A 47,853-nucleotide genomic window follows, 5' to 3' on the forward strand; every position below is an offset into this window, starting at 1 on the left:
ACCCCCCCCCCCCCCCCCCCCCCCCCCCCCCCCCCCCCCCCCCCCCCCCCCCCTCCCGCCCCCCCCCCCCCCCCCCCCCCCCCCCCCCCCCCCCCCCCCGCCGGTGCGTCCTGCGGGGAAGCGGCTAGCATCGGCCAGCATCGGCGGGCATGGGCCCGACCCCCAGGCCAGGGAGCGCATCGTGCTGATCACCCACGACACCCGGTGTTCCCTCGACGCCGTGGTCGATCTGGTGAACACCGCACCGGAGACGAACGGCACCGACGGGCTCGCGGACGTGACGGCCCTCGGCGCGTTCGTACGAAGCCACGACGTGAGCGATGTCGGCGTGCTCTCGGAAGGGGACCTCGCCGACGTCCACCGCATCCGCGGGCGCTTCGGCGAGGTCTTCGCCAATCCCGAACCTCAGGCGGCATCCGCGATCATCAACGACCTGATCGCGGCGGCGGGCACCACGCCCCGGCTCACCGACCACGACGGCTACGACTGGCACATCCACTACTTCGCGCCCGGCGCGTCCGTCGCGGACCACCTGGCGGCCGACTGCGGGATGGCGCTGGCCTTCTTCGTGGTCGCGGGCGAGCAGGAACGGCTGCGCCGCTGCGAGGCTCCCGACTGCCGGCACGCCTTCGTCGACCTCTCGCGGAACCGCTCGCGCCGCTACTGCGACAGCCGCACCTGCGGCAACCGTCTGCACGTCGCCGCCTACCGTGCCCGCCGCAGGGAGGCCGCGGGCCAGGCGTGAGGTGCGCCCCGCCGCGCGGACCCCGGGACCCCGGGCCCCCTAGAGCAGCAGCAGGTCGTGCAGCGAGGCCAGCAGGATCAGCGTGCCGATCACCGTCAGAAAGATCATCAGGGGTGGCTGGGAGAGGGCGAAGAGGCAGCCCTGCCGTTCTTCCTCGTCGCCGGTGGGCCGCTCCGCTTCGCCGTCGGTGACGGGCCGCTCTACGTCGGCAGGTCGTCGCTCATGGGCCGGTGCCGCGGGTCCGCCGTCGTCCGGCGGGGCCGCATCGCCCTCTGTGGTGGTGTCCAGCATCTCGCGGTGATGATGACGCAGCTCCGGGGCCTTCGCCGACCAACACGCCCGGTCGGAGCGGGAGTTCGCCGGATTCCGTGAACAGGCAAAAGTGCAGCGTCCGGCGCGTTCCGTCCCTGACTCACCGGCGTGTCCCCCCGCGAGACCCGGCGGCACCGGCCGCACTCGAACGAGGGAGCGCTCGCGCCCGTGGAACGCGGGCGGCGGTTGACTGCGAGGACTGCGAGGACTGCGAGGACGAGTGTCCGAGCGGCGCGAGGGCTTTCCGTCAGATGCCGTGCTTCTTCAGGATCGCCTCGATGTCGCTGAAGTCCTCGGCGGGCGCGGCTGCCCGCGGCTTCGCCGCGGGGCGACCGGCGGCCGGGCGGGCGCCCGCGCCGAGCGAGGGCGCCGAGGCCGCCGGGGCGACCGCGTCCCGCTGGGCGGCCTTCGCGGCCTTGCGCTCCTTGCGGGTGCCGCCCGTGCGCCGCTCGACCGCGCGCGTGCCCAGGAACATGAGCCAGGCCGCGCCGAGCACGCCGAAACCGACCCACGCCTTGAGGCTGAACGCCGTGTCGGCCGCCCAGCCGACCACGCCCGTCAGGACCAGACCTATCGGGACCAGGGAGTAGGCGGCGAGGCGGGCCGCGGAGAGGAAACGCTTGCGGTAGGCCGTGACCGCGGCGATGCCCAGCCCGGCCGCGGATACGGCGGAACAGACGGTCTCGGCAATCATCCGGTCCTCCAGGCATGCAGGCGTACGTCGGGAAAAGACGCTGTCGTCCCTTCCATCCTGCACCGACCGGGCGCCCAGGAGCCACGTCCGGAGCAGACCTCAGGGAGATTTCCGGGTCATCTCGGGGTCCGGCCTCCTCCGCAGGTGCCGGTCGGCGGCGGCCCGTCCCGGGTTGGGAGGCGGGTCCGCGGGCTGGGAGACTGGCCCCATGAGCGACTCCCCCTCCGGCCTGCCCGCCCGCCCCCTCGTCCTCGACGTCTGGTGCGAGCTGCAGTGCCCCGACTGCCGTACCGCCCTCGACGACGTCCGCGCCCTGCGCGCCCGCTACGGCGACCGCGTCGAGCTGCGCCTGCGGCACTTCCCCCTCGAGAAGCACCAGCACTCCTTCGCCGCCGCCCAGGCCGCCGAGGAGGCCTTCGAGCAGGGCAAGGGCTGGCCGTACGTCGAGGCGGTGCTCGCCGGGGTCGAGGACCTCGACCGCAAGGGCGAGGCCCACCTGGTGGACACCGCCCGCGAACTCGGTCTGGACGCCGAGGAGTTCGACACCGCCCTGATCGACGGACGGCACATCCTGATCGTCGACGCCGACCAGGCCGAGGGCAAGGCGATCGGCGTCACCGGCACACCCACGTACGTCATCGGCGGCGTGCGGCTGGACGGCGGCAAGAGCCAGGAGGGCTTGCGCGCGCGCGTCGAGGAGGCCGTCGACCGACTGCTCGCGGCCGACGCCGGCTGACGACCCGCGGCCCGCGGCTAGAGCAGCGTCTTGTAAAGGTAGTACGAGGTCGGTTCGTAGCCGAGGGAGTCGTACAGGCACTGGGCCGGGGCGTTCGCCGCGAAGACGTTGAGGCCGATGCGGCCGTGCCCGGCCGCGCGGGCCTGCGTCTCCGCGGCGAGCATCAGGGAACGGCCGTGGCCGCGCCCGCGGTGCCCGGCGTCGACCTCGACGTCGAAGACGAACGCGGCGCCGTCGAGCACGGACAGCCACAGGGTGCCCACCGGGACGTCCTCGTGGGTGAGCACGCTCAGCCACGAGTCGCGCGTCGCCAGGCCGTCCGGCAGGTTGCGGGCGTGGTCGTCCTCCGACTTGGCGCGCGCCTCGGGCTCGGGGACGCCGCGGTCGATCCAGGTGTGCGCGTAGAGCTCCTTGGCGCGCGCCAGCCACGGGACGTACTCGTCCTGCGTCATCGGGCGCCACGCGGTGCCCTCGGGCAGCGCGGCCACCTCCCCGAGCGGCTTCGCCATCCGACGGCTCCGCTCCAGGTATCCGAGGGCGCCGGCCAGCCGCATCCCCGCCGCGGCCTCGGCGGGGACGGTCACCTCGATGCGCGTGCAGCCCCAGCCCCTGGCCACTTCCTCGGCGGCGAGCGCCGCCACCGTGCCGCGGCCGCGCCTGCGGTCCGGCTCCGCGATCCGCAGATCGTGGAGCCGGCAGACCCGGGGGCCGAAGACCTCGTGTGTGGCGAGACGTATCGACCCCACGGGGCGACTGTTCACGCACACGTCGTACGAGCGCGCCTTGGCGCCGTCGGCGCCCTGCTGAAGCGGCCCGGTCGGCCGCAGGGTCGTGGTCATCACTCAGGTTCTACCCGCCACGGGCCCGCAGCGTCACCGGGGTTTCCCCGGACTTACGGATCCAGGTCGTCCGCGGCCCGCTCGTCGAAGACGCGCATCGCCTTGGCGGTCACCGGGCCCGGGGCGCCGGGGAGTTGGCGGTCGTCGACGCGGTGCACGGCCTGGACGTCACGCAGCGTCGACGTCAGGAAGATCTCGTCGGCGCGGGAGAGGACGTCCAGGGGCAGATCCGTCTCGCGCGCGCCCGTCCACTCGACGGTCAGCGCGCGCGTGATGCCCGCGAGGCACCCGGAGGCGACGGGCGGGGTGTGGATCTCGCCGTCGAGCACGACGAAGACGTTGGAGCCCGTGCCCTCACAGAGCTGTCCGACGGTGTTGGCGAACAGCGCCTCCGAAGCGCCCTGTTCGTGCGCGCGGGCCAGGGCCACCACGTTCTCCGCGTACGAGGTGGTCTTCAGGCCGGTCAGCGCGCCGCGTTCGTTGCGGGTCCACGGCACCGTGATCACCGCGGTGGTGTCGGGGCGCCGCCCGGCCTCGCCGAGGGCCACGACAAGCGTCGGGCCGTGGTCGCCGCGGTCCGAACCGAGCGGCGAGAGCCCTCCGGTGTAGGTGATCCGCAGCCGGCCGAGCGGGAGCGGGTTGGCCGCCAGGACGGCGGCACAGGCGCGGCGCACCTCGTCGAGGTCCGGCTCGGGCAGCCCGAGGCCGCGCGCGGAGCGCGCGAGCCGGTCCAGGTGGCGGGTCAGGGCGAAGGGCCTGCCCTCGACCGACTTCACCGTCTCGAAGATGCCGTCGCCCACCGTCAGCCCGTGGTCGAGCACGGAGACGCGGGCGGCGTCGAGGTCCTGCAGCCCGTCATTGAGCCAGATCTTCACGTTGGGGTTCCTCCACTCGCTTCGTACGTTCCCGACGCTACCGCCAGCAGCCGTGCGGCCTTCAGCTCGGTCTCGCGCCACTCCCCCTCGGGGTCCGAGCCCCAGGTGATGCCCGCTCCGGTGCCGAAGCGCAGCATGCCCTCGGCGCGGTCGATCCAGAAGGTGCGGATGCCGACGGCGAGCTCTCCGGTGCCCCGGTCCGCGTCGACCCAGCCGATGCCGCCGCAGTACGGGCCGCGGGCAGCGGTCTCCAGTTCGTCGATGATGCGCAGCGCGCTGGTCTTCGGGGCGCCGGTGACGGAACCGGGCGGGAACGTGGCGTCGAACAGTTCGGGCCAGCCCGCGCCGGGGCGCAGCTCGCCGGCGACGGTGGAGACGAGGTGGACGAGCCCGGGGTGCTTCTCGACCACGCAGAGGTCGGGGACGGTCACCGAACCGGTGGCGCAGACGCGCCCGAGGTCGTTGCGGACGAGGTCCACGATCATGACGTTCTCGGCGTAGTCCTTCTCAAGGAGGTCGGCCTCGGTCCGTCCGGTGCCCTTGATGGGCCCCGACTCCACCGTGCGTCCCGTGCGGCGCAGGAAGAGCTCCGGGGAGGCGGTCGCCATCTCCACGCCGTGGGCGGGCAGCCGGATCGTTCCGGCGTACGGAGCGGGGTTTCCGCGCGCGAGGAGGGACGTCAGGGCGTCCACGTCGGCGTCGGAGGGGACGGGCGCGGACAGCACGCGGCAGAGGTTGGCCTGGTAGACCTCGCCCGCGGCTATGTACGCGCGCACCCGCCGCACGCCGTCCGTGTACGCGACACGGTCGAGCGACGACGTCCAGTCACCGGTGGCCGGGCCGTGCCACCCGCCCGGGACGGGCGCGGGCACGCTCTCCCGGCGCACGTCGTCGAAGCGGGCGCAGACCAGACCCCCCTCGAAGTCCCTGGACACCGCCCAGAAGCCGGCGGAGTCCAGGGCCGCGGGGTCACTGGTCACGTCGCGCAGTCGGGTGGCCACGCGACCGCCGAAGCGCGCCATGGGAGGGAGCGAGGAAGGGGATGTCAGAGGGGGGTTGTGCACGGCTGTGAGTCTATGACCGGTGTCCCGGCGGCGCCTCGGGCCGACGACAGCGCAGCACGCTGCGCAAACGCGTTTTTGTACTGGCCCAGGAATCCGCTAGAGTTCAACACGTCGCCGGGACGCGCAAGCGGACCGGGAAAGACAAGCGGACGTAGCTCAGTTGGTAGAGCGCAACCTTGCCAAGGTTGAGGTCGCCAGTTCGAACCTGGTCGTCCGCTCGCAGGAAAGTGGGGGATCTTCCCGACCCCCCGCACTCCTGGTGGAGTGGCCGAGAGGCGAGGCAACGGCCTGCAAAGCCGTCTACACGGGTTCAAATCCCGTCTCCACCTCCAAGGACGATTAGCTCAGCGGGAGAGCGCTTCCCTGACACGGAAGAGGTCACTGGTTCAATCCCAGTATCGTCCACTGGATCCTCACGAAGGTCAGCTTCACGAGGGTCGTCCCGCGCGATTAGCTCAGCGGGAGAGCGCTTCCCTGACACGGAAGAGGTCACTGGTTCAATCCCAGTATCGCGCACGCAGTACGTACCACCGCAGCACGCAGCACACGCAGGATCACCCGCGCGATTAGCTCAGCGGGAGAGCGCTTCCCTGACACGGAAGAGGTCACTGGTTCAATCCCAGTATCGCGCACCATCCGTACGAAGCCCCCGGCCGTCTCCTCGGCCGGGGGCTTCGTCGTTCCTCCGGTCAGGAGGAGAAGAGCATGTGCCCGAAGCTCTTGTGGCGCTTGTCGTGGCCGTAGTGGCCACCGTGCCCGCCGTGGCTCCCGTGGCCCCCATGGCCACCGTGCTGCGGCACGCCCCAGGCCGGGGCCTGGGCCGGGTAGCCCTGGGGGCCGGGCGGCGCGGGCGGCGGCGGAGCCTGCTGGCCGCCCCACTGCGACTCCAGGCGGGTCAGGGACTCCAGCTCGCCGTAGTCCAGGAATATCCCGCGGCAGTTGTTGCACTGCTCGATCTGGACGCCGTTTCGGTTGTACGTGTGCATCGGTGCGTGACACTTGGGGCACTGCATGGGCGGCTCAACTCCTCGCCGGTGGTGACTGCTTCGCCGGAACACTGCCCGGCTCCGGTGCGTCGCACCCTACTTCGTCGCGTCCGGCGTCAACTCGGGCGGGCGAGCGGTCACTCCGGGCATCCGGTCGCAGGCGTCGATCAAGGCCTGCTCGATCTCGTCCAGGGGGCGGCCGGCCGCGGCCGACTTGGCGATGGCCAGGGCGGCGGTCTGCACGGTCAGGGCGCGGGCCGGGACGTCCAGGGCCGCCCAGGGGTCGGCGCCGTCCGCGGGGACCGCCGGGCCGCCGGCGCTCCGGTAGGCGTCCAGGAAACGGGCCCACTCCTCCGGGGTGAGCAGGCCGCAGGCGTACCAGGCGGCGGGTCGGGCCAGGTCCCACGCGGGGTCGCCCGCGCCGAGGTCGTCGACGTCGATGAGCAGCCAGTGACCTTCGGGGGCGCGCACGAGCTGACCGAGGTGGAGGTCGCCGTGGCACAGGTGCCATGGCCCGGCCGTCGGGGCCGGGGTCTCCGCACGGGCCCAGGGCGGCAGGCCCGCCCAGGCCCGCAGGACCGGGCGCGCGGCCGGGTGCGGGCCCGCCGCGCGGAGCCGCTCGACGGCACGGGCCGCCTTGAGGGGGCCCCGCATCGGCGGGAGCGGGACCGGCAGGGCGGTGGGGGGTGTGGCGTGGAGCCGGGCGAGGAGGCGGGCGGCGGCCTCCCAGGGGGCCGCGTCGGGGTCGTCGCGGTCGACCGGGGTGCCGTACGGCCAGATGGTGACGAGGCGGACGTGCAGGGGGGTGGCGCCGGGGCTCAGGGGGCCGAGGAGGGTGCCGGGGAGGCAGGCGGCCACGTCGAGGCGTACCGCCAGCTCGGCGGGGTCCGTGTCGGGGGCGTGGGCTTTCGCGACGACATCACCGTGCCGCACGACGGTGGCGTCCGCGCGCTCGGCGAGTACGGCGTCGCCGGTCCCACAGGCGCAGGGCCCTCCGGGCAGGGGGTGGGCGGTGGCGCGGGCCTTGGCGGTCAGGGCGGGGAGGAGCGCGGGGGTCACGGGCTTCCGTAGGTCGAGAGGAGCGGGAACGGCGCGAGCCGCGAGAACGGTGAGAGCGGTGAGAGCGGTGAGGACTCTGCCGCCGAAGAGTACGGCCGCCGCGCGGGTTCGTCCGCAACCTTGACCGGTACGCGGCAGGTTCGGGGGCCTGTACGCGGCAGGTCCGGGGCCTGCCGGCCCGTGGGGCGCCGGCCGTCGCGCCTCGGGGCGCTCCACGGGCGGGGGCTAGCCGTGAAGTGCCACGACTGGCCCTGGCGCTCGCGCGCCGGGCCTCGCACCGCACAGGGCCGCTTCCTTGGCCTGTTCCAGGAGTTCGTCGCGGCCCTTGTCGCCCTGCCGCACTCCAGGAGGGGCGCGGCAGCCGGCCGGGGTGCGAGCCGTGCGGGCGACGGCGCGGCCCATCTGGGCGTGGCGGGCGGGGGCGACATGGTCGATGTATCGACATACATTCCCGGCCATGTCCTGGGGGTTGCCCGAAGCGAGACCGATGAGAGACCGCCGAGAACCGCGCAAGCGCGTCGGTGCGGGCAGCACGTCGGCCGTACCGGCCGGTGAGGGCTCGCCCGCACTCCCCCGACCTCCGCGCCAAGGGCCGGCGTCCACCCGCGGAAGCGGGCCTCATCGGCGCCCCCGAAGGACGGCGCATGGCAATGCCCGCGCAGCTCCCCAGCTGCGCGGGCATTTTGCCGTCCGCCGCACCCCCGTCCCCACGGGGTTTCATGGCCGGATGTCCCCGCCCGGACCGCTCTTCCGGGCCAGGGGCGCCGCTCAGCGCCCCAGCATCACGCCCACGGACGACGCTTGTGTGACCACTGCTTCCCAGCCGCCGAAGACGACCACGAGCAGGGCTGCCAGGGGGAGGACCATGGCCGTCGCCACCAAGGGGTGGCGCGTGCCGGACGGGCGGACGCCGAACGCGGAGAACCTGCGCCCTTGCGTGCGGATCATGGTCCGCGGTGCCGTGTCCGCCATGATTCCTCTCCTGACTATTTCGCTGTGGATCGTGCAGCGGCGAGTGTCTGACCTCGGGGGACGAGTGCTCCACCCGCCGCTTGACCTCAAATCTAGGGCTGTGAGGAGTCCGGGGCGTCATGCCTTCGTACCGATTGCCGGGCCTCCCGGAGGATGACCGACCGGCGCCCACGTACTCCCGTGGGTGGAGAAGAGGTCCTAGGACTCAGGGTCTTCCCGGAGGAGGCGGGACGCCTCGGAGGCGTCCTCCCTCGGAACCGGCTGCTCGACCAGGGCCAGCACGCGGGTCGCCATGAACCGCGCCGTGCGCACCACGGTGCCTGTGCGGGTGACTTCGCTCACTTCCACCACTCCCCTGCGGACCGCTGTCTCCACCCGCCGACCGGCCCTGCTCGCCACCACTTCGTACATCCGGGTCGTGTCACCGGCATCCACGACTATCTCCACGCGATCACCCTTCACGGGATCAATCCCCCTTCAGCGATGGATGGTTGGTGATCGGGGCCGCGCCAACGCCCCCTTTCCCCCCGTCCCCTGACCACTCTTCAAGTTTCCCATCCGGCACTGACAATCGATCGGCCCACGAGGGCGCGGCCTCTGCACGTGCCCGGCCGCGGAAACGTAAGCTGTGGCTCGTCAGACGGACCGGGTAGCGGGGATGGACATGGCGATGATGCGGCTCCGGCGCGAGGACCCGCGTGTCGTCGGCTCGTTCAGGTTGCACAGGCGCCTGGGCGCCGGCGGCATGGGGGTCGTCTATCTGGGGTCGGACCGGCGGGGGCAGCGCGTCGCCCTGAAGGTGATCCGGCCCGACCTGGCGGAGGATCAGGAGTTCCGGTCGCGGTTCGCCCGCGAGGTGTCGGCCGCCCGGCGCATCCGGGGCGGCTGTACCGCGCGGCTCGTCGCCGCCGACCTGGACGCGGACCGGCCGTGGTTCGCCACGCAGTACGTACCCGGGCCCTCGCTGCACGACAAGGTCGCCGCCGAGGGGCCGCTCACCGCGGCCGACGTGGCCGTCGTCGGATCGGCGCTGGCCGAGGGGCTCGTGGCCGTGCACGAGGCCGGTGTCGTGCACCGCGACCTCAAGCCGTCGAACATCCTGCTGTCCCCGAAGGGGCCGCGGATCATCGACTTCGGCATCGCCTGGGCCACCGGCGCCTCGACGCTGACGCACGTGGGGACAGCCGTGGGCTCACCCGGCTTCCTCGCTCCCGAACAGGTGCGCGGTGCCGCGGTCACGCCCGCCACCGACGTCTTCGCCCTCGGCGCCACGCTCGCGTACGCCGGCATGGCGGACTCACCCTTCGGGCACGGCAGTTCCGAGGTCATGCTCTACCGGGTGGTGCACGAGGAGGCGCAGCTGCACGGCGTGCCCGACGCGCTCGCGCCGCTCATCAGGGCCTGTCTCGCCAAGGACCCCGAGGAGCGGCCCAGCACGCTCCAACTCTCGCTCCGGCTGAAGGAGATCGCCGCCCGCGAGGCCCAGGGCCTCGGCGACGCCAGGCCGCCCGCGCCCCGCCAGGACCACGACCGTCCGACGGGCAGGCTCGCCGAGAGCTACGTGGACGAGCGCACCCAGCGGCGTCCCGCGCCGGGCCACACTCCCCCGCCGCGGTCGGGGCCCCCGCGGACCGGTTCGTCCCGGCCCGGCGCCTCGCGGTCCGGCTCCCGGCCCTCGGGACCCCGCAACACGACACGGTCGGGCAACAGGTCCGCCCCGCGCAGCGGCACCGGGCGTCAGGGGCCGCGTACCACCGGCACGGGCCGGCGCGGTCCCGCCAACCCGCGGCTGCTGCGGCAGCGGCTCTTCGTGTTCGTCGTCGTGACGCTGCTGGTCGCGCTGGGCATCGCCGCCGCCCAGGGCTGCCAGGGCCCCGCCCGTGGCATGGGGAGCGGCGAACCGGGCCCGCGGGACCGGGCGGTCTCCCGGCAGGTGGACGGGCGGACTGCGTCCCAGCACGTCGAAGCGGCTTTCGAGCGGCAGAAGTAGGCAGCAGGCCGACGGGGGCCGCGGGCCAGCGGGGGCCGCGGGCCGGCGGGGGCCGCGCGTCGAGGGACGCGCGGCTTTCCCTCACCGCCTGCGGCTGAACCGTGCGCTCAGGACTGCGGGCGGCCCGTCGCCACCGCGTAGAAGGCGACCGCCGCCGCCGCGCCCACGTTGAGCGAGTCCACGCCGTGGGCCATCGGGATGCGGACCCACTCGTCGGCGGCGACCAGTGCCTGGGTGGAGAGGCCGTCGCCCTCCGCGCCGAGCATCAGCGCGACGCGGTCCATGCGGTGCGGCGCCGCCTCGTCCAGGGACTTGGCCTTCTCGTCGGGGGTCAGGGCGAGGAGGTTGAAGCCGGCCTCGCGCACGCCCTCCAGGCCCTTGGGCCAGGACTCCAGGCGGGCGTAGGGGACCGAGAAGACGGCGCCCATCGACACCTTCACGGAGCGGCGGTAGAGCGGGTCCGCACAGTCCGGGGAGAGCAGGACCGCGTCCATGCCGAGCGCGGCGGCCGAGCGGAAGATCGCGCCGATGTTGGTGTGGTCGTTCACCGCCTCCATGACGACCACCCTGCGGGTCGTGGCGAGGAGCTCGTCGGCGGTGGGCAGCGGCTTGCGCTGCATGGAGGCGAGGGCGCCGCGGTGCACGTGGTAGCCGGTGACCCGCTCGGCGAGCTCGGGGCTGACCGCGTACACCGGGGCCGGGAGCTCGTCGATGACGTCGCGCATGACGTCGACCCACTTGGCCGAGAGCAGCATCGAGCGCATCTCGTAACCGGCGTCCTTGGCCCGTCTGATGACCTTCTCGCCCTCCGCGATGAACAGGCCCTCGGCAGGTTCGCGCTTGCGGCGCAGCTCGACGTCGGTCAGGCCTGTGTAGTCGCGCAGGCGCGGGTCGTCGGGGTCGTCGACGGTGATGAGATCAGCCACAGGGTGATACTGCCTTGTCCTGGGTGTGGTGCCAACGGCTCCGGACGGGTTCCGTTACCGGTGGTTACGTGCGGGGGTTTCGGGGCGGGGCGTGCGGGTGGGGCGGGTGAGTCGGGCGGGCGGGGGTCACGCGGGGCCGGCGGGACCCACCTTCACCACGTCGCCGATGACGATGACGGCCGGGGGCCGCACCTCGTGGGTGCGCACCGCGTCGGCGACCGTGCCGAGTGTCGCGTCGACGCGGCGCTGGGCGGCCGTGGTGCCCTCCTGGATCAGGGCGAGCGGGGTGTCCGCGGACTTGCCGTGGGTGATCAGGGCCTCGGCGATCTTGCCGATCTTGTCCACGCCCATCAGGATCACGAGGGTGCCGCGCAGCTTGGCCAGCGACTCCCAGTCCACCAGGGACCGCTCGTCGTCCGGCGCCACATGCCCGCTGACCACGGTGAACTCGTGGGCGACACCGCGGTGGGTGACCGGGATGCCGGCCGCCGAGGGCACGGAGATCGAGCTGGAGATGCCGGGCACGACCGTGCAGGCGATGCCCGCCTCGGCGAGCGCCTGGGCCTCCTCCATGCCGCGGCCGAAGACATAGGGGTCACCGCCCTTGAGGCGGACGACGGCCTTGCCCTGCTTGGCGTGCTCGATCAGCGCGTTGTTGATCGCTTCCTGGGCCATGTAGCGGCCGTACGGGATCTTCGCTGCGTCGATGACCTCGACGTGCGGCGGGAGCTCGTCGAGGAGGTCGCGGGGGCCGAGCCGGTCGGCGACGACCACGTCCGCGGCGGCGAGCAGGCGCCGACCCCGCACGGTGATCAGGTCGGGGTCGCCGGGGCCGCCGCCGACGAGGGCCACGCCGGGGTTCCGGGTGCGCAGGTGGGGGGCGACCAGGCTGCCGTCGCGCAGCCCCTCGACGACCGCGTCGCGGATGGCGGCCGTGCGCCGGGGGTCGCGGTCCTGGATGTCGCTGGAGAGGACCGCGACGGTGACGCCCTCGGAGCGGCCGGTGGCCGGGGTCCAGGCCGTGGCCGCCTCCGCGTCGTCGGACCGCACGCACCAGACGCGGTCCCGCTCCGCCTCCGCGGAGGCCAGGGTGTTCGCCTCGGGGTCGCTGGTGGCGATCAGGGCGTACCAGGCGCCCTGGAGGTCGCCCGCCTCGTACCTGCGCCGGGTCCAGCCGATCTCGCCCGCGTCGGCCATCGCCTCCACCGAGGGGGTCGCCGACGGCGAGACGAGGGTGATGTCCGCGCCCGCCTTGATGAGGGCCGGGAGGCGGCGCTGGGCGACCTGGCCGCCGCCGAGGACGACGACACGACGGCCGGTCAGGCGGAGGCCTACGGGGTAGGCGGGGTTTTCGGCCATGGCGGGGTGGCTCCTCGTACGGGGCGTGACGACTGCCGCTGCGACGCTGGAGCGGCCGTTTGACGTGCGGGTTCAGTATGGCCGGGGCGGGGCCGGGGTTCTCCCCCGAGCCCCGCCCCGTGCCGGCTGTGACACTCTGCGGCTGCGCCGCGTGGGGGTTTCGCCCCCGGTTCGGCTACTTCTCGGTGACGCCCGCCGAGTCGAACGTGGCCACTTCGTGCATCGCGCGGGCGGCGCTCTGGACGACCGGCAGGGCGAGGAGCGCGCCCGTGCCCTCGCCGAGGCGCAGGTCCAGGTCGACCAGCGGGCGCAGACCCAGCTTGTTCAGGGCGGCGACGTGGCCCGGCTCGGCGCTGCGGTGACCCGCGATGCAGGCCGCGAGGACCTCGGGGGCGATGGCGCGGGCGACCAGGGCGGCGGCTCCGGCGCTGACGCCGTCCAGGATCACCGGGGTGCGCAGGGACGCGCCGCCCAGGAGCAGGCCGACCATCGCCGCGTGCTCCAGGCCACCGATCGCCGCCAGGACGCCGATCGGGTCGGCCGGGTCGGGCTGGTGGAGTTCCAGGGCGCGGCGGACCACCTCGACCTTGCGGGTGTGCATCTCGTCGTTGATGCCCGTGCCGCGTCCGGTGACCTCGGCCGGGTCGGTGTCCGTGTAGACGGAGATCAGGGCCGCGGACGCGGTGGTGTTCGCGATGCCCATCTCGCCGGTGAGCAGCGCCTTGTTGCCCGCCGCCACGAGGTCGCGGGCCGTCTCGATGCCGACCTCGACGGCCGCCTTGACCTCTTCGCGGGTCAGGGCGGGACCGGTGGTCATGTCCGCCGTGCCCGCGCGCACCTTGCGGGGCAAGAGGCCGGGCGTCGCCGGGAGTTCGCAGGCCACGCCCACGTCGATGACGCAGACCTCGGCGCCGACCTGGTTGGCGAAGGCGTTGCAGACCGCGCCGCCGCCGAGGAAGTTGGCGACCATCTGCGCGGTCACCTCCTGCGGCCAGGCGGTGACGCCCTGGGCGTGCACACCGTGGTCGCCCGCGAAGATCGCGACGGCCGCGGGCTCCGGGATCGGCGGCGGGCACATCCGGGACAGGCCCGAGAGCTGCGCGGAGATGATCTCCAGCATGCCGAGCGCGCCCGGCGGCTTGGTCATGCGCTTCTGGCGCTCCCACGCCTCGCCGAGCGCCTTGGCGTCCAGCGGGCGGATGTTGGAGACGGTCTCCGCGAGCAGGTCGTGCGGGTCCTCGCCGGGCAGGGCACGGCGGCCGTACGTCTCCTCGTGGACGACCCAGGACAGCGGGCGGCGCTTGGACCAGCCGGCCTGCATCAGCTCGGGCTCGTCGGGGAACTCGTCGACGTATCCGACACAGAGGTAGGCGACCACCTCGAGGTGCTCGGGCAGGCCCAGCGCACGGACCATCTCGCGCTCGTCGAAGAAGCTGACCCAGCCGACGCCGAGGCCTTCGGCACGGGCGGCGAGCCAGAGGTTCTCCACGGCGAGAGCCGAGGAGTAGGGGGCCATCTGCGGCTGCGTGTGCCGGCCGAGGGTGTGGCGGCCGCCGCGGGTGGGGTCGGCGGTGACGACGATGTTCACCGGGGTGTCGAGGATGGCCTCGATCTTCAGTTCCTTGAACTGCTTCGCGCGGCCCTTGGGGAGGGACTTGGCGTACGCGTCGCGCTGGCGCAGCGCCAGTTCGTGCATGGTGCGCCGGGTCTCGGCGGACTTGATGACGACGAAGTCCCAGGGCTGCGAGTGGCCGACCGACGGGGCGGTGTGCGCGGCCTCGAGGACGCGGAGCAGCACCTCGTGCGGGATGGCGTCGGAGCGGAAGCCGTTGCGGATGTCGCGGCGCTCGCGCATCACGCGCAGGACGGCCTCGCGCTCGGCGTCGGCGTAGCCCGGGGCGGCGGTGCCCGGCGACGTCGCCGGCCCGTCGGGTCCGGTGCCCTCCTCCACCAGGAGCTCGGGCACCTCGGCGCCCTCGACCGGGAGGAGCTCGGGTGCTTCGGCGTCCGGCGCCCCGCCCGTCTCGGGGGCTTCCGGCGCGGCGACGGCCGCGAGGGCCTCGGGGCCCTCGGTCGTCTCGGGAGCGGGGGCGTCAGGCGCTTCGGCCATCTCGGGTGCTTCGGCCACTTCGGTCACTTCGTTCGCTTCGATCGGTTCGAACGAGATGACGTCGTCGGCCTCGTCCGGCCCTTCGGCCGGGTCGGCCGTCTCGGGGGCGGCGGGGAACTCGTTCGGAGTCGCCGCCGAGGAGACAATACGGGGCACAGCGGAGACGGCCGGGCCCTGGGGGGCCTCTCCGGCTCCGGGCACGGCCTCGCCGGCCGGGGCGGCGGGGCCGCCCTCGTCCGTCAGGACGGGCTCGCCCTCCTGGACTACCGCGTCCGCCGCCTCCGGCGCGGGAGCCGGCACGTCGGCGGACGCCGTCGGCTCGGCTCCGTCACGCGGGGCGGGGACGGTGGCGGCGGGCTGCTCGGCCTCGGACGTCCCTTCCGCGACGGCCGGGGACCCAAGGGCCGGGGAACCGGGGGCCGCGGCCTCGGCGGGCACGGCCTCGGGCGCCACGGCTTGCGCCGCGTCCACGGGCGGTACGGCGGCGGGGGCGAAGCCCGCCGGGTCGGCGGACGGGGCCTGCGCATCGGTGGGCGCGAGGCCGTCGGTGCCGGGAGCCGCGGCGTCCTGGACCGCCTGGGCCGCGTGCTCGGCCGGGACCCCGGGGGCGTCCTCGGCGGCCGGGGCCTCCTGAGGGACGATCACGGGGTGCGGCGGCGTCGGCGCCAGGTGCGGCGTGGTCGGGAGCGAGCCCTCGACCGGCACGAACTGGCCGAGGGGCGCGGGGCCTTGGGTTCCGTACTCGTCCGCGCCCCGGGGGTTCGTGGGAGCGTCGGGGTCCTGTGGGCCCTGCTGCTCGAAGTGGTGCGGCTCCGGCGCGGCGTGCCGGGCCTCGGCGGGATACCCGCCGTCCGACGCGTGGACGTCCTGGGGCACCCCGCCGGACGCGACGGGCGCGGCGTGCGCGCCGTGGACGGCGTCGGGGCCGAAGCCGGGCTGGGCGATCTCCTCGGCGGGCGGCACCTGGGCGCCGTCCCACGGCTGGGCGGAGGCGACGGCGAACGCCGGCCCGCCCACGGTGGCGGGCACGGCCTGCGCGAACGCCGGCTCCCCGGCCGGCGGGAAGTTCTGGTCCGCGGCCGGGAAGCGCTGCTCGTCCAGGGGGGCCCGGCCGGGCTCGGGGAGCCGCCCGAGGTCAGGGGCGTACTGGGCCTGCGGCTGCGGCTGCGCCTGGGCCGGCACCTGCATCTGCTGGTCCTGCGACTGCGGCTGGGCATCGGCGGGCAGTTCGGAGGGCGCCGCGTCCGTGGGCTCGGAGGCCTGAGGGGCCTGTGCAACCTGCGGGGCTTCCGCGGCTTCCGGTTCCGATGTGATGGCCGAAGCCGCTGATGCCGCCGATACGGCCGAGTCGGCTGAGGCGTCCGTGAAGCCCGGGGCACCTGCGGTGTCCGGGACGACCGTTTCTGCTGGTGCGGGGTAGGCCCCCCGCTCCGGCTGCCCTTGTGCCGACGGCTCCTGCGCCACGGGCTCCTGCCCCTGCGGCGCCCACGGCGCACCCCCCTGCGGCACGGCCTCGCCGAGCTGCGGCGTGGGCATGCCCGACTCGTCGCGCGGGATGTCGAGGTACTCGGGACCGGTCGGCGGCCCCGCGTGGCGCGCCGGCGCGGTGTGCTGCTGCGCGGGCATCGCGCCCGCGGGGCCCCGGTCGGCGAGCGAGCGCACGGGGCTGCCCATGCCGTCGGGCACGGACGGGGCCGCCGGGCCGCGGTGGAGCGGGCGCCTGGCGGGGCCCGGGTGGGAGGGGGCGGGGGTGCCGCCGGGGAGCTGGACGCCGTTCAGGTCGACCGAGCCGCTGTCGCGGCCCGAGGTCTCGTGCGGCCCCGGCTGGTGGACGGACGCGGCGGGACGCGGCTGAGCGGCGGGCGCCTGCCGGGCGGCCTGACCCGGCCCGGTCGGCCCCTGCACCCCGGTCGGCCCCTGCACGGAGGCCCCGCCCTGCGCCTGCTGCCCCTGCGGCCCGCCGTGACCGGCACCCCGGCCGTGGCCGGACGCCTGCCCCGGGAACCCCTGGGCCTGCGCCGCCTGGGCCTGTGCCTCGCTCCAGGCGCCCTGGGCGCCCGGCATCAGCAGCAGGTCGTCGTCATCGGCGGGGACGTTCTCGGAGGGGGCGGCCGGGTCGACGAAGGTATACGCACCCGGTGCGGGAACGCCCGGCTGCTGCGCCCCCATGCCCTGCACGGGCCCGGAAGGTGCACCGTTGCCTGCGCCCTCCGGCAGTCCCTCACCCGGGACCTGGCCGGTGTCGGTCATGCGTAACCCCTCGCCCATCGGTTAGTGCTTCTTCGACCGCCCCTCGGCCTTCGGCCGGGGAGGCCCCATCGCCCGGAGCGGCGCACCGACCGCCCGTCATGCTCAACGAGCGTGTGCGCCGCGCGGCACGAACCGCGCTCCGGACAACAGGCATTGTCCCTGTCGGTCCGCCGCCGCGGCAGGTTGATCGGCCACGGCCCGCTGTGGACTGCGCCACGTTGCGCGTCCAGCCGGTCATGCCGTACCACACACCACCCAAAAACGGGCGAGCTTTCCGGACATTGACCAACGAACTGCTGGGCACCCGGGTGCAGTACAACGATCGGCCAGCCTACCCCGCACCGTGCGCCGGCAGGGTCACGGGGAACGGTCGGGCAGACGCCCCGAGAGCAGGAATGCCACGGTCCGCTTCTCCTCGCGCCACACCCGTGTGTCGAGCTCGACGGACTGCAGGAGAGCGCATTCGACGACGTATCCGTGCTCGCTCAGATCCCTGCCGATCAGCTCGGCGGCGTCGCGTGTCGCGGCATGCGTCACGATGCGTTCCGGGCGGCGGTCGGCGACCGCGGAGACCACCGCGGCTCCCCCGCCGCCCACGCGTACGACATCGGGTTCGGGCAGGTCTTCGAGGACGTGCGGGGCGATGCCGTGCACGGTCTGGGCCTGGACCCCGAAGCGGCGGACGGCGGCCGTGGTGCGGCCGAGGGCGTCGGCGTCGCGGTCGACGGCGATCACGGCGGCACCGAAGCGCGCGGCCTCCGCGGTGAAGGCGCCGCTGCCGCAGCCGATGTCCCAGACGAGGTCTCCCACGCGCGGCCCCGTGCGGGCGAGTTGGGCGGCCCGCAGCCGGTCGTGCTCCCCCTCGCCGAGCCAGATGTCACCGCCGTACTCGGCCGCGGGCAGCGCCCAGCCGCGCGGGGTGGCCGCCGGTTCGCGCCCGGCGATCCAGCCGGTGTCGCGGGAGGCCGTGGCGCCGGAGCCGCCGATGACGATGACCACGTTCGGGTCGCGCCAGGCATGGTCGGCCGCGTTGTCCGAGGTGACGACGGAGACCTGCTCGCGCTCGGTGCCGAGCTCCTCACAGATCACGAAGGTGCGGTGGACGCCCTCCATGAGCAGGCCGAGCTCGGCGGGCCCCGCGCCGGGCGAGGTGAGGACGGCGACCTTCGTGTGGGCGCGGCAGACGTTCACGGCGCGGCGCAGGGTGCGGCGGTGGGCGACCACGACCTCGGCGTCGTCCCAGGGCATGCCCGCGCGGGCGAAGGCCTGGGCGACGGAGGAGACGGCGGGCACCACTTCGACCTCCAGGCCGAATTCCGGGGCGCGCAGGGTGCGGACCACGCCGAAGAAGCCGGGGTCGCCGTCGGCCAGGACGACGGCGGTGCCGCGGTGGGCGGCGATGCGGCGGGCGGCGAGGCCCACGCTGCCCAGGCGGATCCTTTCGGCACGGGCGGGGAGCTCGTCCAGTGCCAGGTGGTGGGCGGCGCCCGCCACGAGCGTCGCGGCGCTGAGCGCGGAGCGTGCCGCGGCCGTCAGCGGCGTACCGTCCCAGCCGATCACCGTGACCCGGTCGGCCATCGTCGTCTCTCTCCTGGGTTCTCGCGGGTCGTCAGTGCGGGGCGGTGGTGGCTGGTGAGGATCAACCGCGCACGCGGCCAGGGGCGAGCGTACCTGCTGGGAGCCTGCGGCGGCCGGGGCCGGGAGCCGGCCGGCCCGGCGGGACGGGCAGGGGCTCGGCCGACGGCGGGCCGCGGAGTCAGTTCCAGTCGGAGTAGGCCGAGAATCCGCTGTCGGCGAGGCTCTCGGAGACGCCTTCGAGGTCCTCGGGGAGCAGGCTCCACACGATGAGGTCGGTGCGCAGCTCGAGCCAGCCGCCGAAGGGATCGCCGCCGTTGCGCGTGCGCGCTATCCACGCGCCGCGCAGGACGCCCTCGCTGATGCAGCCGATCTTCTGCGCGACCTGCTGGGCGGCGGTGTTGTCGGCGGCGGTGCGCAGTTCTATGCGCTCGAACTTCTGGTCGTGGAAGAGCCATTGGGCGGTGGCGAGCGCCGCCTCCGACGCGTAGCCCTCGCCGCGCGCCCAGGGGGCGACGACGTAGTTCAGCTCGGTGGAGCGCACCCGCCAGTCGGTGCCGCGGAGTTGGATGATGCCGACAAGGCGCTGGGTGAGGAACTCGGTGACGGCGAGGACGATGCCGCGGCCCTCGACGCGCTCGGCGGGGGCGAGTCGGGTGATCCAGTCGAGGGCGTCGGCCTCGGTGTAGGGCTGGGGCACGGAGGTCCAGGCGGTGACGAGTTCGTCGTTCATCATCTCCGCGTACGCGGGGGCGTCCGCCTCTTCGAGAGGGCGCAGCACCAACCGCTCCGTGCTGATGGAGATGTCGGGAAGACCCGAAGGCCTCGAAGAGCCCGAAGAGCCCGGTGCGCCCGAGGAGGCTGTAGTCATGCGCCGCTCCGTAACCTTCATAGACCTGAAGGACCTTCACCTTTCGGTCTTCTGAAGTGCCCAGCATGCAGCATGCACGGGCCCAGACGCACCACGGGGTCCTCTCCCGGTGAGGGAGAGGACCCCGTGGGACACCGCGCGGGCATCGCACGCGCGGCGGGTGGTTCAGCCCGCGTCGACGGGCACGACGGACCCCTTGTACTTGTCCTCGATGAACTTCTTCACTTCGGGCGAGGTCAGCAGCTTCGCGAGCTTCCTGACCTTCGGGTCGTCCTGGTCGCCCTTCTTGACGGCGAGGACGTTGTTGTAGGGGTTGTCCTTCGGGGACTCCAAAAGGACGGCGTCCTTCTTGGGGCTGAGCCCGGCGTCGAGCGCGTAGTTGTTGTTGATGACCGCACCGCCGAGGTCGTCGAGCGAGCGCGGCAGCTGCGCCGGGTCGAGCGGCTTGACGGTGAGCTTCTTCGGGTTGGACGTGATGTCCTCGGGCGTCGCGGTGCCGCCGACGCCCTTCTTGAGCCCGATGACGCCTTCGGAGGCGAGCAGTTGGAGCGCCCGGCCCTCGTTGGTCGTGTCGTTCGGGACGCCCACGATCGCGCCCTTGGGCAGGTCGCCGACGTCCTTGACCTTCTTGCTGTACACACCCATCGGAGGCAGGTACACCTCGGTGACGGGCACCAGGTCCGTCTTCTTGGACTTGTTGAACTCCGTCAGATACGGGGTGTGCTGGTACAGGTTGGCGTCGAGGGAGCCTTCCTGGAGCGCGGTGTTCGGCGTGTTGTAGTCCGTGAACTCCCGAATCTCGAGGTCGAGTCCCTCCTTCTTCGCGAGGTCCTTCTGGATGTACGCGAGGACTTCGCCGGCCGGGGTCGGGGTGGCGCCGACGACGAGCTTGTCGCCGTTCCCCGAGCCCCCGCCGCACGCGGTGAGGCCGAGGCTCAGGGCCAGGGTCCCCGCCGCGGCGGCGATGACGGACGTACGCATGATCAGAACGCCGCGACGACGGCGCCGTCGTACTTCTCGTCGATGAACTTCTTGACCTCGGGCGAGGTGAGGAGCTTGGCGAGCTTCTTCACGCGCGGGTCGTTCTCGTCGCCCTTCTTCACCGCGAGGAAGTTGCCGTAGGGGTTGCCCTTGGCCTTCTCGGCGACGAGGGCGTCCTTGGCGGGGCTCAGCGCGGGCTTGGCCTCCAGGGCGTAGTTGCCGTTGATCACCGCGGCCTGGACGTCGCTCAGGGTGCGGGGCACCGCGGGGGCCTCGAGCTCCTTGAACTTGATGTTCTTGGGGTTCTTGGCGATGTCCTTGGGGGTGGCCGTGTAGCCGGCGCCCTTCTTGAGCTCGATGAGGCCGTTGTCCTCGAGGAGCTTGAGTGCGCGTGCCTCGTTGGTGGTGTCGTTCGGGATGGCGACGGTGGCGCCGTTCTCCAGGTCGTCGAGCTTCTTGACCTTCTTGGAGTACACGCCGAGCGGCTCCAGGTGAACCGTGGCTCCCGGGACGGGCACGATGTCCGTGCCGTTCTTCTTGTTGAAGTCGTCGAGGTACGGCTTGTGCTGGAAGTAGTTCGCGAAGACCTCACCCTGCTGAACCGCGTTGTTCGGCGTGATGTAGTCGGTGAACTCCTTCACCTCGAGGTCGAGGCCGGCCTTCTTGGCGAGGTTCTTCTGGACGTAGTCCAGGATCTCGCCCTGCGGGGTCGGGGTCGCGGCGACGACGAGCTTGCCGTCCTTGTCGCCCGCGGAGTCCTTGGAGCCGCAGGCGGAGAGCCCGAGAGTGAGGGCTCCGGCGGCGAGGACAGCGGTGGTGATCTTGGCGGTGTTACGCACGAAAAGTGCCTTTCTCCATGGGTGGTGCCGGTGGTGCAGCCCCGCGTGGGTGGCGGGGAGGTCTGCGGTGGGGCCGGATCAGCCGGTCTTGGTGGTCGACTCGGTGGCGACCTTGCCGGGCAGCGTGCCGCGCAGCGGACGGAAGAGCAGCAGCGGACCGGAGCCGCCGCCGCGCTTGTGCAGCCTGCGGGCCGCGTAGTCACCGGCGAACTGGATGATCGAGATGACCACGGCGAGGACCGCCACGGTGATCCACATCAGTTCGGTCTCGAAGCGCTGGTAGCCGTAGCGCAGGGCCAGGTCGCCCAGGCCGCCGCCGCCGACCGTGCCCGCCATCGCGGAGTAGCCGATGAGGGCGACGACCGTGGTGGTGGCACCGGAGATCAGCGAGGGCAGCGACTCCGGGACGAGGACCTTGCGCACGACGGTCCAGGTGGAGCCGCCCATCGACTGCACGGCCTCGACGAGCCCGCCGTCGACCTCACGGACCGAGGTCTCCACCAGGCGCGCGAAGAACGGGATGGCGCCGATGGCGAGCGGCACGAGGGCGGCCTCACGGCCGATGGTGGTGCCGACGACCCAGCGCGTGAAGCCCATCAGGGCGACCATCAGGATGATGAAGGGCATCGAGCGGACGATGTTCACGATCTGCCCGAGCACCTTGTTGAGCAGTGCGTTCTGCAGGAGCCCGCCGCGCTCGGTGAGGATGAGCAGGATGCCGATGGGCAGTCCGGCGACGATGGCTATCAGCGTCGACCAGCCCACCATGTAGAGGGTGTCCCAACACGCCTGCTCCAGCAGGGGCTGCATCTCCGACCAGGTCACTTGGCACCTTCCTTGACCAGCAGCGTGGTGTCCTTCGGCGTGGTCGCGGGGTCTTCGCCCGCGATGTCCACCTGCAGGCCCTGCTCGCGCAGGAAGCCGATCGGTACGACGTTCTCCTCGAAGCGGCCGGGCAGTTCGATGCGCATGCGGCCGACCTGCTTGCCCGCGACGGTGTCCATCGCGGCGCCGAGGATCGAGATGTCGATGTTGTACGTGCGCGACAGCTGGGAGATGACCGGCTGGGTCGCGGCCTCGCCGTGGAAGGTCACGTCGACGACGGTGCGGTCCTCGCCGGTGGGCTCGCCGCTGACGGGGAAGAGCGCGGCGGCGAGCTCGGAGCCGGGCGTCGCGAGCAGTTCGCTGACCGTGCCGGACTCGATGATCTGCCCGCGCTCCATCAGGGCGGCGGAGTCGCAGACGCTCTTGACGACGTCCATCTCGTGCGTGATGAGCAGGACGGTCAGGCCGAGCTGCTGGTTGAGGTCGCGCAGGAGCTGGAGGATGGAGCGGGTGGTCTCGGGGTCCAGCGCGCTGGTCGCCTCGTCGGAGAGCAGCACCTTCGGGTCGCCGGCCAGCGCGCGGGCGATGCCGACGCGCTGCTTCTGGCCGCCGGAGAGCTGGGCCGGGTAGGACCTCGCCTTGTCGGCGAGGCCGACCAGGTCGAGGAGTTCGAGGGCCTTGCGGGAGCGCTCCTGACCGCTGAGGCCGAGGATCTCCAGGGGCAGCTCGACGTTGTCCTGCACGGTGCGCGAGGACAGCAGGTTGAAGTGCTGGAAGACCATGCCGATGCGGTTGCGGGCCCGGCGCAGTTCCTTGCCCGCCCGCGGTCCGCGTCCCGCGAGGGCGGTGAGGTCCTGGCCCGCGACGGTCACGGTGCCGGAGGTGGGGCGCTCCAGGAGGTTGACGCAGCGGATCAGGGAGGATTTGCCGGCGCCGGACTGGCCGATGACGCCGTACACCTCACCCTCGCGGACGTGCAGGTCGACTCCGTCGAGGGCGGTTACTTCACGACCGCGTGAGCGGTAGACCTTGGTGAGGCCGGAAGTGGTGATCACAGGGGATTCCGTCACTGTCGAGTGCGCGGCGCGGGTGTGGCCGGGCACGGGGCATTCGTTCGGAACGCGGCACGGTTCTCGCGGTGGTGGGGCGGGGAACCGGAGGACGTGTGCGCGGGGCAGGCTCGCTTCCTACGTCGACTGTTCGACCTCGTCGAGTACGTCGGTCAGGAACGCGGCACAGCGGCTTCGCTTCGGGGCGCGAGGCTCAGAGGTGGTGCGGGGGCCCTCAGAAGGCGCACATTCGACACATACAACGAGCACCGGGCGTCGTGATCGCCTCGGTCGCAAGGGTGCGGCTGCTCGTCGTGGTCATGGTGCAAGTAAAACACGCGTGAGGTGGCCGTCCACCATCGCTGTCCGGTATACGGACAGCGCTGGGACGGCGGCGGACACGCGGGGCGGGTGGCTCAGTCGGCGAGCACGATCTCCACGCCACCCGCCGTGGCCTGCGCGGACACGGCGGAGAGGTCCTTGACCACGACGTCGGCGGAGAGCTCGGCGGCCTGGTGGGTTGTGGCCAACGCCACGGTGGTCATGCCCGCGGCCCGGCCCGCCTGGAGGCCGGCCGGCGCGTCCTCGAACACCACGCAGCGCGCGGGGTCGGCGCCGAGCTTGTCGGCCGCGAGGAGGAAGGGCGACGGGTCGGGCTTGCCGCGCGTGATGTCGTCGGCGGCGATGACGAGGCCGGGGCGGATGCCGACCTCGGCGAGGCGGGCCTCGGCCAGGGCACGGGTCGCGGAGGTCACCACGGCCCAGCGCTCGACGGGCAGGGACTCCAGGAGCTCGCGCGTGCCGGGCAGCAGCACGACGCCGCCCGCGACGTCGGAGACCTCGAGCTCCTCGATGCGGGTGACGGCCTCGGCGACCTTCTCCGGGGGCAGCAGGTCGGCGGCGATCTCGGCGGCCGGCCGGCCGTGCAGCTCCACCGCGGCGAACGCCTCGGCGGTGATCCCGTACTCCTGCGCCCACCGGGTCCAGCAGCGGTACACCGACTCCATGGAGGAGATGAGGGTGCCGTCGTTGTCGAACAGGAGCGCGTCAGCGTGGATCTTCATGGTGACCGAGCGTACGTGCCGTTCCCGGGGAGCGCGCACCGGGCGAAGGGGCGGTCGGCGAGGGCCGCGGGCCCGCCCCGGGCAGGCCCCAAGGGCCGCGCGCGGCGGGCCGAAGGGCCCGTAATAAAGTCACGGGCATGGTTGATGCCCTGACGATCGCGGTCTCCGTGGCCGCGCTCGCCCTCGCCGCCTGGTGCGGTTTCGCCGCGTACCGCGACCAGCCGACCAAGGACTGGCACTTCATCGGCATGGGCGTGGTGACCCTGCTGGCCGCCGTCCAGCTGGTCGTCGGCATCGTCCTGCTCGCGCGCGGCGAGGAGGCGGACCAAGGCACCACGATCTTCGTGTCGTACCTGCTCGGGGCCTTCGCCTGCGTGCCCGCCGCGGGCTTCATGTCGCTCGCCGAGCGCAGCCGCTGGGGCTCCCTGACGGTCGCCGCGGGCGGCGTGGTCCTCGCCGTGCTCGAAGTGCGGCTCTACGACATCTGGGAAGGCTGAGGTGGCGGTGACCGGTTCCGACGGGAACGACGCGGCGGAGCGGGACGGCTCCCCCGCGCGCCAGAAGCTGATCACGGGCCCCGGCATCCTGCTGGTGTGGCTGTACGGGGTGATGGTGGTCGGCGCCGTGTCCCGTTCGGCCGTGCAGATCTCCACGGACTTCGACAAGGCCCCGCTCGCCTACTCGCTGTCCGCGCTCGCGGGCCTCGTCTACGGCTTCATCACGTACTCGCTGGTGCGCGGCGGTTCCACGGCCCGCACGGCGGCGCTGGTGTGCTGCGCCGCCGAGCTGGTCGGGGTGCTCGGGGTGGGGACCTGGACGCTGGTGGAGCCGTCCGCCTTCCCGGACGCCACGGTGTGGTCGGACTTCGGGATGGGCTACCTCTTCATCCCGGTGATCCTGCCGGTGACCGCGATCTTCTGGCTGAACAGGGCGCGCAGGGCGAGCGCCCCCCAGGGCCGGTGAGGGGCGCGTCCCGGCGAGTGCCTACGCGCTGGTCACGAACGCGCCCGCGTCGACGTCCTTGGCGAGGGTGACGCGGGTGAGCCGCTCGTTCACCCGCTGGGTGCTCACGGCCGCGTACCCGTGCTTGCGGTAGAGCTGGAGGTTCTGCTCGCTGCGGTGGCCGGTGAAGAGCTGGAAGCACTTCGCGCCGCCCTCCGCGCCCAGCCGGCGCTCCACCGCGTCGAGGAGCCGGCCTCCCAGCCCGTGCCGCTGCATCCGGGGGTGGACGATGAGCTTGCCGATCCGCGCCGTGCCGTCGACGTCGACCGTGCCGCGCACGGAGGCCACCACCTCGTCACCGAGGCGCGCCACCAGGACGGTACCCGCGGCCATTTCCGCCCTCAGGGACGCGAGGGTCTGGGTCAGGGGTTCGATCGAGTAGTCGCCGTAGATCTCGGCCTCGCTCTGGTAGCAGAGGTACTGCAGTTTCAGGATCTGCTCGGCGGCGTCCTGGTCGTCTGCCGCCGCTGCCGAGATGGTCACGCTCATGCCCATGTGTGCATGCCTCCCGCTCACCTGCTCCACCGGTTGTCTAACGCTCCATTCCCCACGGTGCAGGAGCCGCAACCTCCGCCGCCAGCATTCTGCGCAGGCATCCCAGGCATCGGGAACGTTCCGGCCCCAGGCTCCCCTGTGACATTCCCAACTCCCCTGCGATTTCCCGATAGGTGAGGTCCTCGGGGGACAGCAGCGCGGCCATGAGACGGGGGCAGCGGCCGGGGAGTCTGCGTACCGCCGCGTGCAGGGTGCGGTGCCGGTCGGCGGTCAGGGCGCGCTCTTCGGGGCCGAGCTCGGTGTCGTCGGCGGGCTCGGACGCGTAGGCCGCCTCGTGCCGGCCCGTTCGCCGGGTGCGGCGCGCCTCGGAGCGGACGGCGCCGCGCAGCCACAGCGCCGGGTCGGCGGGCGGCCCGTCGGACTCCAGGTGTTCCAGCAGGCGCAGCCAGACGGCCTGTTCGAGGTCGCCGGGGTCCGCGCCGGAGCCGAGCGCCTCGGCGGAGGCCTCGGCGGCGAGCAGCGGGCGCAGCGTGGGGATGAGGGTGGGGACGAGGTCGTACGTCATGCACGGCGGGACGCGGCCGCCGCGCCCCGAGGTTTCCGCGGCGGCCGCCTCTCACCCCAACCGGGTCCGGGCGGCCGGCCGTTGACGCACACCGGCCGCCCGTCCGCGCGCCGGGTCAGTCCCGCGCGAAGTCCGCTGCCGCGAGCAGGGCGGTGTCGCAGTTGTCGGAGAAGATCCCGTCGATGCCCGTCTCGAAGTACGCCTTGAACGCGCCGAAGGCGTCTCCGTAGGCGTTCGGGTCGGTGCCCTTCTTGAAGTTCGTGGGCAGGAAGGTGTTCTCGTTGCGCATCGTGTACGGGTGCAGGATCAGGTCCGCCGCGTGCGCGTCCTCGACCAGCGTGGTCGGGGTGCCGAGGCTGCCGTCGGCCTTCTTGGGGATGACCAGGTCGAGGGTCGGGCCGATGCCCTGCGCGAAGCCGGACATCCACTCCAGGCCCTTGGGCTTGATCAGGTCGGCGACGGTGCGCGGGTCGCCCGCCTCGACGAAGTCCCAGGGGCGGGAGTTCGCGGTGGACAGGAGCACGACGCGGGGCGCCGAGACCAGCTTGGCCAGGCGCTGGATGCTGCCGGGCTCGAAGGACTGCAGGAAGTTCGGCGAGTTCTTCTTGTGCCGGCCGAAGCGGCGCAGGAGCTTGGCCAGCGGCTCCTCCAGGCCCAGGCCCAGCTTGCGGAAGTACGTGGGGTGCTTGGTCTCGATGTGCAGCCAGACCGGCTTGCCGCGCCTGCGCCCCTCCTTCTCCGCCCACCTCAGGACCTCTTCGAGGGTGGGCACCTCCCAGCGGCCGTCGTAGAGGGTGTTGCGCTGGCGGGTGCCGGGGATGCGCTCCTTGGCCCGCAGCGTCTTCAGCTCGGCGAGCGTGAAGTCCTCGGTGAACCAGCCGGTGAGCGAGACGCCGTCCACGGACTTGGTGGTCTTGCGGGACGCGAACTCGGGGTGCGCCGAGACGTCCGTCGTCGCGGTGATGTCGTTCTCGTGACGGCATACGAGATGGCCGTCCTTGGTGGGCACGACGTCCTGCTCGATGACGTGCGCGCCCATGTCGAGGGCGAGCTGGTACGAGCCGAGCGTGTGCTCGGGCCGGTAGCCGCTGGTGCCCCGGTGCGCGACGATCGTCGGCACCGGCAGGGACGTGTATCCGCCGTGTCCGCCGTGCCCACCGCCGTGCCGCTCGCCGGCTCTTGCCACGCCGGGCACTCCCGCCACGGCCGTGCCCGCGCCGAGGACCGCGGCCCCCAGTACCGCCCGCCGGCCCGGGCTCGTCCCCGGCTGCTGCTGACCCGACTCCTGCGTCGCCATTGGCGCTCCTCCCGATGTACTGCTGCCTTGCACCTGACAAAGCGGGACGATCGTAGGTGGCCGGGAGTGACGTGTGGGAGACCCCTGAAGGAACGGCGGGATGACGCGGCGTGGCGAGTGGGCGCACCATGGAGGTGGCAGCCCGTGTACGCAGGCCGCCACCGAGAGTGAAGTGCGCGCGTGACAAGGACCACTGGTTCGGGCCACAGCCGCCGCGCGGGGATACGGTCGCCACAAAGGAGACGCCCCCGGGCAAGGTCGTGCAAAGTCAGGTCAACACTGCGTATCGAGTGCATGAACCCGATGTGCAAATGGCGGCGGCCCGCGAGTATCGTCCTCACCTGCACTTACTCGTCGTCGACCCGTTGACACCGGAGGGCCTGTTGTCCCGTCTAGCGCTCATCAAGGCAGTGCTCGGACCGATCTTGCGCCTGATGTTCCGCCCACGGGTAGAAGGCGCCGAGAACATTCCGGGGACCGGGCCCGTCATTCTGGCCGGAAACCACCTGACGTTCATCGACTCGATGATCATGCCGCTCGTCGCCAATCGCCCCGTGTACTTCATCGGCAAGGACGAGTACGTCACCGGCAAGGGCCTCAAGGGCCGCCTCATGGCGTGGTTCTTCACGGGCGTCGGCATGATCCCGGTGGACCGCGACGGCGGGCGCGGCGGTGTCGCGGCGCTGATGACCGGACGGCGCATCCTCGACGACGGCAAGGTCTTCGGCATCTACCCCGAGGGCACGCGCTCCCCCGACGGCCGGCTGTACCGGGGCCGTACGGGCATCGCGCGGCTCACCCTGATGACCGGCGCGCCCGTCGTGCCGTTCGCGATGATCGGCACGGACAAGCTCCAGCCGGGCGGCAAGGGCCTGCCGCGTCCCGGCAAGGTGACGGTCCGCTTCGGCGAGGCGATGGAGTTCTCCCGGTACGACGGGATGGACCGCGACCGCTATGTGCTGCGCGCGGTGACGGACTCCGTGATGACGGAGGTCATGTTGCTGTCGGGCCAGGAGTACGTGGACATGTACGCGACCAAGGCGAAGGCGGCGTAGCCGCCCGGGTAACGGTTTTTCGGTGCGCCCGCACCGGTGCTGAGGGATTTTCCCCGGCGCCGGGGCGGGCGTTCCGCGCTTCCCGGCCCGGCACCGGGGCCCTCCCCTGCCGCCTGCGTGTCGACTGCGGGTCACCCGTGGCCGGCCGCGCAGTTCCCCGCGCCCCTCACCTGCCAACCCGGCGCCGTCGCCCGGACCTCGTGAGGGGCGCGGGGAACGGCGCGCTCAGCCACGATGGCCCCACAGCCGAACGACACGACCGACCACAGCGGCCCCAGGGGCGCGGGGAACTGCGCGCTCAGCCGCGGCGGGGCCCGGGCGACGGACCGCGAGGCCCCGGCGGGGGCGCGGGGCAACCTGGTGACCGCACCCCCGGCGGCGCGTCAGTGCTCCAGGCCGTCCTCGAGTTTCTGGCCCTTCAGGAGGAACCAGGCCACCGCGGCCGTCGCCAGGAGGACCGCCGCGCCGACGCCCGCCGCCAGGCGCAGGCCGTCCACGAAGGCGTCCTGGGCCGCCGTGAGCAGGACCTCCGCGTCCTTGGGCGGCAGCGCCGACACCGACTCCACCGCGCCGCCGAGTGATTCGTGCGCGGCCGACGCGACGTCGGGCGGCGTGCCGGGTGGGGCGGTGAAGTCGCGGTAGACGCCGGTGACGATGGAGCCGAGCAGGGCGATGCCGAGGGCCGCGCCCAGTTCGTACGCCGTCTCGGAGACCGCGGAGGCCGCGCCGGCCTGTTCCTTGGGGACGCTGGAGAGGATGACGTCGGCGGTCACGGTGAACGAGAAGCCCGCGCCGACACCGACGACCAGGAGCGACGCGCCGAGGAGCGGATAGCCCGTGCTCTGGCTCAGCCCCGTGAGCGCGGCGAGGGAGAGGCCCACCGCGGCGAGGCCGCCCGCGACCACGATCCGGACGGAGAAGCGCCGGGCCACTATGCCCGCGATCAGCCCCGCCGCCACCGCTCCCACCGCCGCGGGAAGTTCCGCGAGGCCCGCCTCGAACGGTCGTCTGCCCTGGACGAGTTGCAGGAACTGGGAGAGGAAGAAGACCAGGCCGGAGAGGCCGAGGACGGTCAGCAGGTCGGCGAGGACCGCCCCGGAGAAGCCGCGGTTGCGGAACAGCCGCATGTCCAGGAGCGGCGCGGCGAGCGTGAGTTGGCGGCGTACGAACCAGGTGAGCGCGGCGACGCCCACGACGGCGGACGCGGCCACGTCCCAGCGCATGCCGTGCGCGGCCGCCTCCTTGATGGCGTACACCACGGCGATCATGCCGATGAGGGAGAGCGCGACGCTGATCAGGTCCCAGGGACCGGGTGCCGGGTTCTTGGACTCGGGCAGGAACTTGATGCCGACGATCACGAGCACGGCCATCACCGGCAGGTTGATGAGGAAGACCGAGCCCCACCAGAAGTGTTCGAGCAGGAAGCCGCCGACGACGGGCCCGACGGCCGCGCCCGCGGACGCCATCGCGCCCCAGATGCCGACGGCGAGGCTGCGCTCGCGCGGGTCGTGGAAGATGTTGCGGATCAGCGCCAGCGTGGACGGCATGAGCGTCGCGCCCGCCACACCGAGCAGCGCGCGGGCGAGGATCATCAGTTCGGGGCTGGTGGCGTAGGAGTTGAGGACCGACACCGCGCCGAAGGCGACAGCTCCGGTGAGCAGCAGCTTCTTGCGGCCGATGCGGTCGCCGAGGCTGCCCATGGAGACGAGCAGTCCCGCGATGACGAAGGAGTAGACGTCGCCGATCCACAGCAGCTGGGTGCCGGAGGGCTTGAGGTCCTCGCTGATGTACGGCGTCGCCAGGCCGAGCACGGTCGCGTCGACGGCGACCAGGAGGACGGCCAGCGCGAGGACGGCGAGCGCGAGCCAGCGGCCGGGGCTGCGTTCGGCTTCCGGCGCCGCGCTGTGCCGGTGGGTGCTGGTCATGAGTCCACTCTCCGCTGTGCGCCGCCGATCAGCAGCTCGGCGATCATGTACGAGAAGTCGTTTGCGGCCACCCGGCCGTCCTGCACGGCCCAGGCGCCGGAGCCTACGAGGCCGTAGAGCGCCTCGGTCAGCCAGGCGGGCGTCAGGTCGATGCGGAACTCGCCGTTCTCCTGGCCGCGCCGGAAGAGCGCGGAGACGTGGGCGTCCAGGCGGGCCCAGCCCTCGTTCTGCTCCTCGCCCTCGAAGAGCTGGTTCTCGGTGACGAGGAAGGCGAGGAGTCCGGCGGCGGGTTCGATCTCGGCGATCAGGCGGCGCAGCGCGTCGCTCGCGCTGCCGTCGTCGATCCCGGCCCGGTCGAGGGCGGCCTCGCACTCCTGGAGGCCGAGTTCTTCGAGGGCGCGTACGAGCGCGTCGCGGCCCGCGAAGTGGCGGTGGAGGGTCGCTCTGCTGATGCCCGCGGCGCGGGCCACCTCGTCCATCGTGGCGGTGGCCTTGCGGGTGAGCAGGGCCGCGGCGCCGCGCAGGACCTGTTCGCGATCGACTGACATGAGACAAGTCTAGACCGCTTGAGACATATGCGTCTCACGCGTTCTCCGCGTCAGGTCCCGCGCGGCCCCGGCGCGGTGTCAGTTCCAGGGCAGCCGCGCGCGGCCCTCCCAGTACGCGGCCGGGTCCTGCGCGAGTCCCACGAGCCGCTCCAGCTGCCCGGCGTCCAGGTCGACGGCGGCGGCGTGCAGGTTGGAGACGAGCTGGACCGAGGTGGCCGCGCCGGACAGGACCACGCCCGCCCACGGCTCCGCGAGGAGGACGGCGAGCGCCACGGCGTCGCAGCCGAGTCCGGTCTCCTCGGCGACCTCGCGCAGCTGGGTCGGCGCGTACGGTCCCGCCAGCCGCCCGTTGGCCATGCCCTCCTTGACGAGCACGGTCAGCCCCGCGTCGTGTGCCTCGGCGAGCGCGGGGCCCGCCGAGGTCTCCAGGATGTTGTACGTCGCCTGGACGGTGCGGAAGAGCGGCTCGCCGTCGACGGTCACGGCGAGGGCCGCGCGGATCGCGGCCGCCTGTGCGGGGCCGCTCACGGAGAGGCCGACCGTGACGCCGTCGGCCGCGAGCCCGGCGAGGCGGGCGTGCAGCTCCTTGTCGGTGAGCGCGGGGCTCTCGGGCGTCACGGAGTGCACCTGGTAGAGGTCGAGCCGGTCGCCGAGCAGCTCGGCGCTCTCCGCGCGCTGGCGGTCGTACGCCGCCACGCTGTGGTCCTTGACCTCGTGCGGGCCCTCGGCGTCCGCGCTCCAGTCCGCCGTGTAGGTGTAGCCCCACTTGCTGCCGACGACGACGTCACGGATGTCGGGCCTGGCCCGCAGCCAGTCGGCGAGGAACTCCTCGGCCCTGCCGTACGAGCGCGCCACGTCGAGGTAGCGGACGCCCGAGGCGTAGGCGGCGTCGAGGAGTTCGAAGGCGCGTTCGCGCAGCGCCTCGACGCTGCGGGAGTGCGGCAGGTCGCTCTCCCGGCCCAGGGTGATGTAGCCGGGCCTGCCGACGGCGGCGAGACCGAGCCCCAGGTGCGCGGTCGGGGTCGTGGCTTCGGCCAGCCGGGCGAAGGACATCGCGGGCTCCTCGTCGTAGGGGATCTCCCCGTCAACGTAACCCGCGACGCCCTTTTGTCACCTCTGAGCGGTCACTTGTCGGCGGTCACCTGTGGACAGGCACCTGAGGACAGGCGCCTGTGACGGTCACTTGCGGGCGCCCGCCCACTCCTTCTGGACCGACAGGTCCGCCTTGACCTCGGCGAGCTGGACGGCGACGGCCGAGGGCGCGGTGCCGCCCCGGCCGCTGCGGGAGGCCAGCGCGCCCGGCACGTTCAGGACGGTGCGCACCTCGGGGGTGAGGTGCTCGGAGATCTTCGCGAACTGCTCGTCGGTGAGGTCGTCGAGCTCCTTGCCCTCGCCCTCCGCGACCTTCACGCACTCGCCCGCGACCTCGTGCGCGACACGGAACGGCACGCCCTGCTTGACCAGCCACTCGGCGATGTCGGTGGCGAGCGAGAAGCCGGCCGGGGCCAGCTCCGCCATGCGCTCGCGGTGGACGGTGAGCGTCGCCATCATGCCGGTGAAGGCGGGCAGCAGGAGCTCCAGCTGGTCGCAGGAGTCAAAGACCGGCTCCTTGTCCTCCTGAAGGTCGCGGTTGTACGCGAGCGGGAGCGCCTTGAGTGTCGCCATCAGGCCCGTGAGGTTGCCGATGAGGCGGCCCGACTTGCCGCGCGCCAGCTCGGCGATGTCCGGGTTCTTCTTCTGCGGCATGATCGAGGAGCCGGTCGAGAAGGCGTCGTGGAGGGTGACGAAGGAGAACTCCTTCGTGTTCCAGATGATGACCTCCTCGGCGATGCGGGAGAGGTTCACACCGATCATCGCGGTGATGAAGGTGAACTCCGCGACGAAGTCACGGGAGGCCGTGCCGTCGATGGAGTTGCCCACACTGCCGTGCTCGAAGCCGAGGTCCCGCGCGACCGCCTCCGGGTCGAGGCCGAGGGAGGAACCGGCCAGCGCGCCCGAGCCGTACGGCGACACGGCCGTGCGCGTGTCCCACTGCCGCAGCCGCTCCGCGTCCCGGGACAGCGACTGGACGTGCGCGAGGACGTGGTGCGCGAAGAGCACCGGCTGGGCGTGCTGCAGATGGGTGCGCCCCGGCATGGCGACGTCGGGGTGCGCCTCGGCGAGCCCCACGAGCGCGTCCTGCAGCTCGGCGAGCAGGCCGCCGATGGTCCGGGCGTGGTCGCGCAGGTACATCCGGAAGAGCGTCGCCACCTGGTCGTTGCGGGACCGGCCGGCCCGCAGCTTGCCGCCGAGGTCGGGGCCGACCCGCTCCAGCAGGCCCCGTTCCAGCGCGGTGTGGCAGTCCTCGTCGGCGACGGTGCCGACGAACGAGCCGTCGGCCACGTCGGCCTCCAGGCGGTCGAGCCCGGCGAGCATGCCGCTCAGCTCGTCCTCGGTGAGCAGGCCCGCCGTGTGGAGCACGCGCGCGTGGGCGCGGGATCCGGCGATGTCGTACGGCGCGAGGCGCCAGTCGAAGTGGACCGAGGCCGACAGCTTCGCCAGGGCCTCTGCGGGCCCGTCGGCGAACCGTCCGCCCCAGAGCCGGACGTCACCGCCGTTGTTGCTGCTCACTGCACGTGCTCCTCAAGGCTGTTGCGGGAAATGCGGGGGCGCTGGATGCCGGCCGGGCTGGGCCCGTGCCCCGCGCCGTGCGGCAATCTTCGACGAAAGACCGAAGATCTCGATGAAACCCTGCGCCTTGGACTGGTCGAACGTGTCGCCCGAGTCGTAGGTGGCGAGGTGGAAATCGTAGAGGGACTCGCTGGAGCGCCGGCCGGTCACGACGGCACGTCCGCCGTGCAGGGTCATCCGGATGTCGCCGGTGACGTACTGGTCGGCTTCCTCGATGAAGCCGTCCAGGGCCCGCTTGAGCGGAGAGAACCACAGACCGTCGTAGACCAGTTCGCCCCAGCGCTGCTCGACCTGGCGCTTGTAGCGGGCCAGTTCCCGCTCGACGGTGACGTTCTCCAGCTCTTGGTGGGCGGTGATGAGGGCGATCGCACCGGGAGCCTCGTACACCTCGCGGGACTTGATGCCGACGAGGCGGTCCTCGACCATGTCGATCCGGCCGACGCCCTGGGCGCCCGCGCGCTCGTTGAGCTGCTGGATCGCCTGGAGCACGCTGACGGGCCTGCCGTCGACGGCGACCGGGACACCCTCCTTGAAGGAGATGACGACCTCGTCGGCCTCGCGCGGTACGGCGGGGTTCGAGGTGTACGCGTAGATGTCCTCGGTCGGCGCGTTCCAGATGTCCTCCAAAAAGCCCGTCTCGACGGCCCGTCCGAAGACGTTCTGGTCGATGGAGTACGGGGACTTCTTGCTGGTGGCGATCGGGAGCCGCTTCTCCTCGCAGAAGGCGATCGCCTTGTCCCGGGTCATCGCGTAGTCGCGGACGGGGGCGATGCAGGTGAGCTCGGGGGCGAGGGCGACGATGCCGGCCTCGAAGCGCACCTGGTCGTTGCCCTTGCCGGTGCAGCCGTGGGCGACCGTGCCCGCGCCGTGCTTCTGGGCCGCGGCCACCAGGTGCTTGACGATGGCGGGGCGCGAGAGGGCGGAGACCAGCGGGTAGCGGTCCATGTAGAGGGCGTTGGCCTTGATCGCCGGGAGGCAGTACTCCTCGGCGAACTCGTCCTTGGCGTCGGCCACCTCGGCCTCGACGGCACCGCAGGCGAGCGCGCGCTTGCGGATGACGTCCAGGTCCTCGCCGCCCTGGCCGACGTCCACGGCGACGGCGATGACCTCGGCGCCCGTCTCCTCGGCGATCCAGCCGATGGCGACGGAGGTGTCGAGGCCGCCCGAGTAGGCGAGTACGACGCGCTCTCTCACGGGCCCTCCTTGGCGGTGCGTTCGCGGGGTGTTCCCTGCGCTGTCCCCTGCGCTGTCATGCATGAGTATGCATTCCACCGTATGTTTCGTCAATCGCCGAGAGGGTCGGCGGCCGAGATGGTTAGGGAGGGAAAGGGTTAGACAGCGAAAGGATCCGCGCGAATAATCGTTAGACATGGGAAAGACCTACGCACGCATAGACGGCAGGCTCCGCACCTTCATCGAGGAACAGCCCATGTTCTTCACGGCGACCGCGCCCCTCGCCGACGACGGCACGATCAACCTCTCCCCCAAAGGCCTCAAGGGCTCCTTCGCGGTGGTCGACGAACGCACCGTGGCCTACCTGGACTTCGCGGGCAGCAACGCCGAGACCATTGCCCACCTGCGGGAGAACGGCCGCATCACGCTCATGTGGTGCGCCTTCCAGGGGCCGCCCAACATCGTGCGCGTGCACGGCCGCGGCGAGCCCGTCTTCCGCGACGACCCGCGCTTCGCCGGGCTGCTCGGCCACTTCCCCGGCATCGACCCGACCCGCCACGGCCTGCGCGCCGTCGTCGTCGTGACGGCCGGTCTCATCCGCGACACCTGCGGCTACGCGGTGCCCTTCATGACGTACGACGAGGACCGCGACCTGCACGGCAAGCGCTTCGCGCGGGAGGACGACGCCTCGCTCAACGCGTACTTCACCAAGAAGGAGCACATCGCCCACAGCATCGACGGGCTTCCCGGACTCCCCCTGCCGCTGCCGCCCAGCGCCGCCTGACACCGCCCGGCCCCGAGCTTCGTGTAGCGACCACATACCGAGACGGGGTTGCACGCGTGTACGGCCGGGGCGTTGCATCGCGCCGTGCAATCCGAACAGACGACCACCCCTCCGGCCGGCGGGACGGACCCGGCCGACAAGGCCGCGCGCCGTGCCGTCACCGTCTTCCCCGTCCTCGTCCTGGCCGCAGGCGCCCTCGGCCTCGTGGTGCCGGACGCCTTCGCGGACTGGGGCACGAACGTCCCGTACCTGCTGGGCGTGGTGATGTTCTGCATGGGTCTGACCATGACCCCGCTGGACTTCCAGGGTGTCGTCAAGCGGCCCTGGGCCGTCGCGCTCGGCCTCGTCGCGCATTACGTGATCATGCCGGGGCTCGGCTGGGTCATCGCCCACGCGCTCGGCCTGTCACCCCAGTTGGCGGCCGGCGTCATCCTGGTGGGCTGCGCGCCGAGCGGCACGGCGTCCAACGTCGTGACCTATCTGGCGCGCGGCGACGTGGCGCTGTCCGTGTCGGTCGCCACCGTGTCGACCGTCCTCGCACCGCTGGTCACGCCGCCCCTGACGCTGCTGCTCGCGGGCGAGTACCTGCCCGTCGACGCGGGCTCGATGGTCACCGACATCCTGAAGACCGTGCTGCTGCCGGTCCTCGCGGGCCTGGTCGTACGGCTGCTCTTCGGGCGGTACCTCGACCGGGTGCTCGGCGCGCTGCCCTGGCTGTCGGCGCTGACCATCGCCGCGATCGTGGCGATCGTCGTCGCGGGCAGTGCCGCGGCCATCAAGTCGGCCGCGGCTCTGGTGTTCCTCGCCGTGTTCCTGCACAACGGGCTCGGTCTCGCGCTCGGCTACGGCGCGGGCAAGCTGGCCCGGCTCGGTCCGCCGGCCTCGCGGGCGATGGCCTTCGAGGTCGGCATGCAGAACTCGGGCCTCGCGGCGTCCCTGGCCACGGCCCACTTCAGCCCGCTCGCGGCGCTGCCCTCGGCGGTGTTCTCCGTGTGGCACAACGTCTCGGGGGCGGTGGTCGCCGCGTGGATGGCGCGGCGGGCGCCGCGAACCCGCCCGGCGCCCGGCGACGACCCCTCAAGCCCGTCCGGCGCTTGAGGACGAACCCGGCGGAGCCGGAGACGGACGCCGTGCGAGGCCCGGGGGCCGGATCCGGCGCTCCCCCGCTTGATCCTCAACGCTCGTCAATGCTCGTTCGACGCCAGCCGCAGCAGGTGGTCCGCCAGTGCCTGGCCGCCCGTCGGCTCCCTGCTGATGAGCATCAGCGTGTCGTCGCCCGCGATGGTGCCGAGGATGTCGTGCAGTTCGGCCTGGTCGATCGCGGACGCCAGGAACTGGGCCGCGCCCGGCGGCGTGCGCAGCACGACGAGGTTGGCCGAGGCCTCCGCGGAGATCAGCAGCTCCGCGGAGAGACGCCGCATCCGCTCCTCCTTGGCCGACTCCCCGAGCGGCGCGCGCGGGGTGCGGAAACCGCCCTCGCTCGGCACCGCGTAGATGAGGTCGCCCTCGGCGTTGCGGATCTTGACCGCGTTCAGCTCGTCCAGGTCCCGGGAGAGCGTCGCCTGGGTGACGGTCAGACCGTCGTCGGCGAGCAGCTTCGCCAGCTGGCTCTGGGAGCGCACCGGCTGCCGGTTGAGGATGTCCACGATCCGGCGGTGGCGTGCGGTGCGGGTCTGCGGCACGGCGGGCCCCGCGTGGTCGCCGTGCTCGTGCGCCTGACTCATCGTCGTCTCATTCTCCGGATCGTCCGTCCCCGTCGGCCTCTGAGGCCTTGTCCAGGATCGCGGGCAGCGCCCCGAGGAACGCGTCCACCTCGTCGTCGCGCACGTTCAGCGGCGGCATCAGCCGTACGACATCGGGGGCGGGCGCGTTCACGAGGAAGCCGGCGTCCTGAGCCACCTGCTGCACGCGCGGCGCGAGCGGCTCGTTGAGCACGATACCCAGCAGCAGCCCCGAGCCCCGGACATGACCGACGAGCGGGTGTCCGGTTGACTCGATTCCGCCTCGCAGCTTCTCGCCCGCCCGTTTGGTGTTCGCGAGCAGGCCCTCCGCCTCGATGGTGTCGATGACGGCGAGGCCCGCCGCGCACGCGACGGGGTTCCCGCCGAAGGTCGTGCCGTGATGACCGGGCTTGAACAGCTCGGCCGCCGCGCCGAACGCGACGGTCGCGCCGAGCGGGAGTCCGCCGCCCAGACCCTTCGCGAGCGTGACGACGTCCGGCGCCACGCCCTCGTGCGCGAGGTACTCGAACCAGTCGCCGGTGCGACCGATTCCGGTCTGCACCTCGTCGAGGACGAGGAGGGTCCCGGTCGCCTCGGTGATCTCCCGGGCCGCCTTGAGGTAGCCGGCGGGCGGTACGACGACGCCGTTCTCGCCCTGGATCGGCTCGATGACGACGAGGGCGGTCTCGGTGCTCACCGCGGCGCGCAGCGCTTCGGCGTCGCCGTACGGGACGTGCGTGACGTCACCGGGCAGCGGCACGAAGGGCTTCTGCTTGCCGGGCTGGCCGGTGAGGGCGAGGGCGCCCATGGTCCGGCCGTGGAAGCCGCCGTCCGTGGCGACCATGTGCGGACGCCCGGTCAGCCGACCGATCTTGAAGGCGCCTTCGTTGGCCTCGGCCCCGGAGTTGCAGAAGTACACCCGGCCCTCGCGCCCGAAGAGCTGCAGCAGCTTCTCGGCGAGCGCGACGGGCGGCTCGGCGACGAAGAGGTTCGAGACGTGCCCGAGGGCGCCGATCTGCCGGCTGACGGCCTCGACGATCGCCGGGTGGGCGTGGCCGAGCGCGTTGACCGCGATGCCGCCGACGAAGTCGACGTACTCCTTGCCGTCGGCGTCCCACAGCTTGCTGCCCGCGCCGCGCACGAGCGGCAGCCTGGGCGTGCCGTAGTTGTCCATCAGCGCGCCCTGCCAGCGCGCGGTCAGCTCCTGGTTGCTCATGACTCCCCCTCCGCGCCGGTCTGACCGGTGCCGCTGTTCACGAGGTCGACCCGGTCGGGGACGACCATGGTGCCGATGCCTTCGTCGGTGAAGATCTCCAGCAGGATCGAGTGCTGGACGCGTCCGTCGATGACGCGGGCCGTCTCGACGCCGTTGCGCACGGCGTGCAGGCAGCCTTCCATTTTCGGGACCATGCCGCTGGCCAGCTCGGGCAGGAGCTTCTCCAGCTCCTTCGCGGTGAGCCTGCTGATCACCTCGTCGGAGTGCGGCCAGTCCTCGTAGAGGCCCTCGACGTCGGTGAGGACCATCAGGGTCTCGGCACCAAGCGCCGCAGCGAGTGCCGAAGCCGCCGTATCAGCATTGACGTTGTAGACATGTCCGTCGTCCTGGGAGCGGGCGATCGAGGAGACGACCGGGATGCGGCCGTCGGCGAGCAGCGCCTCGATGGCGCCGGTGTCGATCTCGGTGATCTCGCCGACGCGGCCGATGTCGACCAGTTCGCCCTCGATGCGGGGCTGGTGCTTGGTGGCGGTGATGGTGTGCGCGTCCTCGCCGGTGAGGCCGACGGCGAGCGGGCCGTGCTGGTTGAGCAGGCCGACGAGCTCGCGCTGCACCTGTCCGGCGAGGACCATGCGGACGACGTCCATGGCGTCCTCCGTGGTGACCCTGAGGCCCGCCTTGAACTCGCTGACGATGCCGTGCCGGTCGAGGGCCTTGCTGATCTGCGGTCCGCCGCCGTGCACCACGACCGGCCTGAGGCCCGCGTGGTGCAGGAAGACGACGTCCTGGGCGAAGGCGGCCTTGAGCTCCTCGTCCACCATGGCGTTGCCGCCGAACTTGATGACGACGGTCTTGCCGCGGTGCCTGGTCAGCCAGGGCAGCGCCTCGATGAGGATCTGGGCCTTGGGCAGCGCGGTGTGCTTGCGCGCGGTGGGCTGGCTGCCCGCGTCCTTGGTCATGTCGTTGGTCATGACGAGTACGCGCTGTTCTCGTGGACGTAGTCGGCGGTGAGGTCGTTGGTCCAGATCGTCGCGGTGTCACTGCCGGCCGCGAGGTCGGCGGTGATGACGACCTCCCGGTAGCGCATGTCGACGAGCTCGCGGTCCTCGCCCACCGAACCGTTCTTGCAGACCCAGACGCCGTTGATGGCGACGTTCAGCAGGTTCGGGTCGAAGGCGGCGGACGTGGTGCCGATGGCGGAGAGCACCCGCCCCCAGTTGGGGTCCTCGCCGTGCAGCGCGCACTTGAGGAGGTTGTTGCGGGCGATGGAGCGGCCCACCTCGACGGCGTCGGCCTCGCTCGCGGCATTGACGACGTCGACCTTGATGTCCTTGCTCGCGCCCTCGGCGTCACCGATGAGCTGGCGCCCGAGGTCGTCGCAGACCGCGCGGACGGCCTCGGCGAACTCGGCGTAATCGGGGGTGACTTCGGCGGCGCCCGAGGCGAGCAGCAGCACCGTGTCGTTGGTCGACATGCAGCCGTCGGAGTCGACGCGGTCGAAGGTGAGCCGGGTGGCCTCCCGCAGCGCCCGGTCCAGGACGTCCGCCTCCAGGTCGGCGTCGGTGGTCAGCACGACGAGCATCGTGGCGAGGCCGGGGGCGAGCATGCCCGCGCCCTTGGCCATGCCGCCGACGGTCCAGCCTCCCCCGGACTCCGTCCCGGAGGATCCCCGGGTGACCACGGACGTCTTGTGCACGCTGTCGGTGGTCTTGATGGCGATGGCGGCCTTCTCGCCGCCGTGCGCGGAGAGTTCGCCCGCGGCCTTCTCGACCCCGGGCAGGAGCTTGTCCATGGGGAGGGTGACGCCGATGAGTCCGGTCGACGCGACGGCGACCTCGCCCGCGTTCAGGGACAGCGTGTCGGCGACCTTCTCGGCGGTGGCGTGCGTGTCCTGGAAGCCCTGCGGTCCCGTACAGGCGTTGGCGCCGCCGGAGTTGAGGACGACGGCGGAGACGAGGCCGCCCTTGAGGACCTGCTCCGACCAGAGGACGGGGGCCGCCTTGACGCGGTTGGAGGTGAAGACGCCGGCGGCGGCCAGGCGGGGCCCGGTGTTGACCACGAGGGCCAGGTCCGGGTTGCCGTTCTCCTTGATCCCGGCGGCGATGCCCGCGGCCGTGAATCCCTTAGCTGCCGTCACACTCACGGCGCGACTCCGATCGTAGTGAGCCCGGTGGCCTCGTCGAGGCCGAGGGCGATGTTCATGCTCTGCAGGGCGCCGCCCGCGGTGCCCTTGGTCAGGTTGTCGATGGCGCTGATGACGATCACGCGCCCGGCGGCCTCGTCGTACGCGACCTGGATCTGCACGGCGTTCGACCCGTACACGGCACCGGTGGCGGGCCACTGCCCCTCGGGGAGCAGGCGGACGAACGGCTCGTCGGCGAACGCCTTGGCGTACGCGGCCCGCACGGACTCGGCGGTGACGCCGGGCCTGGCGCGCGCGCTGCAAGTGGCGATGATGCCGCGGGGCATCGGGGCCAGGGTCGGCGTGAACGAGACGGTGACGGGGGTGCCCGCGGCGGCGGAGAGGTTCTGGATCATCTCCGGGGTGTGCCGGTGGCCTCCCCCGACGCCGTACGGGGACATGCTGCCCATGACCTCCGAGCCGAGGAGGTGCGGCTTGGCCGCCTTGCCCGCGCCGGACGTGCCGGACGCCGCGACGATGACCGCCTCGGCCTCGACGAGGTCCGCCGCGTACGCGGGGAAGAGCGCGAGCGAGACAGCGGTGGGGTAGCAGCCGGGCACCGCGATGCGCTTGGACCCCGCCAGCGCGGTGCGGGCGCCCGGCAGCTCGGGAAGGCCGTAGGGCCAGGTGCCGGCGTGCGGGCTCCCGTAGAACTTCTCCCAGTCCGCCGCGTCCTTCAGGCGGAAGTCCGCGCCCATGTCGACGACGAGGACGTCCGGTCCGAGCTGGTCGGCGACGGCGGCGGACTGCCCGTGGGGCAGCGCGAGGAAGACGACGTCGTGCGGCCCGTCCCGCCCCGCGAGGACCTCGGCCGTGGTCGGCTCGAGGACGCGGTCGGCGAGCGGAAGCAGATGGGGCTGCAGCGCGCCCAGGCGCTGGCCCGCGTTCGAGTTGCCGGTGAGGGCGCCGATCTCTACGTCGGGGTGGGCGAGCAGCAGACGCAGCAGCTCGCCGCCCGCGTACCCACTCGCTCCTGCCACTGCTGCGCGTACCCTCATGGAACCCTCCTCTTGGATGGCATGACTATACGTTCCGCTGCAGTTTTATGCAATGCGCCGCCTTGGGGGGGCAGGCAGGGGCGTTGCGGCTTGGCGCTTCCATTGGCACGCGGTGCTTCTACTCCTGGTCGGCTACTCCTGGTCGGCGACCGGGACGGGGTACACCGGGAGCCGCCAGTCGCCGCCTCGGTCCTGCCTGGACCACCGCGCGACCAGGTCGGGGATGCGGAAGAAGCAGGCGAGCGCGGTGGCCGCCTGGAAGGCCCTGATCGCGTGCCGCCCCATGGGCATGCCCACACGCAGCAGGCGCGGGTTCACCTCGGCCTGGATCTCGTCGGCGAAGGGCCGCAGCACGCGGTCGTAGTTCGCCAGGGCGGTGGGCAGGTCGTCGGCGTGCCGGTTGATCTCACCGGCCAGGACGTAGGCGCCGACCAGGCCGCCGGAGATGCCCATCCCGCTGTAGGGGGAGGCGCAGTGCGCGGCGTCACCGGCCAGGACCACGCGCCCCTTGGACCAGGTGCCGGTGCGCACCTGGACGATCTCCTGGGAGTAGAAGAACGGGCTCGTCCGCATGCCCTCGACGAACCGTTCGGTCTGCCATCCGGCATCGCGGAAGCGCCCGGCCCAGAACTCCTGCTGCCGATCGAGCGGGGCGCGGTGGATCTCCGAGGCCTCCGCCGACTCCTCGCGCATCACGAAGTACACCTGGGTCTGTGTCGCGTTGTGGCTGCGCCGCATGATCTGCCGGCCACCCGGGACCATGCAGGTGTCGCGGATGTTGGTGTCGGAGGCGATGCGCGGGACGAACCAGTACGCCATGTGGATGCCGATGCGCCGGTACGGGTCGAAGCTCTCCGGCAGGAGCGCGCGGCGGACGCGTGAGCCCTGGCCGTCCGCGCCGACCAGCAGGTCGTACTCTGCGGAGGTTCCGTCCGAGAAATGGACGGCGACGTGGCGCTCGTCCTGGTCGAAGCCGTCGACGCTCTTGCCGAAGACGTACTCGGCGCCGCCCCTGGCCGCCTCGTGCAGGATGCGCACCAGGTCCCCGCGCATGATTTCGTACTCCGACGTGAGGGTCTGGCGGCCCCGGCCGGAGGTGTTCGCCATGATCGTCGCCTTCGGTTTCCCGTGGGAGTCGACGAACGCGACGCCCGCCTCGTCCACCAGCCGGCCGCGCACCGCGTCCAGCAGCCCCATGCGTTCGACTGCTTCGATGCCCTGCCCGCGCAGGTCGACCTGGGCGCCCGAGGCGCGCAACGCCGGGAAACGCTCGACGACCGTCACCCGGTGACCGCCGCGGGAGAGCCAGAAGGCCAGCGCCTGTCCGGCGACGCCGCCACCGGCGACGAGGACCCGCAGCGGGGGCTTCGTGATCCCGTCCGTCATGACAGCCACTCCACATTCTATCGGTGATTGATTTCTCCTCAGAGTCTTCTATCACCGATAGAATGTCAACGTGACCAAGATGAACCGCGAGACCGTCGTCGCCGAGGCACTGGACCTGCTCGACGAAGTGGGCCTGGAAACCGTGAGCACCAGGCGGCTGGCCGGACGGCTCGGTGTCGAACAGCCGTCGCTCTACTACCACTTCCGAACCAAGAAGGACCTCCTGGCGGCCATGGCCGAGTCCGCCATGGCCCCGCACGCCACCGCACCGCTCCCGGCACCCGGGGACGACTGGCACGCGTGGTTTCTGGAGAACTCGCGCAGTTTCCGGCGCACCTTGCTGCGGCGCCGCGACGGTGCACGCCTTCACGCCGGCAGCACCCCGGCCGGCGACCTCGACCGGATCCGGCACAAGATGAACTTCCTCGTCAGCTCCGGCGTGCCCGAGAAGGACGCGCAGATGGCGATGCTGGCCGCCGGCCGGTACACGGTCGGCTGCGTGCTGGAGGAACAGGCGGACGCGGGCCCGCACGAGGACCTGCCGGCCGACGTCCCGGTCCTCGACCACGAAGCGGCGTTCGAGGCGGGCCTCGCCCTCATCCTCGGCGGCCTCGTGCAGCGCACCGCCCGGACCGGCTCCACGGCCCACCCTGAATCCGGACAGTGATCGCCGCACGGCCCGTCGCTCATCCCTCGTGAGGACGCGGGTCAGGCGCCCGGGCGGCGCTTGGCGAGACCCGTGACGATCTCCGGGTCGTGGTGGTCGAAGAACAGTGAGGCGCCGGTGTCGAGGGTGGCGATCCGGGCCGGCTGTTCTTCGGTGAGCCGGAAGTCGAAGACGTCGAGGTTCTCCGCCATGCGCTCGGCGCGCACGGACTTGGGGATGGCGATGACGTCGCGCTGGGTGAGCCGGCGGAGCACGACCTGCGCGACGGACTTGCCGTGCTCCTCGCCGATCCCGGCCAGGAGCGGGTTGGTGAACAGGTCGTTCCTGCCCTCGGCGAAGCCGCCCCAGGACTGGATCCGCACGCCGTGCTCGCGCATGAGGTCCTGGTAGGCGGCGCGTTGGAAGAACGGGTGGGTCTCGATCTGGTTGACCGCGGGCACGATCTCGTTGTTGACGATCAGGTCGACGAGACGGTCGGGATAGAGGTTGGCGACGCCGACGGCCTTGGCGCGACCCTCGCGGTGGAGGGCTTCCATGGCACGCCACTGGCCGTAGACGTCGCCGAAGGGCTGGTGCATCAGGTACAGGTCGAGGTGGTCCAGGCCCAGCTCGTCCAGGGACGTCTCGAACGCGCGGCGGGGGTTCTCCTCGGCGGGGGCGTCCTGGACCCACAGCTTGGTGGTGACGAACAGGTCCTCGCGCGCGATGCCGCTGGACTTGACGGCGCGGGGCTCACCCCCGGGAAACCGTCTTCCGGGCACCCCGGGGCTTCGCACGGATATGCCGCGCCACCCGTCGGGCGACGTGCATAAGATCACCGCCATGACACTGCGCCTTGTTCAGATAGCGATGAACGCCCGGGACGACTCCGCGGTCGGCCGGTTCTGGGCGGAGGCGCTCGGCTGGGGCACCTCCGTCGAGGTGCCCGGCGTGGTGACCAACGTCGAGCCCGAGGGCGTCCCGTATCCCGACCCCTCCACCGTCTTCATCGACGTCATCACCGTGCCGGAACCCAAGACGGTGAAGAACCGTGTGCACCTCGACCTGGCCACCACCTCCCCCGCCCACCACGCGGAGCTGGTCGCGCGCCTGAAGGAACTCGGCGCGACACCCGCCGACGTGGGCCAGGGCGACGTCCCGTGGACGGTCATGGCCGACCCGGAGGGCAACGAGTTCTGCGTGGCGGAGCCCCGGGACATCTACCGGGGCACCGGTCCGGTCGCCGCGGTCGTGGCCGACTGCGCCGATCCGCGGGCCATGGCCCGGTTCTGGGGCGAGGCGATGGACTGGGCCCTGCACGAGGTCACCGACGATCACGCGATGCTGCGCTCCGCGAAGGGCGTCGGCCCGTACTTCACGCTGCGGCGCACGCCCGACACCAAGACCGTGAAGAACCGGGTCCACCTCGATCTCCGGCCCTACGCCGACGACGATCGCCTGGCGGAGGCGGACCGCCTGCGGGCCATCGGCGCCACCGACATCGACCTCGGCCAGGGCGACGCGCCGTGGACGTGCATGGTCGACCCGGAGGGCAACGAGTTCGACATCCTCGCCCCGCGCTGAGGCGCGGCCGCCCCGGGTACCCCCGGGATACCTGGGATACCTGGGATACCTGGGATACCTGGGATACCGGAAATATTGCGTACCGGAGCGGACCTCGGACGGGCAGACTCGTGCCATGGCGGACATGTGGGCGTTCCGGGACGCGGTGCACAGCTGGGCGGCCGGCGGCCCCGGCGGACCGGCGGGCGAACTGTCGCAGCGGCTGGGGCTGCGGACGGCGGTGCTGCTGGAGGGCCCGAGCGATCTCGCGGCCGTCGACGCGCTGGCCGCCCGGCGGGGCCGGGACCTCGCCGCCGAGGGCGTCTGCGTCGTATCGATGGGCGGGGCGATGAGCGTCGGCCGGTACGCGGGCCTGCTCGGCCCGCCCGGTCTTGGCCTGCGCCTGACCGGGCTGTGCGACGTGGGTGAGCAGGGGTTCTACGAGCGTGGCCTGGAGCGGGCCGGGGTGGCGCACAGGGAGTTCTTCGTGTGCGTGGCGGACCTGGAGGACGAACTGATCCGCGCGCTGGGGGCGGCGCGCGTCGAGGAGATCATCGAGGGCGAGGGCGATCTGCGTGCCTGGCAGACGCTGCTGCGCCAGCCCGCGCACGACGGCCGGCCCCGGGAGCACCTGCTGAGGCGCTTCTTCGGCACGAAGAAGGGCCGCAAGATCCGCTACGGCCGTCTCCTGGTGGAGGCCCTCGGACCGGGACAGACACCGGCCCCGCTCGACGGTCTCCTCACGAGCGTCCAGGACTGAACCGCGGCACCGGCGAACGCCGTCGGACCCCACCGGCCCCGTCCGGAAAACAACAAAGGCAAGGAGGTCACGCGCTCCTTGCCACTCTCAACTTATAGCTCACGGGGGGCCTTGCGGCAAGGCCCCCCGTGTGCTGCACAATCGTCGGCCCGGACCAGAACCTGCGGAAATACCCGATCCGCGGAGTTCATGTCCTTTTGTCGACGCGAAGAGGAACCCCCATGGTGGACGTGATCGTGGTCGGCGGCGGCCCGACCGGTCTGATGCTGGCCGGCGAACTGCGGTTGCACGGCGTGCGCACGCTCGTGCTGGACAAGGAGGCCGAGCCGACCAAGGTCGTCCGCTCGCTCGGCCTGCACGCGCGCAGCATCGAGGTGATGGCCCAGCGCGGCCTGCTGGAACGGTTTTTGGAGAACGGCCGCCAATACCCGGTACGCGGCTTCTTCGCCGGCATCGACAAGCCCGCGCCCGAGCGCCTCGACACCGCGCACGGCTACACCCTCGGAATCCCGCAGCCCGTCACCGACCGCCTGCTGGCCGAGCACGCCGTCGGGCTCGGCGCCGAGATCCGGCGCGGCTGCGAGCTGGTCGGGCTCAGCCAGGACGACCAGGGCGTGACGGCCGAACTGGCCGACGGCACACGGCTGCGCTCCCGCTACCTCGTCGGCTGCGACGGCGGCCGCAGCACCGTGCGCAAGCTGCTCGGCATCGGCTTCCCCGGCGAGCCCTCCAGGGTCGAGACGCTGCTGGGCGAGATGGAGCTGACGGCGACGTCGCAGGAGATCGCCGCGGTGATGGACGACGTACGCAAGACCCAGAAGCGGTTCGGCGTGGGGCCGTTCGGCGACGGGGTGTTCCGCGTCGTCGTGCCCGCCGAGGGGGTGGCCGATGACCGGTCGGTCCCGCCGGACTTCGAGGAGTTCAAGCAGCGGCTGCGCGCGGTCGCGGGCACCGACTTCGGCGTCCACTCACCGCGCTGGCTGTCCCGATTCGGCGACGCCACCCGGCAGGCCGAGCGCTACCGGACCGGACGGGTGCTGCTGGCCGGCGACGCGGCGCACATCCACCCGCCGACCGGCGGGCAGGGCCTCAACCTCGGCGTCCAGGACGCGTTCAACCTGGGCTGGAAGCTGGCCGCCGAGGTCGACGGCTGGGCTCCGGAAGGGCTGTTGGACACCTACGAGTCCGAGCGGCACCCGGTGGCAGCCGACGTCCTGGTCAACACCCGCGCCCAGATGGAACTCATGTCCACCGATCCCGGGCCCCGGGCCGTGCGCCACCTGCTGTCGCAGCTGATGGACTTCGACGAGGTCAACCGGTACCTGATGGAGAAGATCATCGCGATCGGGGTCCGCTACGACGTCGGCGCCGAGGGCCACGACCTGCTCGGCCGGCGGCTGCGGGACGTGCGCCTGAAGAAGGGTGGCCTCTACGAGCGGATGCACGGCGGTCGCGGTCTGCTGCTCGACCAGACCGGCCGCCTCTCGTTGGCGGGCTGGGCGGACCGCGTCGACCACGTCGTCGACGTCAGCGAGGAACTCGACGTACCCGCGGTGCTGCTGCGGCCGGACGGCCACGTGGTGTGGGCCGGCGAGGACCAGCAGGACCTGCTCGCCCGGCTGCCGCGGTGGTTCGGCGCCGCCACCGCCCGCTGAAGGACCGCCGTGCGCGGCCCGTTCAGAGCGAACGGGCCGGAGCGACGTCGCGTGGGGGGGGGTGTCCGTTGGTGGTACCAGCGGCCTCCCG

At 72.3% G+C, this 47,853-nt stretch carries 46 protein-coding genes and 5 tRNA genes; 17 read left to right on the forward strand and 34 right to left on the reverse strand.

Annotation, left to right across the window (positions count from 1 at the left end):
* Positions 1-181: 181 nt before the first annotated feature.
* Complete coding sequence (locus ACZ592_RS21390; protein ID WP_471583170.1) at positions 182-745, forward strand: CGNR zinc finger domain-containing protein; 564 nt, start codon at positions 182-184, stop codon at positions 743-745.
* Positions 746-784: 39 nt separating this feature from the next.
* Here ACZ592_RS21390 and ACZ592_RS21395 read toward each other — a convergent pair whose 3' ends face one another.
* On the reverse strand, positions 785-1,036 hold the full coding sequence (locus ACZ592_RS21395; protein WP_471583171.1) for a hypothetical protein: 252 nt from the start codon (positions 1,034-1,036) through the stop codon (positions 785-787).
* Between the two features lie 268 nt (positions 1,037-1,304).
* The gene (locus tag ACZ592_RS21400; protein WP_471583172.1) at positions 1,305-1,751 is read right to left on the reverse strand and encodes a hypothetical protein; all 447 of its coding nucleotides are present in this window, start codon (positions 1,749-1,751) and stop codon (positions 1,305-1,307) included.
* A gap of 208 nt (positions 1,752-1,959) precedes the next feature.
* Between ACZ592_RS21400 and ACZ592_RS21405 the strand changes: the two genes are divergently transcribed.
* Positions 1,960-2,487 (forward strand): DsbA family protein, encoded by a 528-nt coding sequence (locus ACZ592_RS21405; protein WP_471583173.1) that lies wholly within the window; start codon positions 1,960-1,962, stop codon positions 2,485-2,487.
* A 17-nt stretch (positions 2,488-2,504) separates the two neighbouring features.
* On the opposite strand, the gene ACZ592_RS21410 is transcribed toward ACZ592_RS21405, so the two are convergent.
* The 3 genes from ACZ592_RS21410 to ACZ592_RS21420 are packed head-to-tail and all read right to left on the reverse strand — an operon-like array spanning position 2,505 to position 5,223.
* Positions 2,505-3,326, reverse strand: coding sequence for a GNAT family N-acetyltransferase (locus ACZ592_RS21410; protein ID WP_471583174.1), 822 nt, complete (start codon positions 3,324-3,326; stop codon positions 2,505-2,507).
* 53 nt (positions 3,327-3,379) lie between these two features.
* Positions 3,380-4,201 (reverse strand): aminotransferase class IV, encoded by an 822-nt coding sequence (locus ACZ592_RS21415; protein ID WP_471583175.1) that lies wholly within the window; start codon positions 4,199-4,201, stop codon positions 3,380-3,382.
* Positions 4,198-5,223 carry a chorismate-binding protein gene (locus ACZ592_RS21420; RefSeq protein ID WP_471583176.1) on the reverse strand — a complete coding sequence of 342 codons (1,026 nt, stop codon included), beginning with the start codon at positions 5,221-5,223 and terminating at the stop codon, positions 4,198-4,200. Before ACZ592_RS21420 ends, ACZ592_RS21415 begins: the two co-directional genes overlap by 4 nt.
* 187 nt (positions 5,224-5,410) lie before the next feature.
* On the opposite strand from ACZ592_RS21420, the gene ACZ592_RS21425 reads away from it, so the two are divergent.
* The 5 genes from ACZ592_RS21425 to ACZ592_RS21445 all read left to right on the forward strand — a co-directional run bounded on the left by ACZ592_RS21425 (position 5,411) and on the right by ACZ592_RS21445 (position 5,900).
* Positions 5,411-5,483, forward strand: a tRNA-Gly gene (locus ACZ592_RS21425).
* Positions 5,484-5,523: 40 nt separating this feature from the next.
* A tRNA-Cys gene (locus tag ACZ592_RS21430) sits at positions 5,524-5,597 on the forward strand.
* A 1-nt stretch (position 5,598) separates the two neighbouring features.
* Positions 5,599-5,670, forward strand: a tRNA-Val gene (locus tag ACZ592_RS21435).
* A gap of 39 nt (positions 5,671-5,709) precedes the next feature.
* A tRNA-Val gene (locus ACZ592_RS21440) sits at positions 5,710-5,781 on the forward strand.
* 44 nt (positions 5,782-5,825) lie between these two features.
* Positions 5,826-5,900 (forward strand) — tRNA-Val (locus tag ACZ592_RS21445).
* A gap of 54 nt (positions 5,901-5,954) precedes the next feature.
* On the opposite strand, the gene ACZ592_RS21450 is transcribed toward ACZ592_RS21445, so the two are convergent.
* The 4 genes from ACZ592_RS21450 to ACZ592_RS21465 form a co-directional block, all read right to left on the reverse strand.
* On the reverse strand, positions 5,955-6,278 hold the full coding sequence (locus ACZ592_RS21450; protein ID WP_471583177.1) for a TFIIB-type zinc ribbon-containing protein: 324 nt from the start codon (positions 6,276-6,278) through the stop codon (positions 5,955-5,957).
* 69 nt (positions 6,279-6,347) lie between these two features.
* Positions 6,348-7,310, reverse strand: a complete 963-nt coding sequence (locus ACZ592_RS21455) for an aminoglycoside phosphotransferase family protein (protein ID WP_471583178.1) — start codon at positions 7,308-7,310, stop codon at positions 6,348-6,350.
* A 768-nt stretch (positions 7,311-8,078) separates the two neighbouring features.
* The gene (locus ACZ592_RS21460) at positions 8,079-8,282 is read right to left on the reverse strand and encodes a hypothetical protein (RefSeq protein ID WP_055569527.1); all 204 of its coding nucleotides are present in this window, start codon (positions 8,280-8,282) and stop codon (positions 8,079-8,081) included.
* A 198-nt stretch (positions 8,283-8,480) separates the two neighbouring features.
* Positions 8,481-8,744 (reverse strand): hypothetical protein, encoded by a 264-nt coding sequence (locus ACZ592_RS21465; protein WP_471583179.1) that lies wholly within the window; start codon positions 8,742-8,744, stop codon positions 8,481-8,483.
* Between the two features lie 196 nt (positions 8,745-8,940).
* Between ACZ592_RS21465 and ACZ592_RS21470 the strand changes: the two genes are divergently transcribed.
* A complete protein-coding gene (locus ACZ592_RS21470; RefSeq protein ID WP_471583498.1) occupies positions 8,941-10,272 on the forward strand; it encodes a protein kinase domain-containing protein in 1,332 nt (443 codons plus the stop codon).
* A 107-nt stretch (positions 10,273-10,379) separates the two neighbouring features.
* Here ACZ592_RS21470 and ACZ592_RS21475 read toward each other — a convergent pair whose 3' ends face one another.
* From ACZ592_RS21475 to ACZ592_RS21520, 10 genes are all read right to left on the reverse strand, one after another.
* Positions 10,380-11,198 (reverse strand): TrmH family RNA methyltransferase, encoded by an 819-nt coding sequence (locus ACZ592_RS21475; protein WP_471583180.1) that lies wholly within the window; start codon positions 11,196-11,198, stop codon positions 10,380-10,382.
* Positions 11,199-11,324: 126 nt separating this feature from the next.
* A complete protein-coding gene (gene cobA, locus ACZ592_RS21480) occupies positions 11,325-12,557 on the reverse strand; it encodes a uroporphyrinogen-III C-methyltransferase (RefSeq protein ID WP_471583181.1) in 1,233 nt (410 codons plus the stop codon).
* Positions 12,558-12,732: 175 nt separating this feature from the next.
* A complete protein-coding gene (gene cobT, locus ACZ592_RS21485; RefSeq protein ID WP_471583182.1) occupies positions 12,733-16,917 on the reverse strand; it encodes a nicotinate-nucleotide--dimethylbenzimidazole phosphoribosyltransferase in 4,185 nt (1,394 codons plus the stop codon).
* Between the two features lie 357 nt (positions 16,918-17,274).
* Positions 17,275-18,495, reverse strand: coding sequence for a precorrin-6y C5,15-methyltransferase (decarboxylating) subunit CbiE (cbiE, locus tag ACZ592_RS21490; RefSeq protein ID WP_471583183.1), 1,221 nt, complete (start codon positions 18,493-18,495; stop codon positions 17,275-17,277).
* A gap of 178 nt (positions 18,496-18,673) precedes the next feature.
* Positions 18,674-19,363: a GNAT family N-acetyltransferase gene (locus tag ACZ592_RS21495; protein WP_471583184.1), complete on the reverse strand. Its 690-nt coding sequence runs from the start codon at positions 19,361-19,363 to the stop codon at positions 18,674-18,676.
* A 165-nt stretch (positions 19,364-19,528) separates the two neighbouring features.
* Complete coding sequence (locus ACZ592_RS21500; RefSeq protein WP_471583185.1) at positions 19,529-20,344, reverse strand: MetQ/NlpA family ABC transporter substrate-binding protein; 816 nt, start codon at positions 20,342-20,344, stop codon at positions 19,529-19,531.
* A gap of 2 nt (positions 20,345-20,346) precedes the next feature.
* Positions 20,347-21,183, reverse strand: a complete 837-nt coding sequence (locus tag ACZ592_RS21505; RefSeq protein WP_471583186.1) for a MetQ/NlpA family ABC transporter substrate-binding protein — start codon at positions 21,181-21,183, stop codon at positions 20,347-20,349.
* 78 nt (positions 21,184-21,261) lie between these two features.
* A complete protein-coding gene (locus ACZ592_RS21510) occupies positions 21,262-22,008 on the reverse strand; it encodes a methionine ABC transporter permease (RefSeq protein WP_471583187.1) in 747 nt (248 codons plus the stop codon).
* Complete coding sequence (locus ACZ592_RS21515) at positions 22,005-23,063, reverse strand: methionine ABC transporter ATP-binding protein (RefSeq protein WP_471583188.1); 1,059 nt, start codon at positions 23,061-23,063, stop codon at positions 22,005-22,007. The genes ACZ592_RS21510 and ACZ592_RS21515 overlap by 4 nt, the downstream gene beginning before the upstream one ends.
* Positions 23,064-23,473: 410 nt before the next feature.
* Positions 23,474-24,121, reverse strand: coding sequence for an HAD family hydrolase (locus ACZ592_RS21520; protein WP_471583189.1), 648 nt, complete (start codon positions 24,119-24,121; stop codon positions 23,474-23,476).
* 137 nt (positions 24,122-24,258) lie between these two features.
* Between ACZ592_RS21520 and ACZ592_RS21525 the strand changes: the two genes are divergently transcribed.
* Positions 24,259-24,618: a hypothetical protein gene (locus tag ACZ592_RS21525; protein ID WP_471583190.1), complete on the forward strand. Its 360-nt coding sequence runs from the start codon at positions 24,259-24,261 to the stop codon at positions 24,616-24,618.
* A 7-nt stretch (positions 24,619-24,625) separates the two neighbouring features.
* Entirely contained in the window at positions 24,626-25,084 is a 459-nt protein-coding gene (locus ACZ592_RS21530; protein WP_471583191.1) for a hypothetical protein, read from the forward strand.
* A 21-nt stretch (positions 25,085-25,105) separates the two neighbouring features.
* Here the strand turns inward: ACZ592_RS21530 and ACZ592_RS21535 are convergent, their stop codons facing one another.
* The 3 genes from ACZ592_RS21535 to ACZ592_RS21545 form a co-directional block, all read right to left on the reverse strand.
* On the reverse strand, positions 25,106-25,618 hold the full coding sequence (locus ACZ592_RS21535; protein ID WP_471583192.1) for a GNAT family N-acetyltransferase: 513 nt from the start codon (positions 25,616-25,618) through the stop codon (positions 25,106-25,108).
* Positions 25,619-25,655: 37 nt separating this feature from the next.
* On the reverse strand, positions 25,656-26,183 hold the full coding sequence (locus tag ACZ592_RS21540; RefSeq protein ID WP_471583193.1) for an RNA polymerase sigma factor: 528 nt from the start codon (positions 26,181-26,183) through the stop codon (positions 25,656-25,658).
* A gap of 115 nt (positions 26,184-26,298) precedes the next feature.
* On the reverse strand, positions 26,299-27,480 hold the full coding sequence (locus tag ACZ592_RS21545; RefSeq protein WP_471583194.1) for a glycerophosphodiester phosphodiesterase: 1,182 nt from the start codon (positions 27,478-27,480) through the stop codon (positions 26,299-26,301).
* Positions 27,481-27,914: 434 nt separating this feature from the next.
* Here ACZ592_RS21545 and ACZ592_RS21550 point away from each other — a divergent pair, with 434 nt between their 5' ends.
* On the forward strand, positions 27,915-28,535 hold the full coding sequence (locus ACZ592_RS21550) for a lysophospholipid acyltransferase family protein (RefSeq protein WP_471583195.1): 621 nt from the start codon (positions 27,915-27,917) through the stop codon (positions 28,533-28,535).
* Between the two features lie 383 nt (positions 28,536-28,918).
* Here the strand turns inward: ACZ592_RS21550 and ACZ592_RS21555 are convergent, their stop codons facing one another.
* The 5 genes from ACZ592_RS21555 to ACZ592_RS21575 form a co-directional block, all read right to left on the reverse strand.
* Positions 28,919-30,460, reverse strand: a complete 1,542-nt coding sequence (locus ACZ592_RS21555; RefSeq protein WP_471583196.1) for an MFS transporter — start codon at positions 30,458-30,460, stop codon at positions 28,919-28,921.
* Positions 30,457-31,008 (reverse strand): TetR/AcrR family transcriptional regulator, encoded by a 552-nt coding sequence (locus tag ACZ592_RS21560; protein WP_471583197.1) that lies wholly within the window; start codon positions 31,006-31,008, stop codon positions 30,457-30,459. Before ACZ592_RS21560 ends, ACZ592_RS21555 begins: the two co-directional genes overlap by 4 nt.
* A 78-nt stretch (positions 31,009-31,086) precedes the next feature.
* A complete protein-coding gene (locus ACZ592_RS21565) occupies positions 31,087-32,061 on the reverse strand; it encodes an aldo/keto reductase (protein WP_471583198.1) in 975 nt (324 codons plus the stop codon).
* 126 nt (positions 32,062-32,187) lie between these two features.
* A complete protein-coding gene (gene argH / locus ACZ592_RS21570; RefSeq protein WP_471583199.1) occupies positions 32,188-33,618 on the reverse strand; it encodes an argininosuccinate lyase in 1,431 nt (476 codons plus the stop codon).
* A 12-nt stretch (positions 33,619-33,630) separates the two neighbouring features.
* Positions 33,631-34,872 carry an argininosuccinate synthase gene (locus ACZ592_RS21575; RefSeq protein ID WP_471583200.1) on the reverse strand — a complete coding sequence of 414 codons (1,242 nt, stop codon included), beginning with the start codon at positions 34,870-34,872 and terminating at the stop codon, positions 33,631-33,633.
* A gap of 175 nt (positions 34,873-35,047) precedes the next feature.
* Here ACZ592_RS21575 and ACZ592_RS21580 point away from each other — a divergent pair, with 175 nt between their 5' ends.
* Complete coding sequence (locus tag ACZ592_RS21580; protein ID WP_471583201.1) at positions 35,048-35,635, forward strand: pyridoxamine 5'-phosphate oxidase family protein; 588 nt, start codon at positions 35,048-35,050, stop codon at positions 35,633-35,635.
* Positions 35,636-35,719: 84 nt separating this feature from the next.
* Entirely contained in the window at positions 35,720-36,733 is a 1,014-nt protein-coding gene (locus ACZ592_RS21585; RefSeq protein ID WP_471583202.1) for a bile acid:sodium symporter family protein, read from the forward strand.
* A gap of 86 nt (positions 36,734-36,819) precedes the next feature.
* On the opposite strand, the gene ACZ592_RS21590 is transcribed toward ACZ592_RS21585, so the two are convergent.
* The 6 genes from ACZ592_RS21590 to ACZ592_RS21615 all read right to left on the reverse strand — a co-directional run bounded on the left by ACZ592_RS21590 (position 36,820) and on the right by ACZ592_RS21615 (position 43,138).
* Positions 36,820-37,359 carry an arginine repressor gene (locus ACZ592_RS21590; protein WP_471583203.1) on the reverse strand — a complete coding sequence of 180 codons (540 nt, stop codon included), beginning with the start codon at positions 37,357-37,359 and terminating at the stop codon, positions 36,820-36,822.
* Positions 37,360-37,366: 7 nt separating this feature from the next.
* Positions 37,367-38,572: an acetylornithine transaminase gene (locus tag ACZ592_RS21595; RefSeq protein ID WP_471583204.1), complete on the reverse strand. Its 1,206-nt coding sequence runs from the start codon at positions 38,570-38,572 to the stop codon at positions 37,367-37,369.
* Complete coding sequence (gene argB / locus ACZ592_RS21600) at positions 38,569-39,543, reverse strand: acetylglutamate kinase (RefSeq protein WP_471583205.1); 975 nt, start codon at positions 39,541-39,543, stop codon at positions 38,569-38,571. The genes ACZ592_RS21595 and argB overlap by 4 nt, the downstream gene beginning before the upstream one ends.
* Entirely contained in the window at positions 39,540-40,715 is a 1,176-nt protein-coding gene (argJ, locus tag ACZ592_RS21605) for a bifunctional glutamate N-acetyltransferase/amino-acid acetyltransferase ArgJ (RefSeq protein WP_471583206.1), read from the reverse strand. The genes argB and argJ overlap by 4 nt, the downstream gene beginning before the upstream one ends.
* Positions 40,712-41,752, reverse strand: coding sequence for an N-acetyl-gamma-glutamyl-phosphate reductase (gene argC, locus ACZ592_RS21610; RefSeq protein WP_471583207.1), 1,041 nt, complete (start codon positions 41,750-41,752; stop codon positions 40,712-40,714). The genes argJ and argC overlap by 4 nt, the downstream gene beginning before the upstream one ends.
* Positions 41,753-41,884: 132 nt before the next feature.
* Entirely contained in the window at positions 41,885-43,138 is a 1,254-nt protein-coding gene (locus ACZ592_RS21615; RefSeq protein WP_471583208.1) for an FAD-dependent monooxygenase, read from the reverse strand.
* 79 nt (positions 43,139-43,217) lie between these two features.
* On the opposite strand from ACZ592_RS21615, the gene ACZ592_RS21620 reads away from it, so the two are divergent.
* The gene (locus ACZ592_RS21620) at positions 43,218-43,805 is read left to right on the forward strand and encodes a TetR/AcrR family transcriptional regulator C-terminal domain-containing protein (protein WP_471583499.1); all 588 of its coding nucleotides are present in this window, start codon (positions 43,218-43,220) and stop codon (positions 43,803-43,805) included.
* Positions 43,806-43,846: 41 nt separating this feature from the next.
* On the opposite strand, the gene ACZ592_RS21625 is transcribed toward ACZ592_RS21620, so the two are convergent.
* Entirely contained in the window at positions 43,847-44,566 is a 720-nt protein-coding gene (locus ACZ592_RS21625; protein WP_471583209.1) for an aldo/keto reductase, read from the reverse strand.
* A gap of 61 nt (positions 44,567-44,627) precedes the next feature.
* On the opposite strand from ACZ592_RS21625, the gene ACZ592_RS21630 reads away from it, so the two are divergent.
* The 3 genes from ACZ592_RS21630 (at position 44,628) to rox (ending at position 47,762) form a co-directional block, all read left to right on the forward strand.
* Entirely contained in the window at positions 44,628-45,368 is a 741-nt protein-coding gene (locus ACZ592_RS21630; protein ID WP_471583210.1) for a VOC family protein, read from the forward strand.
* Between the two features lie 115 nt (positions 45,369-45,483).
* Positions 45,484-46,107 (forward strand): TOPRIM nucleotidyl transferase/hydrolase domain-containing protein, encoded by a 624-nt coding sequence (locus ACZ592_RS21635; RefSeq protein WP_471583211.1) that lies wholly within the window; start codon positions 45,484-45,486, stop codon positions 46,105-46,107.
* Positions 46,108-46,328: 221 nt separating this feature from the next.
* Entirely contained in the window at positions 46,329-47,762 is a 1,434-nt protein-coding gene (gene rox / locus ACZ592_RS21640) for a rifampin monooxygenase (RefSeq protein ID WP_471583212.1), read from the forward strand.
* The last annotated feature ends 91 nt before the right edge of the window (positions 47,763-47,853 follow it).

The sequence above is a fragment of the Streptomyces sp. NPDC040622 genome (assembly GCF_055593965.1).

Bases quoted from the DNA above. Each gene is read 5' to 3' on its own strand.
- ACZ592_RS21395 (WP_471583171.1), bottom strand. From the start codon at position 1,036: ATGCTGGACACCACCACAGAGGGCGATGCGGCCCCGCCGGACGACGGC.
- ACZ592_RS21400 (WP_471583172.1), bottom strand. From the start codon at position 1,751: ATGATTGCCGAGACCGTCTGTTCCGCCGTATCCGCGGCCGGGCTGGGC.
- ACZ592_RS21405 (WP_471583173.1), top strand. From the start codon at position 1,960: ATGAGCGACTCCCCCTCCGGCCTGCCCGCCCGCCCCCTCGTCCTCGAC.
- ACZ592_RS21410 (WP_471583174.1), bottom strand. From the start codon at position 3,326: ATGACCACGACCCTGCGGCCGACCGGGCCGCTTCAGCAGGGCGCCGAC.
- ACZ592_RS21420 (WP_471583176.1), bottom strand. From the start codon at position 5,223: ATGGCGCGCTTCGGCGGTCGCGTGGCCACCCGACTGCGCGACGTGACC.
- ACZ592_RS21450 (WP_471583177.1), bottom strand. From the start codon at position 6,278: ATGCAGTGCCCCAAGTGTCACGCACCGATGCACACGTACAACCGAAAC.
- ACZ592_RS21460 (WP_055569527.1), bottom strand. From the start codon at position 8,282: ATGGCGGACACGGCACCGCGGACCATGATCCGCACGCAAGGGCGCAGG.
- ACZ592_RS21470 (WP_471583498.1), top strand. From the start codon at position 8,941: ATGGACATGGCGATGATGCGGCTCCGGCGCGAGGACCCGCGTGTCGTC.
- cobA (WP_471583181.1), bottom strand. From the start codon at position 12,557: ATGGCCGAAAACCCCGCCTACCCCGTAGGCCTCCGCCTGACCGGCCGT.
- cobT (WP_471583182.1), bottom strand. From the start codon at position 16,917: ATGACCGACACCGGCCAGGTCCCGGGTGAGGGACTGCCGGAGGGCGCA.
- cbiE (WP_471583183.1), bottom strand. From the start codon at position 18,495: ATGGCCGACCGGGTCACGGTGATCGGCTGGGACGGTACGCCGCTGACG.
- ACZ592_RS21495 (WP_471583184.1), bottom strand. From the start codon at position 19,363: ATGACTACAGCCTCCTCGGGCGCACCGGGCTCTTCGGGCTCTTCGAGG.
- ACZ592_RS21500 (WP_471583185.1), bottom strand. From the start codon at position 20,344: ATGCGTACGTCCGTCATCGCCGCCGCGGCGGGGACCCTGGCCCTGAGC.
- ACZ592_RS21520 (WP_471583189.1), bottom strand. From the start codon at position 24,121: ATGAAGATCCACGCTGACGCGCTCCTGTTCGACAACGACGGCACCCTC.
- ACZ592_RS21525 (WP_471583190.1), top strand. From the start codon at position 24,259: ATGGTTGATGCCCTGACGATCGCGGTCTCCGTGGCCGCGCTCGCCCTC.
- ACZ592_RS21535 (WP_471583192.1), bottom strand. From the start codon at position 25,618: ATGGGCATGAGCGTGACCATCTCGGCAGCGGCGGCAGACGACCAGGAC.
- ACZ592_RS21540 (WP_471583193.1), bottom strand. From the start codon at position 26,183: ATGACGTACGACCTCGTCCCCACCCTCATCCCCACGCTGCGCCCGCTG.
- ACZ592_RS21545 (WP_471583194.1), bottom strand. From the start codon at position 27,480: ATGGCGACGCAGGAGTCGGGTCAGCAGCAGCCGGGGACGAGCCCGGGC.
- ACZ592_RS21550 (WP_471583195.1), top strand. From the start codon at position 27,915: ATGTTCCGCCCACGGGTAGAAGGCGCCGAGAACATTCCGGGGACCGGG.
- ACZ592_RS21555 (WP_471583196.1), bottom strand. From the start codon at position 30,460: ATGACCAGCACCCACCGGCACAGCGCGGCGCCGGAAGCCGAACGCAGC.
- ACZ592_RS21560 (WP_471583197.1), bottom strand. From the start codon at position 31,008: ATGTCAGTCGATCGCGAACAGGTCCTGCGCGGCGCCGCGGCCCTGCTC.
- ACZ592_RS21565 (WP_471583198.1), bottom strand. From the start codon at position 32,061: ATGTCCTTCGCCCGGCTGGCCGAAGCCACGACCCCGACCGCGCACCTG.
- ACZ592_RS21580 (WP_471583201.1), top strand. From the start codon at position 35,048: ATGGGAAAGACCTACGCACGCATAGACGGCAGGCTCCGCACCTTCATC.
- ACZ592_RS21590 (WP_471583203.1), bottom strand. From the start codon at position 37,359: ATGAGTCAGGCGCACGAGCACGGCGACCACGCGGGGCCCGCCGTGCCG.
- ACZ592_RS21595 (WP_471583204.1), bottom strand. From the start codon at position 38,572: ATGAGCAACCAGGAGCTGACCGCGCGCTGGCAGGGCGCGCTGATGGAC.
- argB (WP_471583205.1), bottom strand. From the start codon at position 39,543: ATGACCAACGACATGACCAAGGACGCGGGCAGCCAGCCCACCGCGCGC.
- argC (WP_471583207.1), bottom strand. From the start codon at position 41,752: ATGAGGGTACGCGCAGCAGTGGCAGGAGCGAGTGGGTACGCGGGCGGC.
- ACZ592_RS21615 (WP_471583208.1), bottom strand. From the start codon at position 43,138: ATGACGGACGGGATCACGAAGCCCCCGCTGCGGGTCCTCGTCGCCGGT.
- ACZ592_RS21620 (WP_471583499.1), top strand. From the start codon at position 43,218: ATGAACCGCGAGACCGTCGTCGCCGAGGCACTGGACCTGCTCGACGAA.
- ACZ592_RS21630 (WP_471583210.1), top strand. From the start codon at position 44,628: ATGACACTGCGCCTTGTTCAGATAGCGATGAACGCCCGGGACGACTCC.
- ACZ592_RS21635 (WP_471583211.1), top strand. From the start codon at position 45,484: ATGGCGGACATGTGGGCGTTCCGGGACGCGGTGCACAGCTGGGCGGCC.
- rox (WP_471583212.1), top strand. From the start codon at position 46,329: ATGGTGGACGTGATCGTGGTCGGCGGCGGCCCGACCGGTCTGATGCTG.